The 51951-nt window shown below is 57.7% G+C and carries 70 protein-coding genes (2 of these 70 cut by a window edge); 35 read left to right on the top strand and 35 right to left on the bottom strand.

Features of this window, described 5'->3' with window-relative positions; genetic code table 11:
- Positions 1-188, bottom strand: partial view of a homogentisate 1,2-dioxygenase gene (hmgA, locus tag ACXADZ_RS03420; RefSeq protein WP_475192675.1) — the beginning only. The gene continues 1168 nt to the left of window position 1, outside the view; the window shows 188 of its 1356 coding nt (coding positions 1-188); it begins with the start codon at positions 186-188; the stop codon falls past the left edge of the window.
- Positions 189-245: 57 nt separating this feature from the next.
- Here hmgA and ACXADZ_RS03425 point away from each other — a divergent pair, with 57 nt between their 5' ends.
- Together ACXADZ_RS03425 and ACXADZ_RS03430 are read left to right on the top strand one after the other, a co-directional pair.
- Positions 246-698: a MarR family winged helix-turn-helix transcriptional regulator gene (locus ACXADZ_RS03425; protein ID WP_475192677.1), complete on the top strand. Its 453-nt coding sequence runs from the start codon at positions 246-248 to the stop codon at positions 696-698.
- 60 nt (positions 699-758) lie between these two features.
- Positions 759-2009, top strand: a complete 1251-nt coding sequence (locus ACXADZ_RS03430) for an adenylate/guanylate cyclase domain-containing protein (protein WP_475192678.1) — start codon at positions 759-761, stop codon at positions 2007-2009.
- Between the two features lie 167 nt (positions 2010-2176).
- Here the strand turns inward: ACXADZ_RS03430 and ACXADZ_RS03435 are convergent, their stop codons facing one another.
- The gene (locus ACXADZ_RS03435) at positions 2177-2458 is read right to left on the bottom strand and encodes an HlyU family transcriptional regulator (RefSeq protein ID WP_171096224.1); all 282 of its coding nucleotides are present in this window, start codon (positions 2456-2458) and stop codon (positions 2177-2179) included.
- A 173-nt stretch (positions 2459-2631) separates the two neighbouring features.
- A complete protein-coding gene (locus ACXADZ_RS03440; RefSeq protein WP_475192679.1) occupies positions 2632-3441 on the bottom strand; it encodes a division plane positioning ATPase MipZ in 810 nt (269 codons plus the stop codon).
- A gap of 218 nt (positions 3442-3659) precedes the next feature.
- Between ACXADZ_RS03440 and ACXADZ_RS03445 the strand changes: the two genes are divergently transcribed.
- On the top strand, positions 3660-4547 hold the full coding sequence (locus tag ACXADZ_RS03445) for an AEC family transporter (protein ID WP_475192681.1): 888 nt from the start codon (positions 3660-3662) through the stop codon (positions 4545-4547).
- Positions 4548-4640: 93 nt separating this feature from the next.
- A complete protein-coding gene (locus ACXADZ_RS03450; protein WP_475192682.1) occupies positions 4641-5012 on the top strand; it encodes a VOC family protein in 372 nt (123 codons plus the stop codon).
- Positions 5013-5084: 72 nt separating this feature from the next.
- On the opposite strand, the gene rpmE is transcribed toward ACXADZ_RS03450, so the two are convergent.
- Entirely contained in the window at positions 5085-5306 is a 222-nt protein-coding gene (gene rpmE, locus ACXADZ_RS03455; RefSeq protein ID WP_170428949.1) for a 50S ribosomal protein L31, read from the bottom strand.
- Between the two features lie 11 nt (positions 5307-5317).
- Positions 5318-5701, bottom strand: a complete 384-nt coding sequence (gene rplS, locus ACXADZ_RS03460) for a 50S ribosomal protein L19 (RefSeq protein WP_152457026.1) — start codon at positions 5699-5701, stop codon at positions 5318-5320.
- 381 nt (positions 5702-6082) lie between these two features.
- Between rplS and ACXADZ_RS03465 the strand changes: the two genes are divergently transcribed.
- Positions 6083-6883 (top strand): glycoside hydrolase family 25 protein, encoded by an 801-nt coding sequence (locus ACXADZ_RS03465; RefSeq protein ID WP_475192684.1) that lies wholly within the window; start codon positions 6083-6085, stop codon positions 6881-6883.
- On the opposite strand, the gene ACXADZ_RS03470 is transcribed toward ACXADZ_RS03465, so the two are convergent.
- The 11 genes from ACXADZ_RS03470 to ffh form a co-directional block, all read right to left on the bottom strand.
- A complete protein-coding gene (locus ACXADZ_RS03470; RefSeq protein WP_171671843.1) occupies positions 6880-7305 on the bottom strand; it encodes a hypothetical protein in 426 nt (141 codons plus the stop codon). The two genes, ACXADZ_RS03465 and ACXADZ_RS03470, sit on opposite strands and share 4 nt — an antisense overlap.
- 139 nt (positions 7306-7444) lie before the next feature.
- Positions 7445-8254, bottom strand: a complete 810-nt coding sequence (gene trmD, locus ACXADZ_RS03475) for a tRNA (guanosine(37)-N1)-methyltransferase TrmD (RefSeq protein ID WP_475192685.1) — start codon at positions 8252-8254, stop codon at positions 7445-7447.
- A complete protein-coding gene (locus ACXADZ_RS03480) occupies positions 8251-9066 on the bottom strand; it encodes a hypothetical protein (RefSeq protein ID WP_475192687.1) in 816 nt (271 codons plus the stop codon). Before ACXADZ_RS03480 ends, trmD begins: the two co-directional genes overlap by 4 nt.
- The gene (gene rimM, locus ACXADZ_RS03485; RefSeq protein ID WP_475192688.1) at positions 9066-9569 is read right to left on the bottom strand and encodes a ribosome maturation factor RimM; all 504 of its coding nucleotides are present in this window, start codon (positions 9567-9569) and stop codon (positions 9066-9068) included. The genes ACXADZ_RS03480 and rimM overlap by 1 nt, the downstream gene beginning before the upstream one ends.
- Positions 9562-9711 carry a hypothetical protein gene (locus ACXADZ_RS03490; RefSeq protein ID WP_171096206.1) on the bottom strand — a complete coding sequence of 50 codons (150 nt, stop codon included), beginning with the start codon at positions 9709-9711 and terminating at the stop codon, positions 9562-9564. Before ACXADZ_RS03490 ends, rimM begins: the two co-directional genes overlap by 8 nt.
- Positions 9712-9717: 6 nt before the next feature.
- Entirely contained in the window at positions 9718-10353 is a 636-nt protein-coding gene (gene bluB / locus ACXADZ_RS03495; protein ID WP_475192690.1) for a 5,6-dimethylbenzimidazole synthase, read from the bottom strand.
- A gap of 12 nt (positions 10354-10365) precedes the next feature.
- Positions 10366-10755 carry a 30S ribosomal protein S16 gene (rpsP, locus tag ACXADZ_RS03500; RefSeq protein ID WP_170388164.1) on the bottom strand — a complete coding sequence of 130 codons (390 nt, stop codon included), beginning with the start codon at positions 10753-10755 and terminating at the stop codon, positions 10366-10368.
- 67 nt (positions 10756-10822) lie between these two features.
- Positions 10823-11119, bottom strand: a complete 297-nt coding sequence (locus tag ACXADZ_RS03505; protein ID WP_050605269.1) for a chorismate mutase — start codon at positions 11117-11119, stop codon at positions 10823-10825.
- A complete protein-coding gene (locus ACXADZ_RS03510) occupies positions 11116-11655 on the bottom strand; it encodes a GNAT family N-acetyltransferase (RefSeq protein ID WP_475192691.1) in 540 nt (179 codons plus the stop codon). Before ACXADZ_RS03510 ends, ACXADZ_RS03505 begins: the two co-directional genes overlap by 4 nt.
- The gene (locus tag ACXADZ_RS03515; RefSeq protein ID WP_171096200.1) at positions 11652-12188 is read right to left on the bottom strand and encodes a GNAT family N-acetyltransferase; all 537 of its coding nucleotides are present in this window, start codon (positions 12186-12188) and stop codon (positions 11652-11654) included. Before ACXADZ_RS03515 ends, ACXADZ_RS03510 begins: the two co-directional genes overlap by 4 nt.
- The gene (gene ffh, locus ACXADZ_RS03520; protein WP_171096198.1) at positions 12189-13697 is read right to left on the bottom strand and encodes a signal recognition particle protein; all 1509 of its coding nucleotides are present in this window, start codon (positions 13695-13697) and stop codon (positions 12189-12191) included.
- Positions 13698-13949: 252 nt separating this feature from the next.
- Between ffh and ACXADZ_RS03525 the strand changes: the two genes are divergently transcribed.
- The gene (locus tag ACXADZ_RS03525) at positions 13950-14846 is read left to right on the top strand and encodes a sulfotransferase domain-containing protein (RefSeq protein WP_475192693.1); all 897 of its coding nucleotides are present in this window, start codon (positions 13950-13952) and stop codon (positions 14844-14846) included.
- Here the strand turns inward: ACXADZ_RS03525 and ACXADZ_RS03530 are convergent.
- Positions 14833-15354, bottom strand: coding sequence for a hypothetical protein (locus tag ACXADZ_RS03530; protein ID WP_475192694.1), 522 nt, complete (start codon positions 15352-15354; stop codon positions 14833-14835). The genes ACXADZ_RS03525 and ACXADZ_RS03530 overlap by 14 nt on opposite strands.
- 185 nt (positions 15355-15539) lie before the next feature.
- Between ACXADZ_RS03530 and ACXADZ_RS03535 the strand changes: the two genes are divergently transcribed.
- Positions 15540-16070, top strand: a complete 531-nt coding sequence (locus tag ACXADZ_RS03535) for a prolyl-tRNA synthetase associated domain-containing protein (RefSeq protein WP_171671820.1) — start codon at positions 15540-15542, stop codon at positions 16068-16070.
- Here ACXADZ_RS03535 and ACXADZ_RS03540 read toward each other — a convergent pair whose 3' ends face one another.
- Positions 16071-16808: an aspartate/glutamate racemase family protein gene (locus ACXADZ_RS03540; RefSeq protein WP_475192696.1), complete on the bottom strand. Its 738-nt coding sequence runs from the start codon at positions 16806-16808 to the stop codon at positions 16071-16073.
- Positions 16809-16879: 71 nt separating this feature from the next.
- Positions 16880-17461 (bottom strand): FMN-dependent NADH-azoreductase, encoded by a 582-nt coding sequence (locus tag ACXADZ_RS03545; protein ID WP_475192697.1) that lies wholly within the window; start codon positions 17459-17461, stop codon positions 16880-16882.
- 120 nt (positions 17462-17581) lie between these two features.
- On the opposite strand from ACXADZ_RS03545, the gene ACXADZ_RS03550 reads away from it, so the two are divergent.
- The 3 genes from ACXADZ_RS03550 (at position 17582) to ACXADZ_RS03560 (ending at position 19911) form a co-directional block, all read left to right on the top strand.
- Positions 17582-18460 carry a LysR family transcriptional regulator gene (locus tag ACXADZ_RS03550; RefSeq protein ID WP_171096187.1) on the top strand — a complete coding sequence of 293 codons (879 nt, stop codon included), beginning with the start codon at positions 17582-17584 and terminating at the stop codon, positions 18458-18460.
- Positions 18457-19371, top strand: coding sequence for a DMT family transporter (locus ACXADZ_RS03555; RefSeq protein ID WP_475192698.1), 915 nt, complete (start codon positions 18457-18459; stop codon positions 19369-19371). Before ACXADZ_RS03550 ends, ACXADZ_RS03555 begins: the two co-directional genes overlap by 4 nt.
- Positions 19372-19497: 126 nt before the next feature.
- Complete coding sequence (locus ACXADZ_RS03560; protein ID WP_171096183.1) at positions 19498-19911, top strand: universal stress protein; 414 nt, start codon at positions 19498-19500, stop codon at positions 19909-19911.
- On the opposite strand, the gene ACXADZ_RS03565 is transcribed toward ACXADZ_RS03560, so the two are convergent.
- Both ACXADZ_RS03565 and ACXADZ_RS03570 read right to left on the bottom strand, forming a co-directional pair.
- Positions 19908-20243 carry an ArsR/SmtB family transcription factor gene (locus ACXADZ_RS03565; RefSeq protein ID WP_171188883.1) on the bottom strand — a complete coding sequence of 112 codons (336 nt, stop codon included), beginning with the start codon at positions 20241-20243 and terminating at the stop codon, positions 19908-19910. The genes ACXADZ_RS03560 and ACXADZ_RS03565 overlap by 4 nt on opposite strands.
- Before the next feature lie 40 nt (positions 20244-20283).
- Positions 20284-20496 carry a hypothetical protein gene (locus ACXADZ_RS03570; protein WP_171105550.1) on the bottom strand — a complete coding sequence of 71 codons (213 nt, stop codon included), beginning with the start codon at positions 20494-20496 and terminating at the stop codon, positions 20284-20286.
- Positions 20497-20600: 104 nt separating this feature from the next.
- On the opposite strand from ACXADZ_RS03570, the gene ACXADZ_RS03575 reads away from it, so the two are divergent.
- From ACXADZ_RS03575 to ACXADZ_RS03605, 7 genes are all read left to right on the top strand, one after another.
- Complete coding sequence (locus tag ACXADZ_RS03575) at positions 20601-21500, top strand: LysR substrate-binding domain-containing protein (protein ID WP_475192701.1); 900 nt, start codon at positions 20601-20603, stop codon at positions 21498-21500.
- 200 nt (positions 21501-21700) lie between these two features.
- Entirely contained in the window at positions 21701-22033 is a 333-nt protein-coding gene (locus ACXADZ_RS03580) for an AtpZ/AtpI family protein (protein WP_152457046.1), read from the top strand.
- Between the two features lie 2 nt (positions 22034-22035).
- Positions 22036-22794, top strand: a complete 759-nt coding sequence (locus ACXADZ_RS03585) for a F0F1 ATP synthase subunit A (protein ID WP_171096177.1) — start codon at positions 22036-22038, stop codon at positions 22792-22794.
- Between the two features lie 48 nt (positions 22795-22842).
- Positions 22843-23067, top strand: coding sequence for a F0F1 ATP synthase subunit C (locus ACXADZ_RS03590; RefSeq protein WP_005981269.1), 225 nt, complete (start codon positions 22843-22845; stop codon positions 23065-23067).
- 86 nt (positions 23068-23153) lie between these two features.
- A complete protein-coding gene (locus tag ACXADZ_RS03595; RefSeq protein ID WP_171096175.1) occupies positions 23154-23705 on the top strand; it encodes a F0F1 ATP synthase subunit B' in 552 nt (183 codons plus the stop codon).
- Between the two features lie 5 nt (positions 23706-23710).
- Positions 23711-24271 (top strand): F0F1 ATP synthase subunit B, encoded by a 561-nt coding sequence (locus ACXADZ_RS03600; protein WP_171096173.1) that lies wholly within the window; start codon positions 23711-23713, stop codon positions 24269-24271.
- Between the two features lie 176 nt (positions 24272-24447).
- Complete coding sequence (locus ACXADZ_RS03605; RefSeq protein WP_475192703.1) at positions 24448-25302, top strand: hypothetical protein; 855 nt, start codon at positions 24448-24450, stop codon at positions 25300-25302.
- A 42-nt stretch (positions 25303-25344) separates the two neighbouring features.
- Here ACXADZ_RS03605 and ACXADZ_RS03610 read toward each other — a convergent pair whose 3' ends face one another.
- A complete protein-coding gene (locus ACXADZ_RS03610; protein ID WP_475192704.1) occupies positions 25345-26115 on the bottom strand; it encodes a FadR/GntR family transcriptional regulator in 771 nt (256 codons plus the stop codon).
- 149 nt (positions 26116-26264) lie between these two features.
- On the opposite strand from ACXADZ_RS03610, the gene ACXADZ_RS03615 reads away from it, so the two are divergent.
- From ACXADZ_RS03615 to ACXADZ_RS03635, 5 genes are all read left to right on the top strand, one after another.
- Positions 26265-27458 carry an aminotransferase-like domain-containing protein gene (locus tag ACXADZ_RS03615; RefSeq protein ID WP_475192706.1) on the top strand — a complete coding sequence of 398 codons (1194 nt, stop codon included), beginning with the start codon at positions 26265-26267 and terminating at the stop codon, positions 27456-27458.
- 26 nt (positions 27459-27484) lie between these two features.
- Positions 27485-27910 (top strand): hypothetical protein, encoded by a 426-nt coding sequence (locus ACXADZ_RS03620; RefSeq protein WP_475192707.1) that lies wholly within the window; start codon positions 27485-27487, stop codon positions 27908-27910.
- 140 nt (positions 27911-28050) lie between these two features.
- Positions 28051-31506 (top strand): chromosome segregation SMC family protein, encoded by a 3456-nt coding sequence (locus ACXADZ_RS03625; protein WP_475192709.1) that lies wholly within the window; start codon positions 28051-28053, stop codon positions 31504-31506.
- Between the two features lie 53 nt (positions 31507-31559).
- Positions 31560-31910 carry a hypothetical protein gene (locus tag ACXADZ_RS03630; protein WP_475192710.1) on the top strand — a complete coding sequence of 117 codons (351 nt, stop codon included), beginning with the start codon at positions 31560-31562 and terminating at the stop codon, positions 31908-31910.
- A 223-nt stretch (positions 31911-32133) separates the two neighbouring features.
- Positions 32134-32472, top strand: coding sequence for an acyl-CoA thioesterase (locus ACXADZ_RS03635; RefSeq protein ID WP_171096391.1), 339 nt, complete (start codon positions 32134-32136; stop codon positions 32470-32472).
- 15 nt (positions 32473-32487) lie between these two features.
- On the opposite strand, the gene ACXADZ_RS03640 is transcribed toward ACXADZ_RS03635, so the two are convergent.
- The 3 genes from ACXADZ_RS03640 to ACXADZ_RS03650 are packed head-to-tail and all read right to left on the bottom strand — an operon-like array spanning position 32488 to position 35545.
- Entirely contained in the window at positions 32488-33651 is a 1164-nt protein-coding gene (locus ACXADZ_RS03640) for a lytic murein transglycosylase (RefSeq protein ID WP_475192711.1), read from the bottom strand.
- A gap of 11 nt (positions 33652-33662) precedes the next feature.
- Positions 33663-34583, bottom strand: a complete 921-nt coding sequence (gene cbiB, locus ACXADZ_RS03645; RefSeq protein ID WP_475192712.1) for an adenosylcobinamide-phosphate synthase CbiB — start codon at positions 34581-34583, stop codon at positions 33663-33665.
- Entirely contained in the window at positions 34580-35545 is a 966-nt protein-coding gene (locus tag ACXADZ_RS03650) for a threonine-phosphate decarboxylase (protein WP_475192714.1), read from the bottom strand. The genes cbiB and ACXADZ_RS03650 overlap by 4 nt, the downstream gene beginning before the upstream one ends.
- 185 nt (positions 35546-35730) lie before the next feature.
- Here ACXADZ_RS03650 and ACXADZ_RS03655 point away from each other — a divergent pair, with 185 nt between their 5' ends.
- Positions 35731-36093 (top strand): response regulator transcription factor, encoded by a 363-nt coding sequence (locus ACXADZ_RS03655; protein WP_171096153.1) that lies wholly within the window; start codon positions 35731-35733, stop codon positions 36091-36093.
- Here the strand turns inward: ACXADZ_RS03655 and ACXADZ_RS03660 are convergent.
- A complete protein-coding gene (locus ACXADZ_RS03660) occupies positions 36075-37064 on the bottom strand; it encodes a glutathione S-transferase family protein (RefSeq protein ID WP_475192715.1) in 990 nt (329 codons plus the stop codon). The two genes, ACXADZ_RS03655 and ACXADZ_RS03660, sit on opposite strands and share 19 nt — an antisense overlap.
- A 212-nt stretch (positions 37065-37276) precedes the next feature.
- Between ACXADZ_RS03660 and ACXADZ_RS03665 the strand changes: the two genes are divergently transcribed.
- The gene (locus ACXADZ_RS03665) at positions 37277-37630 is read left to right on the top strand and encodes a hypothetical protein (protein ID WP_171096148.1); all 354 of its coding nucleotides are present in this window, start codon (positions 37277-37279) and stop codon (positions 37628-37630) included.
- Here the strand turns inward: ACXADZ_RS03665 and ACXADZ_RS03670 are convergent.
- Both ACXADZ_RS03670 and ACXADZ_RS03675 read right to left on the bottom strand, forming a co-directional pair.
- Positions 37627-38154 carry a L,D-transpeptidase family protein gene (locus tag ACXADZ_RS03670; protein ID WP_475192717.1) on the bottom strand — a complete coding sequence of 176 codons (528 nt, stop codon included), beginning with the start codon at positions 38152-38154 and terminating at the stop codon, positions 37627-37629. The genes ACXADZ_RS03665 and ACXADZ_RS03670 overlap by 4 nt on opposite strands.
- A 3-nt stretch (positions 38155-38157) precedes the next feature.
- Positions 38158-39330: a MalY/PatB family protein gene (locus ACXADZ_RS03675; RefSeq protein WP_171671801.1), complete on the bottom strand. Its 1173-nt coding sequence runs from the start codon at positions 39328-39330 to the stop codon at positions 38158-38160.
- 94 nt (positions 39331-39424) lie between these two features.
- Here ACXADZ_RS03675 and def (ACXADZ_RS03680) point away from each other — a divergent pair, with 94 nt between their 5' ends.
- From def (ACXADZ_RS03680) to speB, 6 genes are all read left to right on the top strand, one after another.
- Complete coding sequence (gene def, locus ACXADZ_RS03680) at positions 39425-39943, top strand: peptide deformylase (RefSeq protein WP_171096140.1); 519 nt, start codon at positions 39425-39427, stop codon at positions 39941-39943.
- Positions 39940-40434: a peptide deformylase gene (gene def, locus ACXADZ_RS03685; RefSeq protein WP_171096139.1), complete on the top strand. Its 495-nt coding sequence runs from the start codon at positions 39940-39942 to the stop codon at positions 40432-40434. Before def (ACXADZ_RS03680) ends, def (ACXADZ_RS03685) begins: the two co-directional genes overlap by 4 nt.
- A gap of 42 nt (positions 40435-40476) precedes the next feature.
- A complete protein-coding gene (fmt, locus tag ACXADZ_RS03690; RefSeq protein WP_475192718.1) occupies positions 40477-41391 on the top strand; it encodes a methionyl-tRNA formyltransferase in 915 nt (304 codons plus the stop codon).
- Between the two features lie 6 nt (positions 41392-41397).
- On the top strand, positions 41398-41634 hold the full coding sequence (locus ACXADZ_RS03695) for a hypothetical protein (protein WP_171096133.1): 237 nt from the start codon (positions 41398-41400) through the stop codon (positions 41632-41634).
- A gap of 1 nt (position 41635) precedes the next feature.
- Complete coding sequence (locus ACXADZ_RS03700) at positions 41636-41872, top strand: GlsB/YeaQ/YmgE family stress response membrane protein (RefSeq protein WP_171096132.1); 237 nt, start codon at positions 41636-41638, stop codon at positions 41870-41872.
- Positions 41873-41933: 61 nt separating this feature from the next.
- Positions 41934-42755 (top strand): agmatinase, encoded by an 822-nt coding sequence (gene speB, locus ACXADZ_RS03705; RefSeq protein WP_475192720.1) that lies wholly within the window; start codon positions 41934-41936, stop codon positions 42753-42755.
- Between the two features lies 1 nt (position 42756).
- Here speB and ACXADZ_RS03710 read toward each other — a convergent pair whose 3' ends face one another.
- The 7 genes from ACXADZ_RS03710 to ACXADZ_RS03740 all read right to left on the bottom strand — a co-directional run bounded on the left by ACXADZ_RS03710 (position 42757) and on the right by ACXADZ_RS03740 (position 47257).
- Complete coding sequence (locus ACXADZ_RS03710; RefSeq protein ID WP_171648473.1) at positions 42757-43359, bottom strand: COG3904 family protein; 603 nt, start codon at positions 43357-43359, stop codon at positions 42757-42759.
- A 68-nt stretch (positions 43360-43427) separates the two neighbouring features.
- Positions 43428-44051, bottom strand: a complete 624-nt coding sequence (locus ACXADZ_RS03715) for a trimeric intracellular cation channel family protein (protein ID WP_171096126.1) — start codon at positions 44049-44051, stop codon at positions 43428-43430.
- Positions 44048-44515: a ribonuclease HI gene (gene rnhA / locus ACXADZ_RS03720; protein ID WP_475192722.1), complete on the bottom strand. Its 468-nt coding sequence runs from the start codon at positions 44513-44515 to the stop codon at positions 44048-44050. Before rnhA ends, ACXADZ_RS03715 begins: the two co-directional genes overlap by 4 nt.
- Positions 44508-45095: a class I SAM-dependent methyltransferase gene (locus ACXADZ_RS03725; protein WP_475192723.1), complete on the bottom strand. Its 588-nt coding sequence runs from the start codon at positions 45093-45095 to the stop codon at positions 44508-44510. The genes rnhA and ACXADZ_RS03725 overlap by 8 nt, the downstream gene beginning before the upstream one ends.
- The gene (locus ACXADZ_RS03730) at positions 45092-45544 is read right to left on the bottom strand and encodes a DUF3429 domain-containing protein (RefSeq protein WP_475192725.1); all 453 of its coding nucleotides are present in this window, start codon (positions 45542-45544) and stop codon (positions 45092-45094) included. Before ACXADZ_RS03730 ends, ACXADZ_RS03725 begins: the two co-directional genes overlap by 4 nt.
- On the bottom strand, positions 45541-46491 hold the full coding sequence (gene ispH, locus ACXADZ_RS03735; RefSeq protein ID WP_475192726.1) for a 4-hydroxy-3-methylbut-2-enyl diphosphate reductase: 951 nt from the start codon (positions 46489-46491) through the stop codon (positions 45541-45543). The genes ACXADZ_RS03730 and ispH overlap by 4 nt, the downstream gene beginning before the upstream one ends.
- Positions 46492-46681: 190 nt before the next feature.
- Positions 46682-47257, bottom strand: coding sequence for a LabA-like NYN domain-containing protein (locus tag ACXADZ_RS03740; RefSeq protein ID WP_171096116.1), 576 nt, complete (start codon positions 47255-47257; stop codon positions 46682-46684).
- 138 nt (positions 47258-47395) lie between these two features.
- Between ACXADZ_RS03740 and folK the strand changes: the two genes are divergently transcribed.
- From folK to ACXADZ_RS03765, 5 genes are all read left to right on the top strand, one after another.
- Positions 47396-47965, top strand: coding sequence for a 2-amino-4-hydroxy-6-hydroxymethyldihydropteridine diphosphokinase (folK, locus tag ACXADZ_RS03745; RefSeq protein WP_475192728.1), 570 nt, complete (start codon positions 47396-47398; stop codon positions 47963-47965).
- Positions 47966-48059: 94 nt separating this feature from the next.
- Positions 48060-48413, top strand: a complete 354-nt coding sequence (rpoZ, locus tag ACXADZ_RS03750) for a DNA-directed RNA polymerase subunit omega (RefSeq protein WP_171096112.1) — start codon at positions 48060-48062, stop codon at positions 48411-48413.
- Positions 48414-48439: 26 nt separating this feature from the next.
- On the top strand, positions 48440-50572 hold the full coding sequence (locus ACXADZ_RS03755; protein ID WP_171188928.1) for a RelA/SpoT family protein: 2133 nt from the start codon (positions 48440-48442) through the stop codon (positions 50570-50572).
- A gap of 16 nt (positions 50573-50588) precedes the next feature.
- Positions 50589-51287, top strand: coding sequence for a DUF2062 domain-containing protein (locus ACXADZ_RS03760; RefSeq protein WP_171096108.1), 699 nt, complete (start codon positions 50589-50591; stop codon positions 51285-51287).
- On the top strand, positions 51280-51951 hold the 5' portion of the coding sequence (locus ACXADZ_RS03765) for a pyridoxine 5'-phosphate synthase (protein ID WP_475192729.1). It continues 75 nt past the right edge of the window; the window shows 672 of its 747 coding nt (coding positions 1-672); it begins with the start codon at positions 51280-51282; its stop codon lies beyond the right edge, outside the window. Before ACXADZ_RS03760 ends, ACXADZ_RS03765 begins: the two co-directional genes overlap by 8 nt.

Here is a 51951-nt window from a genome sequence, read left to right on the forward strand (position 1 = left end):
GCGGTACCGCTCAGCTGCTCTCCGTAAAGGCCATAGTTGCACCGCTGTGGGCTGTTCATCCCTTGTGGCAGCGCGTCGGACAGGGCCTCGGTCTCAAAGTCGTTTCCAAAGCCGGGCATATAGCCGGCATGTGTGCCGACCGGCGTTGCAGCCTGCGTCAGCATATGCGGATCACTCGGACGATTCATGATGCTTTCCTCCGTTTGCTGCTTGTCGGGTAATAGTTGATTTTGTAACTAACAAGCATGTCACACGTAGAATCCAAAAAAAATGATGAGTTTGATCTGCAAAATTTTCTGCCCTTCCTGCTGAACCAGGCAGCTGAACAGGCGTCATTGGAATTTCAGAGCGTATACAAAGGCCGTTATGGGATGCTCAGAACCGAATGGCGGGTGCTGTTTCATCTCGGGCTATTTGGCGAGATGACCGCGAAAGAGATTTGCGAACGTGCCAGAATGCACAAGACCAAGATCAGCCGCGCGGTCGCCAAGCTGGAACAGCGTCGTTACTTGAAACGCACACGCGATGAAGCGGACCGGCGTGCAGAATGGCTGACACTAACACCGGCTGGGCAAACCGTGTATCGTGACTTGCATGGCGTCGCCGCAGACTATGATGCGAAACTGTCGGGCCTGTTTGATGCGGAGGAAGCCGCGCTGTTGCGTAAAATGCTGCGAAGATTGGCTGGTTTGGACTGACCACTGGCAATTGATGGGCATGATCCCCAGATGGGATGCATGCTTGATACGGACACAAATATGACCTCGTTAGACTCTTCGTCGGTACCCACACACAAGCTGATCGATTGGTTGGTCAATAAGGGGCTTGAAGGGGCCGGGCAGGAAGAATTGCTGGAAGGCTTTTGCACCCGGCTGGTCGATATGGGCATCCCGTTGATGCGCTTTCACGCAGCCCAGTCCACTTTGCACCCAGTTTACGGCGGTATGGGTTACAGTTGGTACAACGGCACAGGCGGTGAATTCGAACGGTTTGAAAATACCGATGAACCCAGCGAGGTTTGGCAGCAAAGTCCGCTGTATGCCCTGTTGCATGAGGATCTGGATGAAATCCGGGTCAAACTGGTCGAACATAATGAACCCAGTCGCTTTCCGCTGTTGAACGACCTGCGGGAAATCGGGGCAACCGATTATTATGCCACGGGCTTGTCTTATGAAGGGGCTAAGCAGTTGCGCCCCAATGGCGCAAAGAAGGTCGGCGATGGCGTTCTGATGTCCTGGACCAGTGACGCACCAACCGGTTTTGACGACGGCGATCTGAACCATATCCACACCGTTCTGCCGCATTTGGGTCTGGCGCTTAAGTCCGCCAAGAACCAGAACCTGACCAAGGATCTGATGCGTGTTTACCTGGGCCGCGATGCCGGTCGTCGGGTTTTGTCAGGTGAAATCCAGCGCGGGTCTTTGCAGCAGATCGATGCGGTAATTTGGAACTTCGACCTCGAAGGCTTCACCACCCTGTCAGAGGATCTGCCGGGGCACGAGATTATTGACATGCTAAACGACTATCTGGCCGTGGTAGTGGGCGTGGTGCATGACAGGGGCGGTAATATCCTGAAATTCATGGGCGATGGTCTGATGGCCATGTTCGATGTCGGCGAAATCGACGAAGATGCCCGCGCCGCGCTGAGCGCGGTTCCCCTGTTGCAGTCGCGTATGGATGCGTTGAACGCTCAACGACAGGAGCAAGGCCTGCCAGTGGCCAATTACACGCTGGCTCTGCATTCAGGCGAAATTCTCTATGGCAATATCGGTTCTGAGACGCGGTTGGATTTCACAGTCATCGGCCCGGCCGTCAATCAGGCCGCCCGTATTGCGGGAATGCACCGGTCTCTGGGACAGAGGATCCTGATCTCAGACGACGTCGCCCGCGCCGCACAACCCTGCGTGCAAGAGCTTGTGTCAGTGGGTCGTTACATGCTGCGCGGAGTGAACGAACCGAAAGAGTTGTTTACGGTGTACAGTCCCAGTGGGCAATCCGTAACCGATTGAAACTGAGCCTGTTCCTAAGTTGATGGACCTTGCAGAACGTCTTGGTTCCTTCCTTCTGCGGTCGTACCCTACATTGACGCTATTGGCTGCATGAACAAGGCCGAGGGTGTGTCGTTCGGCAAGCGCAGGTCACATGGTAATCGTCGTTCGCATCTCGGACAAAAAAGCTATCGGTTTCCAGCATCGAATATGCGTTCGCCCTGCTCGTCAATCACCTGCTTCGCCTTGGTGATGCTGAAGCTCTCGGCCTGATCCCGGCTTTCAAAGACATCTGCCCGGATCACCGCTTGCGTTTTACGCTCTCCGTCGATGGTCTTTTCGATTCGGGCCGAAAGGCGATACTTGCCACCCTCGGCAATCAGGTCTGGGAAGATTTCGAACCCTTTGTATGCGACCGGCTCAGGACCCGACTTTTCGCCGCCACCAAAGAGTTTTGAGAAGAGTGACACGGACCAGCTCCTTTCAGCTTGTTTGGATCAGAGACTAACGCGGCTAGGGGCGGGGTTGAAGTGCGCTGAACGGTTGGTTCACCGGATCCTCGATTCTATTGCATCCTGGCTGCCACTCAGTGCTGGAATCCAACTGCTGGATTTGTTTACACAGCGTCCGACAGGGCCTTGGATCAGAAATCGATCTCCACGCCCGGCAAGCTCAGCTCTTTCATCATGTCGCGCAGTTCCTGACGGGCGGCGATGTTCGAGATGTTCAACTGCTTTACGCCGATATCCTTGAGATCCAGCAGGGTCAGGCCACGGGGGAACAGTTCGCGGAAGATAACCCGTTCGGAAAAGCCCGAAGCGACGCGAAAGCCGATGCGCTGCGACAGCATCTCGATCGCGCGCTGCATCTTTTCCTTGTTGACCATACGCTGCGTGCCGACCCGGTTGCGGACCACGACCCAGTCGATGGGTTTCAGCCCAGCTTGGGCCCGTAACTGACGCGCGTTCCAGACCATTTCGGAATAGACCGATGGGCCGAGGATCTTTTCCCCCTTCGAGTCGATCCGCGCCAAAAGGTCGAAGTCGATGAAGCTGTCGTTCAGCGGCGTGACCAGCGTGTCGGCCAACGAGTGCGCCACCTGGCTGAGACGGGTGTGAGAGCCCGGGCAGTCGATCAGGATGAAGTCGCTGTCGCTTTCCAGTTGCGATACAGCGGCGGACAGGCGGTGGTCATAGATGTTCTCGCCGGGTTTCAGCGTGGCGGCATCGATCTCGGGCAGGTCGTGATGACGCGGGCTGGGCAGGGTCAGGTCCGAGCTTTTGAGGAAGTTGTTCCGGTTCTCGAAATAGCGTCCCAGACTGCGCTGGCGCAGGTCCAGATCCAGCGTGCTGACCTTGTGCCCCAATCGGGCCAGCGCGGTTGCCACATGCATCGACACGGTCGATTTGCCTGCGCCGCCCTTTTCGTTCCCGACCACGATGATATGTGCCATGCTTGTATTCCCAAGTCCCGCCGTGCTTCGCTACACGTTGTTGGCACCCACTATATGTTGTGTCGCGTTGGAAGGAAAGAACCTCAAGCGGCGGTTTCGGGCAATATCAGACCCTATTTTGGAAAACCCTGCGCGGTGCGCGGGTTACGGGCGCGCGCTTGCCAATGCGAGGGACCTGATTCACAGTCAGCATGCATGTTGAGCAGGGAGAATGCAGTTTGGAACACCTGTTCCTGAACGTTTTGAACGTGGTTTTGCCGGTCTTGATCTGCGCCGGGATTGGCTATGGCCTTGCGCTGATTCACGCTCCCTTCGACAACAAGGTGATCGGTGGGATCGTCTCAAAGGTGGGTTATCCTACGCTGATTATTTCGCACCTTTCGACGACCAATTTGGCTGTAAGCACTTTTCTGGATATGATGACCGCTGCCGCTTTGGCGGTGGCAGGGTTCGGTGTGTTGGGTATTGTCGCCCTAAAGGCCCTGCGCCTGCCGGTCAGGGCGTTTCTGACGCCGTTGATGCACGGAAATGTTGGCAATATAGGTTTGCCAATCACCCTGTTGGCACTGGGTGATGCAGGTATGGCCTATACGATGGCGTTTGTGGTGGTTGTGCTGATCAGCATCTTTACTGTCGGGATGTGGATCCCGGCCGGAGAATTCTCGCCCCGGAAACTGGCTTCTTCACCGATTATTTATGCCGTAGCGCTTTCACTGATCCTGATGGCGACAGGAACCAGCCTGCCGCAGCCGATTGCAAAATCTTTTGATATTCTGGGAGGACTGTCGATTCCGCTGATGTTGCTGACATTGGGTCATACCTTGGCGACATTGCAGGTCAAAAGCCTGGGACGGGCGATCATATTAACGCTGATGCACCTAGTGATGGCCGTTGTCATCGCCAGCGCCTTGATCTGGCTGTTCGGGTTTACGGGACCGGAACGGGGCGCTTTGATTCTGTGCTGCCTGATGCCGTCGTCTGTGGCGACCTACCTCTTCATCGATCAGCATGTACCGGAATACGGGCCAGATGTGGCAGGCTTCATTCTGGTCTCGACATTGGCGACAATACTGGTGCTTCCGGTGGCGCTGTCCTACTGGATTTGACTTCAAACCGATGCCGGTTTCGTGACTTGTAACGCCTTAGCGACTGACCGACTATGCCCGGGAAATCATACAGTATTCAAAAGGGCTCCACTTATGATCGGATATGTAACCATCGGCGTTTCCAACATGGACGCCGCCAAAACATTTTACACTTCACTGTTCGAAGGCATAGGCGCGCAGGTTCTGATCGATGCTGGTCGCATTGCCTTTATCGGCAATAACCCGGGGGCTCCGATGCTGGCCGTGTGCGAGCCGTATGATGGCAATGACTGTGCTTCGGGAAACGGCAACATGGTGTCTTTCGCCGCCGATACAAAGGAGGCCGTTTCCGCAATGTATGACAAAGCGATCAGCCTTGGCGCGACAGACGAAGGCGAGCCCGGGCAACGCGTGCCGGACCGGTTTTATGGTGCATATGTGCGGGACCCTGACGGCAACAAGCTTTGTTTTTATGTCTTCGGTTGAAGCCGGATTAAGCCCAGGCAAGAAAAAAGGCCGCCCGATGGGGCGGCCTTTCGCATTTCATTTCGGTCAAGCTTAGAAGCCCAGACCTTCGTATTTCTTTTTGAACTTCGACACACGGCCGCCGGCGTCCATCAGGCGCGACGAGCCACCGGTCCATGCCGGGTGCGAAGAGGGGTCGATTTCCAGAGCCAGCTGGTCGCCTTCTGCGCCCCAGGTGGATTTCATCTGAACCACGGTGCCATCGGTCATTTTGACGTTGATGACGTGATAATCGGGATGGATGTCTTTTTTCATCTTTCCGCTCCTTACGCCTCGGCGCCAGCCTTGGGCTTGTAGTTGGTGACTTCTGCGATACGTGCGGATTTACCGCGACGGGTGCGCAGATAGTACAGTTTGGCGCGACGGACGCGGCCACGGCGGACAACGGTGATGCTGTCAATGTTGGTCGAATACAGCGGGAACACACGTTCCACGCCTTCGCCAAACGAAATTTTGCGAACGGTGAACGAACCGGCAATGCCATTGCCGTTGTTGCGCGCGATGCAGACGCCTTCATAGTTCTGCACACGGGTGCGCGACCCTTCGGTCACCTTATAGCCGACACGGATGGTGTCACCGGCTTTGAAGTCGGGGATGTCTTTCCCCAGGGCGGCAATCTGTTCCGCTTCAAGCTGTGCGATCAGGTCCATCGCAGGTACTCCTATCTGCTCGTGGTTGGTCCACGAAGTTTGGGCACGGCCTGAGAGCTCTTGGTCTTCATCGGGTCCTGCACGCAGCCCGCCAGAGGTCAGATCGACTGTTCCTTAAGTCCGGTTCCATCTGACACATCCCTGCCGAAGAAAGCTGGGCGTTACGCCATGATTCAAACCAAAACACCGGAGTCGCAGATTGCGGCACCGGATTGCGGTCGTTTAAGGGGATTGTACGCAGGGATCAAGAGCAAATCGCATCGAATTGCCGGGCAATACTGGTGGGATTCCGCCAGTCGCAAACTGCAGCGTTGCCTTGCCTCTCAGATCGGGCATTCTGAGACAAATTGAAAGAGCAGAATTTAAGACAGGACTTCAAGGATGCGAATTGCATTTGTGCTGGCAGTTTCGGCTGCTTTGCTTGTGTCATGCGGACACGGTGGCCCGAAGCCTCAGGCGGTCGAGCCTGTGCCGGGCGTGGACCGGACAGCACCGTCGGTGATTTACCCCGATTTTGGTGACGCTGATCCGCATGATTGGGAGGGCCGTCATCCCGGCCTGTATCCTATCCACGGGCTGGATGTTTCGCGATGGCAGAGGGCAATAGACTGGCGCAGGGCCAAAGCTTCGGGTGTGAGCTTTGTGTTCATGAAAGCAACCGAAGGTGGAGATGTGGCCGATCCGATGTTCGATGACCATCGACGCGGCGCACAGGCCGCCGGTGTGCCTTGGGGAGCTTACCACTACTACTATTTCTGTCGTTCGGCCCGTGAACAGGCCCGTTGGTTCATCCGCAACGTTCCCAAAGGCGCGGACTTACCGCATGTGTTGGACATGGAATGGACGCCGCATTCGAAGACCTGCACCTTGCGGCCCGACGGCAAAACCGTTCGCGCTGAGGCGCAACGGTTCCTGGATATTTTGGAACGGCACTATGGTCGTCGTCCCATTGTCTATACGACTGTGGATTTCTTTGAAGATACCGACATCGCTCGCCTGCCAAAGACCGAGTTCTGGCTGCGTTCGGTTGCCGGCCACCCGCGTGAGGTTTACCCGCGCACTGTTTGGCGTTTCTGGCAGTACACTGGCACCGGGTTAGTGCCAGGTGTTCAGGGCAGGGTGGACATCAACGCCTTTAACGGCACGCCAGAAAACTGGGCCAGATGGAAGGCCAAGCCTTAGACCTTCGGCGTTCCGTAGGTTTCAATCGTACCGCCGCTGACCAGATGATCCAGCCGTCGCTCGCGTTCTTCGCCATAGGCGTTGCGCAGCCAAAAGGACTCACCCGCGCTAAGCTCGCGGCGTTCAAAACCACGTTCGCGCAGGCAGCGGTCCACCTGATCGATCTCACCCTGTACGCGCAGCCCGTCTTGCATCGGGGCGGTTACGGCTGGTCCGATAATGATTCCCCAAAGGAGAATGTTAGTCGCATACCCCCCGATGACTGCGGCGTTCCCACCCTCATCTGCTTCTTGTGAGCAGGAATCGACCGCAACCCGCGCTGAGTGCAGATTGTGGCCAGCTTGTGTGGGAACAGACATTCCGAGTGGCTTTGTTGTGCAGGCCGAAGCGGCCAACAACGCGCCAAGCAATAGCTTTTTCATAATGTAGTCAGTCTCACTTCAATCTTTATCGCCCACGAATCCTATGGGCCCAGAAATTGAATAGATTGAGGCGTTCTCAACTTCAAATGGCAAACGGACAAAGAAATTTTATGCGGCATCCCCGCCACATCCCCGTCCTTTAGTCCGGTTTTCCGGGCTTGGATTTTACATACTCTGCCCAGATGTCGGGACGTCGATCGCGGGTGATATCTTCTGCCATTCTGTGACGCCATTCCGCAATGCGGCCATGGTGACCTGACATCAAAACCTCAGGGATTGGGCGCCCTTTCCAGTCTGCGGGGCGTGTGTATTGCGGGTGTTCCAGCAGGCCCGAGGAAAAGCTTTCTTCCTCGTTAGAAGCCTGATTGCCCAGAACGCCGGGGATCAGACGAACGGTCGCGTCGATCAGAGCTTGCGCCGCGATTTCCCCGCCGGTCATTACAAAGTCACCCAGCGATACTTCCTGTACCCCGTAGTGCTCCAATACCCGCTCGTCCACACCTTCGAAGCGGCCGCACAACAAGGTCATGCCATCGCATCGAGCGAGGTTCTGCATCATGCGCTGGTCCATGCGTCGCCCGCGCGGACTAAGGTAGATAAGAGGCCAATTGCCATGAACACCCGCCATCGTATGTTCAATAGCTTCACCAAGAACATCCGCGCGCAGCACCATGCCAGCACCGCCACCGGCTGGCGTGTCATCGACGTTGCGGTGCTTGCCAACGCCGAACTGCCGCAGGTCCACCGTCTCGAGCTGCCACAAGCCTTCCTGCAAAGCCTTGCCAGTCAGGCTTTCGCCCAGCACTCCGGGAAAGGCTGTCGGAAACAGCGTGATGATCTTTGCTTTCCAGACCCCGTGCAAATCCGGCGTCGGAGTCATTAGTTCACGCGGTTTCAAAGTCGGCCGGATCGCTTTACGGCCGTGGGATTTGCTGGGTTTGTCTGTCATGTCTGGCGGGCCAGTTCGGTCTGGGCAGTTTGGATCAAAGCCTTCTTCTGGGTGATCAAAGCGGCTTCGTCCAGTGATGAACGGTTCAAAGACAGCATTTCCTGCAACACCTCGTCAGAAAAGCTGGGGCTTACGCGTGCAGGACCTCGAAGCAGCGCAGCTTTCTCGGGCGGCAGATCCAGGAAATTGGCAAACGGCGCACCTGCTCCGAGGGGATGGTTCTGCACCTGTTCCAAAAACGCAGTCTCGACGGTGATGGTCGGTAGCCGATCCCTGATCGTGTCTGCAGTTTCTTGCAACGTGGGCAGATGCGCCAAATCAGAGCAGAAACCGTCCAGATCCTGCACGATCCGAGTTTGGTGCAGATCATGAGCCCACAGGCTGCGCAGCCACGCCTCGCGCTGGCGCAGAGACAGGTAGACAGTGATATCGACCTCGTCGCCCAGAAGTCGTCGGCGCAGCACACTGACCAGCGTCTCGGCCAGTTCGGGTGCGGCCCCATAACCTTCCTCCCGGTTTCTGCTGGGGCGCAGGCCCAGAAAGTTCTCTTCGCTCAGGATCAGGCCCCGGCGTTCGCCAAAATCCAAACCGTCCAAAAAGGTTTGAATTTGTCCACCAAACCCGGCCAGCGTCGCGTCCAGCCGATAGATTGAATGGCGAGTAGCGGCCTCGCTCAGCCCGGACTTGCGGGTCTTGTAGGGTAGAACCAATGCAAAGTGGGGCCAGACCAATTCACGGTTTTCATGCAGAAACGACTGTGCTGCGGTCATGCCTGTCTTGTGCAGGCCCAGATGCAGCAATATGCGCCGCATTAGATCAGACCTTCGGGCGGGTCAGCCACAATACGGCCTTGCTCAAGATCCACCGTTGGCACCACTTGCAGCGTAAAAGGCAGCAAAACGGTGGATTTCAGACCCGGCCCATGCAGTTCCAGCAAATCTGCGGCGCCGTGGTTCTGTACGGATTTGACTTTGCCCAGCAGCGTGCCACCGGTGTCATAGACATCCAGTCCGATCAGGTCGGTGTGATAAAACTCATCATCGGGAAGCGACGGCAACTGATCGCGCCGCGCAAAAAGGCGCAGACCGTTCAGCGCATCGGCTTCTTCCTTGGTTTCGACCCCGCCCAGACGTGCCGCAAACCCGTTTTTGATGGTGCGCGTCAAAACAACCGGATAACGCTGTTCGCCGGTCTCATCTGTCAACGGAGAGTAGTGTTCGATATCTTCGGGCACGGCGCAAAAGCTTTTCAGACGCACTTCGCCGCGCACGCCGTACGACCCCGCAACGCTGCCGACGCAGATCAGATCACTCATTGGACGCGCCTGTTGTCAAACAAATCCCGTTTCTCCATTCGCCAAGGCCTTCGCAGGCTTCGCGTTGATTGTTGCGTTCGAAGAACACGCCGACAATAAAGGCGATCAGCAGCAAAATGGGAAGTCGAATCAATCCGAACATGGGACCTTACCGTGTTTCGATCGCCAGGGATTGGGCGCGGTTTTCCCAGCCTACCTGTTCCAGTTCCGGTGTGTCTGATACCTGTTCAGGCCATCCAACGCAGAAGTATCCGATGAGTCGCCAGTCTTCCGGCACGCTCAGATCGCGTATCATTTGTTCGGGATCCAGGATCGACACCCAACCCAGTCCCAACCCCTCGGCCCGCAAGGCCAGCCAGAACAGTGTGATTGCCGAAACTACAGAGTAACGCCGCATCTCGGGCATTGTGCCCGCACCCAGCCCCAAGCCTTTGTCGGTGCTGTCGTCGCAGAATACGGCCAGTTGCACGGGGGCCTCTTGCATCCCGGACAGTTTCAGGCGGCTGTAAAGCTGCGCCTTGTCACCGGAATACCCCGCCAGCGCATCATCGTTGGCGGTTTGAAAATTCTTAAGCGCGGCAGCGCGGGCTGCTTCGCTTTCGACGCGGATCACGCGCCAGGGTTCGCTGAGCCCCACCGAAGGGGCCAGTTGAAATGCGTCGAGGCAGCGCAACAGCACCGCCTCGTCCACGGTGTCGGTGCGGAACCGGCGCACATCACGCCGGAGCCGCAACAACAGGTCAAACTGCGTGCGAAAATCGTCGGTGAAAGTCTGATCCCGCACGCGCTTGCCTGCTTATTCTTCTGCAGCCGCTTCTTCAGCCGGTGCAGCAGCCGCTTCGGCAGCTTCAGCAGCCTTTGCAGCCTTCTCTTCCGCGCGTTCCTGAGCTTTCTTGCCCGGGGTGCCCTTGTTGGGGTTGTTGCGCTCGGCTTTTTCACGGGTGCCGGCAGCTTCCAGCATACGCGCGATACGGTCGGTGGGCTGAGCGCCCTGATCCAGCCAGTACTGGATGCGCTCCATGTTCATTTTCACGCGCTCTTCGCTGTCTTTCGGCAGCAGCGGGTTGTAGGTGCCCAGTTTCTCGATGAAACGGCCGTCACGGGGCATGCGGCTGTCAGCAGCCACGATGCGATAGAAGGGACGCTTTTTCGAGCCGCCGCGGGCGAGACGAATTTTCATTGCCATGGTGGTATCTCCTTTGAATGGCATCACGCCGGAGGCGTGTCTTTTGTTGAGCCGGCGTAGGTGCCGGTTAGTTCTGATGTTTCTTATGGTGTCGGATGACTTCCTGAATGATGAAATTCAGGAAAGCCTTGGCGAAATCGGGGTCCAGATCGGCCTCTTTCGCCAGGTCTTCTAGCCGTGCGATCTGCGCCGCTTCGCGCGAAGGATCGGACGGGGGAAGGTCGTGTTCGGCCTTGAGCTTGCCAACGGCCTGCGTGTGCTTGAACCGCTCGCCCAGCGTATAGACAAGGATCGCATCCAACCGATCGATGCTTTCGCGATGCTCTTTCAACAGCGTGGCAGCCTGTGTCACGGGGTTGGTCATTGGCCGGTCCTTTCGGTGGTCAGGTCAATCTGCGGGTGGCGCCAGATTTGAGCGTGCTTGCCCAGTAGCTCGGCATTTTCAAGCTCCAGCGTGGCTCCAAGGCGTTCTGCCAAAGCGCGCGAGCGGTCGTTGGCATGGGCGATGTACGAGATCACGCCGTTCAGCCCCTGTTGCCGCGCCGCATAGTCGCGTGCCGCCTGCGCCGCCTCAAATCCTAGCCCTTTGCCTTCAGCCTCGGCCATAAGGGTCCAGCCCAGCTCGGGCTCAGCCCAGCCTGGGGCATCGATCATACCGGCCCATCCAACAAACGCGCCGCTGGCCTTTTCGGTCAGGTGCCACAGGCCAAAGCCTTTCAGAGCCCAATGTCCAAGGCGTTTCACGAGCGAGTCCCAGCTGCCAAGCTCATCCTTGGGTCCGCCGACCATATGGCTGCGTTCAGTCGCAAAGAACGAGGTCATCGCAGGCAGATCGTCCAGATGTGGCGCGCGCAAGATCAGACGCTCGGTCTCGATAGTAGGGATGGTGAACGAGGTCATGCGTATGCCTCCATCCCGCCCTGAAACTCATCGGGGTGTGGGTGTCGATAGACGACATCCTCGGGAGACGGGCGCGCTGCGTTTTGATCCTCAATTGCGCCCAGCCTCTGCGCCAAGGCGATTGAACGCGCGTTGGGCGCATCAATATAGCTGACCAGCGTTGTCAAACCGGCGTTTTGAAATGCCCAGTCGCGCGCGGCGCAGGCCGCTTCGAACGCAAAACCCTTGCCTTCATAGTCGGGGAAGATGCACCAGCCGATTTCGGCCTCGGGGAATTTCGGGGGTTTGTTGATCCCGACCTGACCAATGAATTCACCGGTTTCCGTCAAGTCGACAGCCCATGCACCAAATCCGAGAAACTGCCAACTGGCTACGTCCGAGCCCAGCATTGACCACAGGTCCTGCGCCGAGTACGGCCCATCCATAAATTTCGCCCACTCCGTCGCAAACAGCGCAGCCATCGGCTCGAAGTCTTCGAGCCGGTGATGGCGCAGCGTCAGGCGCGCGGTGGTTATAGTGGGCGCGGTGCTCACTTACTTCTTCTTCCCGAACCCGCTGAGGCCTTGAGGCAGACCCATGCCGCCGCCCAGTCCGGGCAGGCCGCCGGGCATCTTGCCGCCCATCGCCTTAGCCGCTTGTTCCAGCGCCTTGGGGTCCATGCCTGCGGCCATCTCCTCGGGCGAGGGGCCGCCTTTGCCGAACATGCCTTTCATGGCCTGTTTCAGCATCTTACCTTTGCCCATCTTGCCCATCTTTTTCATCATGTCCGACATCTGCCGGTGCATCTTGAGCAGTTTGTTGAGGTCGCTGACCTCCATCCCCGAACCCGCCGCAATCCGTTTCTTACGGCTGGCTTGCAGCAGTTGAGGGTTGGCGCGTTCGCGTTTGGTCATCGACTGGATCATGGCGATCTGCTGGCGCAGGATTTTGTCGTCCAGTCCTGCCTGGTCCATCTGTTTGGCCATTTTGCCCATGCCGGGCATCATGCCCATCATGCCCTGCATACCGCCCATCTGGATCATCTGTTCCAGCTGCATTTTCAGGTCGTTCATGTTGAACTGACCTTTGACCATGCGCTTCATCATGCGCTCGGTCTGTTCCATCTCCATCGTTTCCTGGGCCTTTTCGACCAGGGCAACGATGTCGCCCATACCCAGAATACGGCCGGCGATCCGGTCGGGTTCGAAAGTTTCGAGCGCGTCCATCTTTTCGCCCAGACCAACAAAGCGGATGGGCTTGCCGGTGACGGCACGCATCGACAGCGCCGCACCACCGCGCCCGTCGCCGTCCATCCGCGTCAGGACCACGCCCGAGATGCCGACCTTTGCGTCGAACTCTTCGGCGACTTCAACGGCGACTTGACCGGTCAGGCCGTCGACGACCAGCAGGGTTTCGCGCGGGTCGACCACGTTACGGACCTGCTCGACCTCGTCCATCAGGACTTCGTCGATATGCAGACGGCCCGCGGTGTCGAGCATATAGACGTCATATCCACCCAGCGTCGCCTGTTGTTTGGCACGTTTGGCGATATCGACGGGCTTCTGGCCCGGCACGATCGGAAGGGTGTCGACGCCGACCTGTGTGCCCAGAACCGCCAGTTGATCCATCGCCGCCGGACGATAAACGTCGAGCGAGGCCATCAGGACCTTCTTGCCCTCTTTCTCTTTCAGGCGTTTCGCCAGCTTACCGGTGGTGGTCGTCTTACCCGAGCCCTGCAGACCGACCATCAGGATCGGGGCAGGCGGGTTGTCGATCTTCAGCTTGCCGGGGTCTTCCTCGCCGCGCAGGGTGTCGACCAGCGCGTCATGCACGATCTTGACGACCTGCTGGCCGGGGGTAATCGATTTGGTGACGGCTTGGCCGGTCGCCTGTTCCTGCACCTTCTTGACGAACGCGCGTGCCACCGGCAGCGAGACGTCGGCCTCAAGCAGCGCAACCCGGACCTCGCGCAGGGCGGTCTTGACGTCTTCTTCGGACAGAGCGCCCTGTTTGGTCAGCCGGTCAAAGACGCCAGAGAGGCGTTCGGATAGATTTTCAAACATGCCTTCGGCCTCCTATGCCGGTTATCTGATGGCACTTCCTACGTAGGAAACACCGGTTAAATACACAATTGCCCCCACGGGCGAAACTCGCTGGTGGGGGGCGATCCCTGAACGACTCAAGGGACCGGAAGATCGAAAGGCTTCCGGATGTTTGGCGGTCATTTACGCCTTGGGGGCGGGTGAGTCAAGATAAGCTATGTGAAGGCTGCTGGTGTAGGATACTCTGATTAAAACAAGCTTGGTGAGGGGGCGATGAAGGACGATCTTCCGCAAAAGACAACGGATTATGTTGGCGAGGTAACCAACACCGATATCTGGTCTGGTTTCGAGATACGGTCTAACGACGTCTTTGTGTGTACACCGCCAAAATGCGGCACCACGTGGACGCAGACACTGGTGCGAATGTTGATCACGCAGACCGCCGACCCGGGCGTATACGACAACAAGATCTCACCTTGGCTGGATTGCGGCTTTCGCGACCGGGAAGAGCAGGCAAAAACGCTGAACGCGCAAAGCCATCGGCGCTGCATAAAGACACATACGCCGCTGGATGGAGTTACCTTTTCGCCTGATGCGCAGTATCTTGTTGTGCACCGCCATCCCGTCGATGTGCATTTGTCAATGCGTAGTCATGTCGAGAATATGAAGGCCGATTGGTTGGATTACCTCTTTCCCGATGATCTTTCAGAAGCCTTTTCCATGTTTCTGGATCGACCGGCTTCATCAAAAGGCACCGACGATCTGACACTTGGATCATTTATCCATCACTTCCGATCCTTTTGGACCTTCCGTGAATTGCCCAATATTCATTTCCTGCACTACGCAGAGCTTAGCCGCGATCTACGCGGACAAGTCTCGCGCCTGGCCGACATCATGGACACCGAGATCAGCCCGCAGCTGGTCAATGACATCGCCGAGGCGGGCAGTTTCGGGTCGATGAAGAACAATGCGCAGCGTCTGGAGCAAACGCCCGGGTTCACCAGTGGGTTTCACGACTTTGCACAGTTCTTTTCTTCGGGCACCAGCAACAAGTGGGAAGGCAAATTGACGCCTGAAGATATGACCAGGTACGACGACCGCATGTCCGAGCTGGTTTCACCTGAAGAACGTCTGTGGTTGGAACGCGGCTTAGCCTCTAGCCCACGCTGACGTCTTGGTCGCCTCGATTGGACGCGGGCAGCCAACCATTCACAGCTTCAGCCAGCCGATGTGAGCCTGACCCGCTGACATATGCCTCGACAATGGGATGGCGGCCAGCGCTCATTCCCTCGTCCAGGATCAGCACTGGGCGATACATCGTCGACGTGCGCTTGCCGTTTCTGGACTTTGTGCTTTCGACCTCGGCATGAGATAAGCTGGACAGCTTATGTTCGACGGCCTCATAGCCAAATACGGATTGGCGGCGGATCAGGATGCTGTTGTCACGACGATCCAACACGACCTGAACGCGTCGAACAAACGCGCAGAAAGCACCTAGGCCCATTCCGCCCCCAAAAACAGCGAAGAAGAGGCCAAACCAGATGCCCTCGCCACCTTCACTGGCCATGAACAGGCCAGCACCTACAAAGGCGAGTATGAAGAGGACCAGTGTGATGCCGATGAACCATGGCGTGTTCGACAGGATCAGTTGGTCAGGGGTGTTGCGCGTGACTTTCATGGCGGAACGCTACAGCACTTTCTGGTGCTGTTGAAGCAAAGCGCAGCGCTTGCGCCTTTGAAAAAACTGCGCGCACGCGACAAACAATTCCTGCGGCAATGGATATATGTGGCCTTCCCGATCGCTGATTGCAGGCAGGGGCGTTCTGTGGCACAGCGCGGAAAATTCAGTGCAAGGAGACCGGGATGGACGCTTCATCCGCTTTTCAGGACACGTTGCCTTTGAGTTCCGATGCGTTGCTGGCGCAGTTGGATGATTGGGGTTTGGCCTATCGTCTGCATACGCATGTGCCGCTGCGCACGGTTGAGGATTCGAAAGCAGTCGAAGATCAGTTCATGGTTCCCGGCGAAAATGCGTTACGGGTGAAGAACCTGTATTTGCGCGACAAGAAAAAGCGCAACTATTTGGTGACGCTCGAGCAGAACCGCGAAATCGATCTCAAGGCGCTGGGTGCGGAATTGGGTGTCGGAAACCTGTCTTTCGGGTCGGCAGACCGCCTGATGCAGAATCTCGGCATTCGGCCTGGGGCGGTTAGTCCGCTGGCGATGATCAACGGGGTTCAAAACAATGTACGGTTCTTTATGGACGCGGCCGCCAAACAAGCCGAAGTGATCTACATGCACCCGCTGGTCAATGACCGCACGGTGGCCCTCAAGCAAGCTGACGTGATGGCCTTCTTTGATCACATCGGATGCGAGGTGACCTGGCTGTCCTGATCACCCGAGCGCCTCTTTCAGCGCGGCAGAGACATGTGCGGCTGATGGGTTGACGAACAGGTGCCCGTCCACCTCGAAAACCGGATCATCAAGGTGGGCCGGAAACGCCAGTGGCAGCTCGGTACAGGCCAACAGAATTGCCGTTCCTTTGGCTGCGTGTTTGTTGCAAAAGGCAAGCAATCTCGTACGCGCTGTATCGGATGCGCCGCCATAAAAGTCGCTGTCAATCATGGCCTGCATCTCGGTTATTTCAGGTTCGGGCAGGCGATTATTTGCAGTGATACCCTCGGCAGCCAACCGATCTGCGTAGTTCGTGGCCTGCATCGTCACAGAAGTTCCCAAGACCAGAGCCTTGGATGCGCCGGTGCTTGCCGTGGCGTCGGCGGTTGCGTCAAAGATACTGAGAATAGGCATGGAAACGCCTTGCCGAATTGCGTGCAGCCGGGCGTGCGGCGTATTTGAGGCGATGATTCCGAAGTCGCAGCCCGCGCGTTCCAAAGTTAGCAGAGCATCGCGGAACACGTTGTCAAATTCCGCCCAGCTTGCTTCATCCCCGGCGACACCGCGCAAAGCGCGTGTCTTGGCCTGAGTGACGGATTCAATGGTTATCGGCGGGACTGGTAAAGGAGAGCCGTGACCCAGTTGCGCGAAGTGGCGCCCTGCGCCTTCTGCAATGGCCCGGTAATAATCAACGGTCGAAGCCCAGCCCACACCGCCCAGAATGCCGATTTTCTTCATAAGTAACGCCCAGCCTGCTCATTTGCACGAACGGCAGACTGGACGTTTCTATTCTTTTTGACCAGAGCCAATCAGGCTGCGAGTTCGGCAACGGCCTTGCGGGCGCTTGCCAATGCAGCTTCGGGGTTTACCGCCATCTGATCCGCAGCGATGACCTCTACGTCATGAATGCCGATAAAGCCTAGAACGTGGCGGGCATAGTTGGTGGCAAAATCCGCCTCGGACCCGACGGGGACACCACCAGAGGCAATCGCCAGAATGGCGCGTTTGCCTTCCAGCAAACCCTTGGGGCCGTTTTCAGTATAGGCAAAGGTCAAGCCTGCGCGGGCAACCAAGTCTACCCAGGCTTTGAATGCGGCAGGAACCGAAAAGTTATAGATCGGAAGTCCAATGACGATGGTGTCAGCGTCTTGCAGTTCGGACACCAATTCGTCGGACAGGGCCAGTCGGGCACGCTGTACATCGTCGCGCTGATCGGCCGGGGTGAAGTTGGCGGCGATCCAGTCCTCGGTCAAAAGCGGCAGGGGTGTGGCCAGGTCGCGGCGGATGATGCGCTCTGCACCCAGCTGCTGGACCACACGGCCGGACAGATCGCGGGTCGTCGAGTCTACGCGGCGGGCGGATGAGTCGATGTGAAGGATAGTTTTGGGCATTGTTCAGGTCCTTTGGGTCAGGGAAATCTTCTCCTGCTCCCAATATGATTATTGCGTTTGTGAACAAAACTCGGATACATCAACAGTTATTGTTGGAAATTGCACAGTGACGTTATTGCCATGGACAATTGGGACGAAGTGAGAACCGCATATCAGGTGGCGCGTATGGGGACAGTCAGCGGCGCGGCCGAGGTTCTTGGTGTGCACCACGCCACCGTGATCCGCCATATTGATGCGATCGAGGCTCGGCTGGGTGTAAAATTGTTCCAGCGTCACGCACGCGGATACACACCGACCGAGGCGGGCGACGATCTGTTGCGCGTCGCACAGGCCACCGAAGATCAGTTCAACCAGCTTGTTGGTCGGATGAAGGGCCGGGGCGATGACGTTTCAGGCGAATTGGTGGTGACATCGCTTGGATCACTTGCGCCGTTGGTTGTGCCCACACTCACAGCGTTTCAAAAGATGCACCCGGATCTTATCGTGCGCTACCTGACCGGCGACCGGCTTTTCCGACTGGAATACGGCGAGGCGCATGTGGCGATCCGCGCGGGATCAGCCCCGGATCAGCCGGACAACGTTGTACAACCATTTCGACAAGAAGAAGTGGGCCTTTACGCCAGCACCGCATATGTCGAACGCTTTGGTAAACCGTCAGGTATTGAGGATTTCGGCAACCATCACTTCGTCAGTTCTGACGACGAAAGCAGCCGCGCGCCGTTCACCCGTTGGCTGCGTGCGACTGTTCCCGCGGGTCGCATAACCTTCCGCTGTACAAACAACTTCTGTATGCGCGAGGCTGTCCTGGCCGGGGCGGGTATAGGTTTCATGGCCCGCTGGGAAGCGGCCCGCCACGACAATCTGGTCGAGGTGATGGACCCGCTTCCTGAGTGGTTCGGGAACCTGTGGCTCGTGACCCACGTGGATTTACACCGCACTACCAAGGTGCAGGCGTTCCTCAGTTATCTCAAAGAAGAAGCCAAAGGTTGGCAGCCATGAGCCCTCAGGCCCGTGGTCATCTGGCCATGCTGACCTTTTCAGCCCTTGTTGCGGGCAGCTTTTCGCTGGGATCCATGATCGCGAACGAGATTGCGCCTGCCGCGCTGAATGCAGTCCGATTTGCGATTGCCGCTGTGGTGATCGGCGTGGCGGCTTTGGCCACAACTGGTTTGCCGCGCAGCGCTGCGCAAGCCCCGTGGCGTTACCTGGTGTTGGGTGGGTTATTTGCCACCTATTTCGTCCTGATGTTCTACGGATTGCAAACTGCCCCACCGGTCAGCGCTGCTGCGGTGTTCACCCTTACACCGGTTGTTTCAGCGGTCGCGGGATGGGTTTTGTTACGACAGATCACCACGCCGCGTATGGCGCTGGCTTTAACCATTGGGGCCGTTGGGGCACTTTGGGTGATCTTTCGGGCCGACTGGCAGATGTTCCGCGCCTTTGAGATAGGGGGTGGTGAGATCATCTATTTCTGGGGATGTGTCGCCCACGCAATCTATACGCCGATGGTTCGCAAACTGAATCGTGGTGAACCGGCCGTGGTGTTCACCTTTGGCACTTTGGTCGCCGGATGCCTACTTCTGACCGTGTTTGGTTGGTCTGATCTGAGGGCAACCGACTGGAGTGCGCTGCCGGCCATCGTTTGGATTGGTTTGCTTTACATCTCGTTCTTTGCAACGGCTGCCAGCTTTGTATTGGTGCAGTTCTCGTCTTTGAGGCTGCCGTCAGCGAAGGTCATGGCTTATACCTACTTGGTACCAAGTTGGGTAATTCTGTGGGAAATTGCTTTGGGCAAAGCTGTACCCACAGGCTTGATATTGGGGGGTGTTGCGCTGACAGTCATCGCTCTGCTGATGCTGCTGAAAGAGGAAGCGCCGCTTGCAATGCCGGTGCGAAGGACCGCAGAATAGCGCTGCACTTTCGCTAGAAGGTGCTTCCAAGCTCAAATGCATTCCAAATGTAGAATTTGTTGAGCCAGATCAAGGTTCGGGGCAGGTCCCTCCAATACACTGAGATTTAGGTGAGAGGAGGAGATTATGTTTAAGCATATCATGCTGCCGATAGACCGGCACCTGCCGCCCGAAGTCCGTAAAGCTGCTGATATCGCGGCGCAAGTTGCGAAATGGCAAGGTGCTAAAATCACTCTGGTCAGCGTCACCGGTGCCCATTTGGGTGAGTCCACAACAACCGAAGCCGAGATCGACAAGGATCTTGCGAAGTTTACTGAAACACTCGCCGCCGAAAGCGGTGCTAAGGTTGCCACTCGCAAAATTCATTCTGTCGACGTCGCCGCCGAAGTGGACAGCGACCTGACCCGGGCCGCAGAAGAGCTGGGCGCTGATCTGATCATCGTGGGAACCCACGCTCCGCGGATCACCGACTATATCTTTTCAAGTCACGCGGGTTATCTGGCCAAACATGCCAGCATGTCGGTTTTTGTGGTGCGTTAAGCGTCGTCCGACGTCGGAAGCTCAACTTCCAAAAACCGTTCGAACGCGTCCAGATTGACGGGTTCGAATTGTCCGAACCCCTGCATCCAAACCGAAGCGGCGCGCAGGGCGTCGGGCTCCAGCTTGCACCATTTCACCCGTCCGCGTTTTTCCTGAGAAATCAACCCGGCCTTGGTGAGGATGACCAGATGTTTGGAAATCGCGGCCAATGACATCTCAAAAGGTTCGGCGACATCTGTCACGGCCATGTCGTCCTCTAGCAGCATTGCCAGAATGGCGCGGCGCGTGGGGTCGGCCAGGGCAGCAAACACAATGTCGAGCGGATCAGTCATTGCCCTGTCATAACCGCTTGGGGCAAGGGCGGAAAGGGCGTTACAGCATCGGATGGCGATAGTCGTCGGTGGGGAACCGCAGGTTTAACTGCTCTGTCGCGCTTGCGGTCAGGCCGATGTCGCGGGCCATACGCGCGTTTGGGGGCAAAGGTGTTGCATTTTTTTGAGAGTGCGAAGCTGGGCGACATTTCTGCAGTATACGTTTAATAAACTGATGCGAAACTACGGAGAAACTTCTTTGAGTCTTTTCCATGATTGCTCCTTTGTCACTGTATTTACGAAAAAATGCGTGAATTCGAGCAGCCAATCAAAATGAATTACTTGACTTATTATGTGCCAAAAAAGCACATATTTGGGATGGCCCGTGTATTACCTCCACTGAACGCACTGAAAGCATTTGAGGCGGCCGGACGGCATGAAAGCTTCAGCCGTGCAGCCGACGAGTTGAACGTCAGCCATTCGGCCATCAGTCGCCATGTGCGTGGGTTGGAGGACCGGCTCGGCGTCTCGTTGTTTCGGGATTTGCCCCGTGGAGTCGAACTGACCTTGGAAGGGCGTGGCTTGCTGTTGCGGGTGATGAGTGCGCTTGATGAAATCGCCGAGGCCACTGAGATCGTTCGTCAAAGGCCCGAAGGCACACTCACCATCAGTTGTGAGCCGCTGTTCGCCATGAAATACCTTATCCCCCGGCTGCCGGGTTTCTATTCAGCCTTCCCAGGGGTCGAGCTAAGGCTGGAGGCCTCACGGGCGCTGGCGGATGTCGAACGACATGATGCGGATCTGGCGATCAGGTTTGCGCATCGCGGTGTGCTGGATATTCCGTCCGACCTGATCAGTGATGAACCACTTTTCACCTATGCCACGCCGGATCTGAGGCCCGAGGGGTGGGACAGCCCCGAACAGGTGCTGAATTATCGTTTGTATCGCGATCGGATCGGAGAAGTCTGGCCGCGCTGGGCAGAAGTGGCCGGGTTTGAAATGCCACAGTCCCGCATGAACGGTTGGCGGATGGAAACAGATCTGTCTCTGATGGCAGCCGTTAGCGGGCTGGGTGTTTTTCTGGGATCAGAAGAATGCGTCCTGAGTGATCTGCAAGCTGGTCGCTTGATCCGGTGTTTCCCCATTGGGTTCCGCGAGGGCAGTTTCCGTTTGGTATTGGGCGCTGGTGCGGTGCGCCGCAGAACGGTACAGGCGTTCCGAACGTGGTTGCTGGATGAAAGTGCAAACCTGCGCGGCCAACCCATCCTGCGGGAATAATCAACTCTTTGGTTGAATATGCAGATTCAATGCATTTTGAAGCCCTGGAAGGTTCAGGTGACATTTCGGCATCACGGTGCAGTTTGTAAATGTCAATAAAAACAAAGTTTTAACCTGCGTCAATCGGGGCGTTCAAGAGCGTTGACTCTGCGCCCGTCGCGCCTTAGCACCATGCCCAAGACTGTACGAGGGAAACGCCCGTGACCGATGACGACCAAAAGCAGCGTATGGCGCAGCTGGAGGCCAAGATCGAAGCGGCGAAAAAGGCCAAAGCGCCCAAGCCTCGTGCAGATGCTGACGTGTCCGGGGGCGAGCTTGCCTGGAGGATGGTCATCGAAATGGTATCCGGTCTGGGGATCGGATTTGGCATCGGATACGGGCTGGACAGCCTGCTCGGGACGATCCCGATCTTTCTGGTGCTGTTCACATTGCTGGGCCTTGTCGCGGGCGTGAAGGTTATGCTCCGCAGCGCGAAAGAGGTACAAGAGAAACAAACGGCGGCAACGGCCGCCGAGAAGGACGAGAGGGACTGAACGTGGCAACTGAGACCACCGCAGCAGAAGGCAGCAGCCTGGTTTTCCACCCGATGGATCAGTTCATCGTGAAACCGTTGTTCGGCGACGGTGCGGTCGGCATGTTCACTGTGACCAACGTGACCCTGTGGCTGTTCTTCGCGATCCTGGCGGTAATCGCCCTGCTGGTGCTGCCGACGTCCAAACGCGCGATTGTCCCCACGCGGATGCAGTCTGTTGCTGAGCTGACTTATGGCTTCATCTACAAAATGCTGGAAGACATCTGCGGCAAGGAAGGCGTTAAGTTCTTCCCTTATGTCATGACCCTGTTCATGTTCATCGTCTGCGCGAACTTCCTGGGCCTGATCCCGACATCGTTCACCACCACATCGCATTTCGCCGTGACCATCCCGCTGGCGTTGGCCGTGTTCCTGACCGTGACGGTTCTGGGCTTCGTCAAAAACGGTACGGCGTTCCTGGGTCTGTTCTGGGTGTCCAGCGCGCCGATGGCTCTGCGCCCGATCCTGGCGATCATCGAGCTGATCTCATACTTCGTACGTCCTGTCAGCCACTCTATTCGTCTTGCCGGTAACGTCATGGCGGGCCACGCGGTTATCAAGGTTTTCGCGGGCTTTGCTGCGATTGCCGTGATTTCGCCCGTGTCCGTTCTGGCGATTACTGCAATGTATGGTCTTGAAGTCCTCGTGTCCTTCATTCAGGCCTACGTATTCACCATTCTGACCTGTGTTTACCTGAAAGATGCGCTGCATCCTTCGCACTAAGGTCCGATACCCAAACATCGAAACTTCCAATTCGTAAGGAGATACATCATGGAAGGCGATCTCGCACACATCGGCGCAGGCCTGGCAGCAATCGGTTCCGGCGCAGCCGCAATCGGGGTGGGCAACGTTGCAGGCAACTTCCTGGCCGGCGCCCTGCGCAACCCTTCGGCGGCTGCTTCGCAGACCGCAACCCTGTTCATCGGTATCGCGTTCGCAGAAGCCCTGGGGATCTTCGCATTCCTGGTCTCGCTGCTGCTGATGTTCGCCGTCTAATCTGCGGAACCTGATCCTTACGCGCAGGTGGGCCCAAGCCATAGCGGCCCACCTGTTGTAAAGACAACGTTCCGACGGAGGACATCATGGCGACTGAACCCATTACGAAAGAAGTAGCTGGCTCTTGCGTTGACTCCTATGGCTCTGCCATCGGTATGCCGCAGCTCTGCTTCGATTGGTTCCCCAACCAGATTTTCTGGCTGGTCATTACGCTGGTCGTCATCTTTCTGGTCCTGTCCCGCGTGGCTCTGCCTCGCATCGCGGCAATCCTGGCTGAACGTCAGGGGACCATTACCAACGACCTGGCTGCGGCCGAAGATCTGAAGGCCAAGGCGGTCGAGGCTGAAGAAGCCTACAACAAAGCGCTGGCCGATGCCCGTTCTGAGGCACAGCGTATCGCAGCGGAAGCCCGCGCCGAAATTCAGGCTGGTCTGGATGACGCGATAGCAAAAGCGGATGCGGAAATCGCTGCAAAAGCGGCTGAATCGGAAAAGGCAATTGCCGAAATCCGAGCCGGTGCGCTGGAAAGCATTCAAGTGGTTGCCAAGGACACGGCTGCCGAACTGGTTACAGCACTTGGCGGCGAAGCGGATGCGGATGCCATTGCCGGTGCCGTAGATGCGCAGACGAAAGGATAAGTGACATGCGGAACACTCTTGCTCTTATCCTGACATTTGGTGCGGCCAGCCCGGCCTTTGCGGCCAAAGGCCCGTTCTTTTCGCTTGGCAATACGGACTTTGTCGTCCTTCTGGGCTTTATCGTCTTCATTGCGGTTCTGTTCTACTTCAAGGTCCCCGGCATGATCGGTGGGGCGCTGGACAACCGTGCCGAAGGCATCAAGTCCGAGCTGGACGAAGCGCGCGCCCTGCATGAAGAAGCACGTAGCTTGCTAGCTTCTTACGAGCGCAAGCAGCGTGAAGTTCAGGGACAGGCCGATGCGATTGTTGCTGCGGCCAAGGAAGACGCAGCTCTGGCAGCGGAACAGGCGAAGGTTGACCTTGAAAAGTCGATTGAACGCCGTTTGGCTGCAGCTCAGGATCAGATCGCTTCGGCCGAAGCGTCTGCTGTGAAAGAAGTGCGTGATCAGGCCGTTTCGGTCGCAGTTGCTGCGGCGGGTTCGGTTCTGGCCAAGCAAATGACTGCAGCACAAGCCAACAAACTGATCGACGCGTCGATTGCAGATGTAGGTACCAAGCTGCACTGACGGTTGACCCGCCAGACAAATGATACAGTTGACCCGGGGGCGTTTCGCTTTCGGGTCTTTTGTTTTGTGGCGAGTTCTGCTTGATTTGAAGCACACTCCAAATCCTGCCAACCGTTGGGGAACTGGTCGACAGGAAAGCTTTGCAGCAAGCGTGATAATACAGGGAAAGACAGACCGTGTCGGGCGACGCAGTTTCGATGAATATTGTAGGCGTGGTCAGAAATGGTGGCGCGGCGCTGATCGACACGATCAACAGGATTCAAAACCTGTCCGCTCAGTTGCACCGGTATTCGGTCATCATTGCGACCAACGACAATTCGGACGATACGAACCGTGTGTTGAACGACTACGCCGAACGAAACCGGCATGTCGAAATTATTCAGCTGGACGGGCTTGTTTCTAGATTTCCTGACCGGATTGAGCGCATCACTGCGGCCAGAAATGCCATACTCAACAGGCTGGAAGCAAAAGACGATGACAACGAGCTGACCCTGGTGCTGGATCTGAATGGTCCGAATACGTGCCTGGACGTTCAGGCGGTTCTGACCGCCGCAAAAAGGGTCACTCCTTTGTGGGAAGGTGTCTTTGCCAATTCCAAACCTGCATATTACGACATTTATGCTCTGCGCTGCCCCGGCTGGTGTGATGAAGACGTCTGGCAGCGCATTCAGAGCACGCGCAGGCCTTTGTTCGGGCGCCGGAAATGGCGCCGGGCGTTGCTGAAGTCAGCGGTTTATGACCGCCAATTCCATATTCCAACCGAAACCCCGCTTATACCGGTCGACAGCGCGTTTGGAGGTGCCGGGTTGTACAAAACTCGTGCGCTCCGGGGCTTGCGCTATTCGTGCCGCGACGAGAAGGGGCAGCGGGTGTGCGAACATGTGATGCTTCACAAACGGCTTCGGGACCGTGGCGCAAGGCTGTTCATTGACCCGGCCCTGACAACAGTGGCCCTTGATCGTCATTTGGGAGAAGGCAGTGGAAAACCCTTTCCGCGCCACCTGCTCCCCGCTTCAACAGGGGCCGCTTAGTCGCGGCGTTTTCCACATTCGACCGGCAAATAAAGGTGGCGCTTAGGCCCGCCCGGTTTCATGTTGCAAACGTTGCTGCGCAATAAATTCGTTTCGATCTGTCTTCCTTTGATCGGCCATGCAGCGTTCGACAAAATCAAGGTGCTGTTCAATTGCGGTGCGCGCGGCTAAAGGACTGCGCACCTGTAACGCGTCATTGATGGCCCGATGCTGGTCCAAAATCGCTTCGCGCGTGGCGCGCTGTTGGAACATCGTCTGACGGTTGTAGAACACGCCCTGCACCAACAAATCATACATCGAGCGCATCATATGCAACATGATGACATTATGGCTGGCCTCGATGATGGCCATATGGAATTCAGCATCCAGTTGCGCCTCGTCATCCGCTGCATTCCGGTCGTGGGCCGCTTGCATCTTGTCAAAGATCGCCTGAACCACTTTCAGGTCGCTCTCGGATCCTTGGCGCGCAGCCCTTTCCGCTGCCAACCCTTCCATGTCGCGGCGAAAAGACAGGTAATCAAACACCGCTTCGTCATGACTGCCAAACAAACGGATCAGCGCAGGGGAAAAGGCCGATCCCAGAACCTCGGCCACGTAGATCCCGGATCCAGCCTTGGCGGTCAGCAATCCTTGCGCCTGAAGCTCAGATATTGCGTCGCGTAGGGACGGGCGGGACACACCCATCCGCTCGGCCAGTTCACGTTCCGAGGGTAGACGTTCGCCAGGGCGCAGGATGCCGCGCAGGATCAGAAGCTCGATCTGGCGAACGACAGCAAGCGAGAGTTTTTCGGTTTCAACTTTGTGAAAGGGCATGTTGTTTCCGCAATTGGTCAAGTCATTTGACCACGGACATGGGGCACGTTCAAGAACACCTGTTCACATCGGCTGAAATAATAGGTCAGCATTATTGACTTTAAATCATCTGGCAATAGGCTGCCCGAAACTGAGATCGGAGGAGCCTCATGTCCCAACACCCCTTGTTTGCCACCCGGGCTTCCCGGATGAAGGCATCAGAAATCCGAGAGCTGCTGAAACTGCTCGACCAACCAGGGATCATTTCCTTTGCAGGCGGCATTCCGGATCCAGCGTTGTTTCCCGCCGATGCGTTTGCACAGGCGTTTCAAGCAGCGCTGGGGCCAGAGACACAAGCGCAGGCACTGCAATATTCGGTCAGCGAAGGTTATGTCCCGCTGCGCAAATGGCTGGCGCAGCACATGCGTGAAATCGGAGTGGCGTGTGACATCGACAACATTCTGATCACGTCGGGATCACAGCAGGCGCTGGATTATCTTGGCAAGCTGTTTTTGTCGCCCGGCGATACCGCCCTGGTTGGCTGGCCCACCTATCTGGGCGCGCTTGCAGCGTTCAACGCGTATGAACCCCGGTTTGATCGGCTGAACGGCAACAGCGGGGCCGAAGAATACAAGGCAGCAGCCGGGGATGGGGCGGTGAAATTCGCTTACTTGTCGGCGGACTTTGCCAATCCAACCGGCGAAACTCTGGATCTGCAAGGCAGGGAAGCTTTGTTGGATCTGGCAGAAGAGTTGGATTGCGCCATAATCGAAGACGGGGCCTATCAGGCGTTGCGCTATGACGGGGATCCGATCCCACCAATCCTGTCTTTGGAGCTGGCCCGCAAAGGATCAATTGAAGACTGTCGGACGATCTATTGCGGTAGCTTTTCAAAAACCCTGTCTCCGGGGCTGCGCATGGGCTGGGTCGTGGCGCCCAAGCCGATCATATCTCAGTTGGTTTTGTTGAAGCAGGCGGCGGACCTGCATTCGGCGACCATAAACCAAATGGCTGTGCACGACGTGGCACAAGCGTGTTTTGACGGCCACATTCCCAAGGTGCGTGCGGTTTATCAAAACCGTCGCGATGTGATGCTGGACGCGTTGGAACAGCATATGCCCGACGGGGTCGAGTGGACCCGGCCCGAGGGCGGTATGTTCATCTGGGTCACGCTGCCTGCAGGGGTCAGTGGGTCTGAATTGCTGGCACGTGCGTTGGACACGGTGAAAGTGGCCTTTGTGCCGGGTCAGGCATTTTTCCCGGATGGCAGCGGCGCAAATACCATTCGCCTGAGTTTTTCAAATTCTGACGAGGCAGCAATCCGCGAAGGTATTCGTCGGTTGGGTGAAGTACTGCGGGCCTGATACGCAGAAAGGATCTGTTAACCAAAATGCTGCAACTCTGCGGCATGATCCGGTGTCTTGCCCCTTTGTTGTTGGCCGCCTGTGCGGCCGGAACCCCTCATTTCCGCGAGGTGCCTGCCACACGCGTTGCGGTGAATGGCAGCGTGTTCGACGTGCGCGTGCGCGGTGAACTAGCCGAAGCGGTCAGGGTCAACGCGCAATACGCACCCCGCCTGGGTCCGGTCCGAGACCGGGCCGCCCTTGCGATGGCTCAGGTTTCGGGTTGTCCGATTCTGGATGTGCTGGGCGATGCGGCGGTAACGGTTGGTGTTTTGGGCTGTGATCGAGACGCGGGCGAGCGGTTGCTGTTAACCGCTGTTTCTGCGCCCAATTATGAATGCATTGACTATGGCATCTACGAAAACGTAGGGGATGACTACGGCCATCAGGTCTTTGAGTGCACCCCATATTGATATACGCTTGTTTTTGGGTATTTCGGCAAGATATTGTGGATAACTCAAAATGATATCCCATATCCTGCGCAACTCCGTTGACTCGGACCCTATCCCTTGCGCAGACTTTCAACTCATAGGAATCAAGGGACACGCTGCCATTGCGTTTCAGCAAGCTCAAACTGACCGGCTTCAAAAGCTTTGTTGATCCGACCGATCTGATCATCGCAGACGGGCTGACCGGTGTGGTGGGGCCTAATGGCTGTGGCAAGTCCAATCTTCTGGAAGCATTGCGTTGGGTGATGGGTGAAAACCGGCCCAAATCCATGCGTGGTGGCGCGATGGAAGACGTTATTTTCGCGGGTGCGGCCACGCGTCCTGCACGCAATTTTGCCGAGGTCGTCCTGACCATGGACAACTCGGAACGTCTTGCGCCATCTGGGTTCAACGACAGCGATCAGTTGGAGATAGTGCGGCGCATCACCCGCGATGTTGGCAGCGCTTACAAGACCAACGGCAAGGATGTGCGCGCGCGCGATGTACAGATGCTGTTCGCCGATGCTTCGACCGGGGCGCATTCGCCTGCGCTGGTCGGGCAGAACCGCATCGCCGAATTGATCAACGCCAAACCCCGCGCTCGCCGCCGCATTCTGGAAGAAGCTGCTGGGATCTCGGGCCTGTATCAGCGTCGGCACGAAGCTGAGCTAAAGCTGAAAGGCACAGAGGCGAACCTGACCCGCGTCGATGACGTTCTGGAACAGCTTGGTGGGCAATTGGCTCAACTGGCGCGCCAAGCCCGTCAGGCCGCGCGATACCGTGAAATCGGCGAACAACTGCGTCAGGCCGAAGGGATGCTGCTGTATCGACGCTGGAAAGAGGCTGATATGGCCCGCCAGCAGGCAGAGGAAAAGCTGCGCGAACGCATCACCGAAGCTTCCCGTGCCGAGGCCGAGGCGCGCGCTGCCGCTGCAAAACGTGCCGAGATCGAAGAAACTTTGCCGCCACTTCGTGAAGAAGAGGCAATCGCAGCTGCGGTTCTGCAACGTCAGCAGGTGCAGCGCGATCAACTTTCCGATCAGGAAACCCGCGCGCGGCAGACCATTGAGACGCTGACAAACCGTATTCAGCAGCTTGGCCACGATATTGAGCGTGAAACCGGTCTGAACCGCGACGCAGGTCAAATGATTGAGCGCCTGGAATGGGAAGCGCGCGAGCTGACAAAGGCCGCTGAAGGTCATGAGGAAAAAGTGGCCGAGGCGGCAGAAATCGCGCGTGAGGCAGCTTCGATCCTGCAAAACCGTGAAGACCACCTGTCACAACAGACTGAAGATATGGCCCGCCTTGTCGCCCGACACCAGTCAGCCCAGCGTTTGGTCGAAGACAGCCGCAAGACATTGACACGGTCTGAGGGTGAAGAGGAAAAGGCACGGCAGGCAGTGGATGAGGCCAAAACCGCCTTGACCCGCGCCAGCGAGGCGTTTGAAGCCGCCCAGGAAGGTGAGGAAGAAGCCCGCGAAGCCGCTGAAGCCGCCGAAGAGGCGCTGGCAGCCGCAGATGAGTTGCGCAACGAAACACAGGCCCGCGAGGCCGAAGCGCGCGCGCAGCGTTCTGAGGCCGAAGGTGAGCTTGGCGCGATACGGGCCGAAACCACGGCGCTGGCCAAGCTGGTGGAACGCGACACTGCCGAAGGTGGTCAAGTGCTGGATCTGCTGCGCGTCGCGCCAGGCTTTGAAAAGGCTCTGGGCGCGGCCCTGGCCGATGATCTGCGCGCGCCCTTGGTTGAGGGCGATGGCCCTTCTGGCTGGGTGCAGGTGGCAGGATATGACAGCGATCAGCCTTTGCCGGATGGGGTCGAACCGCTGGCGCTTCACGTCTCGGGTCCGGATCGTCTCAGCCGTCGGATTGCACAGATCGGTCTTGTGGATGCCGATCAGGGCGCGCGTTTGCAAGCAGCGCTGAAACCGGGCCAACGGTTGGTGTCCCGTTCGGGTGATTTGTGGCGCTGGGACGGCTTCCGTGCATGGGCCGAAGATGCCCCAAGCGCAGCTGCGCTGCGGTTGGAGCAGCTCAATAAACTGGAAGCGCTGAAGCAGGAACTTGCCCGTACCGAGGCCCAAGCAGATGGTGCCCGCGCCGCGCATGAGGCGCTGTCGCGGCAATTGGCAGATGTGACTGAGGCCGACCGTCGTGCGCGAGAAACCCGCCGTGCTGCGGATCAGCGCATGGCCGAAACTGCGCGCTTGCTTAGCCGCGCCGAAGCGGATCGTAATCTGGCGCAGGGTAAACTGGAGACCCTGACCCTTGCCGTAGATCGCCACAAGGAAGACGCTATGGCGGCCCGCGCGCAACTGCGCGAAGCCGAGGGCGCATTGAGCGGCTTGGGCGATCTCGACAGTGCACGTGCCGAGGTCGAAGACATCAAACAAACTGTCGAGGCGGCGCGGATCACGATGCTGACCCACCGTTCGACCCATGATGAGCTGCGTCGTGAGGGGGACGCGCGCACCCGCCGCTCGCAGGAGGTCACAAAAGACCTCAGCGGGTGGCGGCATAGATTGGAAACCGCGGAAAAACGGATCTCGGAACTGGCTGAGCGCAAGGAAAGCTCGGAAGAGGAGCTGACCGACGCCATGGCCGCCCCCGGTGAGATTGCCGAAGCGCGGGAAGAGCTGAACGAATTGATCGAAGCTGCCGAAGCGCGCCGGGCAGAGGCTGCGGACAAGCTGGCCGAGGCTGAGACCCAGCAGCGTGAGGTTGTTCTGGCAGAACGTGAAGCGGAACGCCTGGCTTCGGAAGCGCGCGAAAGCCGCGCGGCGGCCGAGGCGCGCTGTGATGCGGCAAAGGAAAGTGTGGTCGCTGCGGCAGAACGGATCGCCGAGGATCAACAACTGACCCCGAACCAGTTGCTGAACCAGTTGGATGTGAACCCCAACCAGATGCCTGCTGCGGATGTTCTGGAATCCGAGGTGAACCGCCACAAGCGTCAACGCGACGCTATGGGTGCGGTGAACTTGCGGGCGGAAGAAGACAGCAAAGAAGTTCAGGAAGAATTCGACACGCTCAGCAGCGAAAAAGCGGATTTGGAAGAGGCGATCAAAGCCCTGCGCAGCGGTATCGCCAGCCTCAACCGCGAAGGACGCGAACGGTTGTTGACCGCTTTTGAACAGGTGAATTCGAACTTCGCGATGCTTTTCAAGCACCTGTTTGGGGGTGGTGAGGCCAATCTTGTCATGGTCGAAAGCGACGATCCGCTGGACGCGGGTCTCGAGATCATGTGCCAGCCGCCGGGCAAGAAACTGTCGACGCTCAGCCTGTTGTCGGGCGGGGAACAGACCCTCACCGCGACCGCGTTGATTTTTGGTGTGTTCCTGGCCAATCCCGCACCGATCTGTGTGTTGGACGAGGTCGACGCGCCGCTGGACGACGCCAACGTCACGCGCTTTTGCGACCTGCTGGACGAGATGTGCCGCCAGACCGATACGCGGTTCCTGATCATCACGCACCACGCAGTGACAATGGCGCGGATGGACCGGCTGTTTGGCGTCACGATGCAGGAGCAAGGCGTAAGCCAGTTGGTATCGGTTGATCTGAAAAAGGCCGAACAGATGGTCGCGTGACCGTTCACTGCAAGTTTATGACGTTTGCGCTCGGATCGCGCTAACTTGGGCGCATGATACGTTTTCTAATCCCCGCCCTGTTCGTAGCCAGCTCAGCTTATGCTGCAGACTGGCCTTTAAAGACCGGGGACATTCCTCTGACATCAGCAGAGCTTGACGCTTTGGCAGGCCAAACATTCACCTTCTACGATGACGGTCAGGCCAAATTCTCGGCCGGTGGGGCATATTCCTATACCTATGCCAGCGGAGACTCGGCTTTTGGCACATATTCCATCGCCGAGGACGGCAGCGTCTGTATCGCCTATCGCAACGGATTCAGCCGGTGTGATTTGTATGTGCGCAGTGGCGAACGGCTGATCCTGATTGATCAGAAAGGAGACCGCTATCCTGTCCGGCCTGAGTAAAGCTTTTCGAGATTGAGATGCTCGACCTAAACGCAAAGCTGGTGTTCTCTTCATTTTGGTGGGAAATCTTGCCAGCCTGAACACACGACCATGCCAGTCAATGGCTTAGGAGGGGATTGAACCTGTGGCAGAAGACACCGACGACCGGCTCGCTTTAGGTAAAAAACGTGGGTCGCATGGCCGCCAACAGGACGAGGGTGTTCTGGTTATTCGCACGATAGCGATGCCCGCAGACACCAATCCGGCCGGTGACATTTTTGGCGGTTGGCTGATGTCGCAAATGGATTTGGCGGCAGGCAATATGGCGGCGCGCGTGGCGCAGGGGCGAACAGCGACCGTTTCCGTCGAGGCGATGCAGTTCCTGCACCCGGTCAAGGTTGGGGACGAAGTGACGCTGTATGCGACGCTGACGCATGTCGGGCGCACATCCATTCGTGTTCACGTGGATGTCTGGGCACGCCCGAGGCAATCGCAGAATGGAAAAAAGGTTACGGAAGCCGAGTTCGTGTTCGTCGCTTTGGACGAAAACGGTGCGCCGCGCCCGGTGTTCGACGACAGTTAAGCGCGGCGTGTCAAGTTAAAGCCGGTTCAGCAAGTCGACCGTTGGCCAGGCATCTGCAGGCAAGCCCAAGCGGGCCTGTTCGGCCTGTACCGCAGCGCGTGTTCCGGCCCCCAGAATCCCGTCGATCTTGCCCACGTTATACCCTTTGGCTTGCAGTTTGGTTTGCAGCTCTTTCATCTGCGTTCCGTTCAAACCTTGCGCCGGATTGCCCGCATCATAGACTTGTGCACCTTCCAGTCGCGTGCCGAAATAGGCGGCGGTTAGAACGTAGACAAAGCTTTGATTCCATTCGAAATAGACGTCGAAATTCGGGTAGGCCAGAAAGGCCGGACCATTGCGCCCTTGCGGCAGGATCAGCGAGGCAGGCAGGTTGGCCAACGACCCGCTGCGCGCCTGCACGCCCATGGCTTGCCAATCGGCCACCGAGCGGGGTTTGCCCGGGCCGGACAGGGACCAGTCCATCTGAGCGGGCACCGTGACCTCTTGCAACCATGGCTCGCCCGCGCGCCAGCCCAGATGCGACAGCATTTTGCCCCCGGACATCAGCGCATCAGCGGCCGAGGTTTTCAGGCGGACATGCCCGTCACCATCACCGTCGACCCCGTTTTCCAAAATGTCGCGGGGCAGCATTTGGACCATGCCAATCTCTCCGGCCCATGCACCAGTCGTGCGGGCCGGGTCGAAATCGCCGTTTTGATACAACTCGATAGCGGCGAAGATTTGTGGGCGAAACAATTCGGGCCTGCGGCAGTCGTGCGCCAAAGTCACCAGCGCGTTGCGGGTGTTGAAGTCCCCCTGGAACGAGCCATAGTCAGTCTCGAACGCCCAGAAGGCCAGCAGCACCCCGCGTGAGATACCGTATTCCTGTTCGATCCGGTCAAAGACCGCATCATATTTGCGCGACATGGCCTGTCCGCGTTCAATCCGGTTGGCCGAGATCAGGCGGCGCGAAAACTCGATGAACGGTTTCTGAAACACCCCTTGCGCCCGGTCGGCCCTGAGCACCGCATTGTCTTGCTGCACACCTTTGAAAAATGCGTTCACGGTGGATTTGTCAAAGCCTTGTTGCATGGCTTCGGTCTTCAAGCCTTTGACAAAGGAATTGAACCCACCCCCACATTGGGCAAAGGCAGGAGAAGCAAGCAAAGCGGCGGCAACCAGGCCGGAAAGAAAACGCATGAAGAGACCCGTCAGAAAATCAGATTGACCCCAACCCACACCGACACGAGCCCAAGCGCAAGCCCCCAAACGCTCCACAACATGTGACATGCGCGGAAAACCTCCGCCGCCCCGATCTCGCGCGGCGCGTCGCCATTGACCCAGGCCAGGTCCCGCAGCTTCCCATCATAGCTGCGTGGCCCGGCGAGGGCGACGTTCAGCGCGCGGGCCATCGCGGCCTCGGGCCAGCCTGCATTGGGTGAGATATGGCGGCGCGCATCCACAACAATTTCGCGCCAGCGCGACCGTTGGCCTGAGAGCGCCACGATCAGCACACAGGTCAGCCGGGCGGGGATCAGGTTCAGCAGGTCATCGAACCGGGCCGACGCCCAGCCAAACTCGCTGTACTTTTCATTGCGATACCCGATCATGCTGTCGGCGGTATTCACGGCTTTGTAGACCAATAGCCCCGGCAACCCGGCGACGAGAAACCAGAAAGCAGGCGCAATGACCCCGTCGCTGAGGTTTTCTGCCGCGCTTTCGATGGCCGAACGCGCCACCTGCGCCTCGGTCATGTCGCGGGTATCGCGTGATACGATCATCGCTACCTGTGCCCGCCCCTCGGTCAGCGAAGTCAACAGCCCGTCACCGACAGCACGCACATGCGTGACCAGAGATTTCTGTGCCAACAGGATCGCGCAAACCAGAATCGCGACCACCGGTCCCAGCAACGAAAGCGCCCAGCCAAGCCCCCATGCGCCGCAAAGCAACAGGACCAGCACGAAAACGCCTTTCAATCGTCGCGTATTCCCGTGATTCAGCCGTTTATCCAACCAGCCAATCAAATTGCCGATCATCACCGCCGGGTGTTTGACGCGAGACCAGAGCCAATCAGGCTCTCCCAGTGCGGCGTCCAGGCACATGGCGCAGACCAGCATCAGGCCAACGCTCACAGTGCGGCCTCTAATCTGTCCCAGCCATTCTTGGGTGGCAGGCCCAGGCGTAGATATGTGGTTGAATAGGGGAAAATGCGGCTCCAGATGTGGCTCTGTGCCAGTCTGTCCTGCCAATTGGCGGCGTCGTCGACCTTGTACAGGCGGAACAGGCTGGTGCCACCAACGATCTGAGCGCACTTGGCCGTCATCAGAGTATCCAGCCGCGCGGCCTCAGCAGTCAGACGCACGCGTGTGGCGTCAGCCCAACCGTTGTCTGACAAGGCTTGGGTTCCAATGCGCAGGGCAGCGCCCGACACGGACCACGGACCGGTCAAATCGTTTAGCCGGTTGATCAGGTCTGGCCGTCCGATTGCAAATCCCAGACGCATTCCGGCCAGTCCCCAGAACTTGCCAAAGCTCTTCAACACGATCACGCCGGAGCGGTCCGCCAGTTGGATCAGAGACGCATCCGGCGTGACATCGCAAAAGCTTTCATCAATTACGGTCAGCGGCGCTGTGACATCGCTTTCCCGCCAGATCCGCCCATCGGGGTTGTTCGGATGCACGATCACACGGGCGTCTCCGGTTTTGTCGGCCTGAACATTCCAACCCTGAGCTGAAAAGGCGGCCGCGTGTTCGTTATAAGTGGGTGGCGTGATCTGAACCGTGCCGGATGTGGCCAGCGCTGGGATACGAGCGATGATGGCGGATGCCCCTGGTGCGGGAAGGATCGCCGCGCCCTTCGGCACGTTCCAAAACCGGCGCGCGGCCTCGCTCAGGCGTTCAAAAGCCCCGTGGTCTGGCAGTTCCGTCCAATCCTCTGCTGTAAGCCCTGATACCTCATACGGGTGCGGGTTGATGCCGGTCGACAGATCGATCCAGTTGGCGCGTTGACCGCCATATTTGACAATCGCCCTGTCCAGTCCGCCGCCGTGGTCGCGCGCGGCGCGAGGGTCCAGACCGTGATCCAATGTGCTCATCAGCTCTCTCTGTGGGAAATGACCGGTTTTGGCGCGTTTCAAGCGGATTTTCGCCTCTTACACAAGCAAATCCGTGTGATCACGTACCTGTGGGGCCGCTGTTAACACTTTGTTAAGGAAATAACGAGATCACGGACCACGGGGGTCGGCACCACTCACCATATCAAGTGCCGAGGTTGTTGCAAATGAAAGTTCTGATTGTTGAGAGTAACCCCGACCTTGGTCGGGTCTGGAAAAGGCATCTGGAACGGCAAGGCGCCGAGGTCACGCTGGTCGAGACGCAGGAGGCCGCCATTCTGGCGCTGTATGGCACGGATTTTGAAATCATCGTGCTGGATCTGGTTTTGGAAAGCGGCAGCGCATTAGCGGTGGCCGATTTCGCAAGCTATCGCCGCCCCGAGGCGCGGGTGATCTTTGTCACCAACACCACCTTTTTTTCGGACGGCTCGATCTTTGCCCACAGCCCGAATGCTTGTGCCTATGTACAAAGTGAAACGCCGCCAGAGGATCTGGCGGCGATGGTGGAGCATTACGCAGCAGGGCGTTGACCGCGTCCGTGCGGTTCCATGTATTCCAGAACCGGATTGGTAGGGATGATCCGGTGCGGATTGATGCTGTCATGGCTGTAGTGATAGTGGCGCACGATATGGTTCATGTTGACCGTGGGCGCGACACCCGGCCATTGATACAACTCGCGGGTATAGGCCCAAAGATTGGGGTAATCGATGAGGCGACGTTTGTTGCACTTGAAATGCAAGTGATAGACCGGATCAAAGCGGATCAATGTCGTGAACAGACGCCAGTCAGCCTCGGTGATCCGGTCGCCCATCAGATAGCGATTGTGGGACAGGCGGTCCTCCAACCAGTCTAGTGTGTCGAACAGCGGGCCCACCGCTGCGTCATAGGCTTCTTGTGAGGTGGCAAAGCCCGATTTGTAGACGCCGTTGTTCACGTCTGAATAGATGCGGGCGTTGACCTCTTCGATCTCGTCCCGCATCGCCTCGGGCCAGTAGTCATCGGTGTTGCCGGTGATCCCGTTGAAGGCCGAATTGAACATGCGGATGATTTCCGAACTCTCGTTCGAGACAATGGTTTCCTGCTGCTTGTCCCACAGGATCGGCACCGTGACCCGACCGGAATAGGACGGATCGGCCTTGGTATAGATTTGATGCGCGAAGTCCATGCCGTAAAGATCGTCACCTGTTGCGCCATGATCGTCGGTCACAAAGGTCCAGCCTTTGTCCAGCATGTCAGGGTGCACAACTGAGACAGAGATCAGGTCAGTTAGCTCTTTCAATTCGCGAAAGATCAGGGTGCGGTGCGCCCAGGGGCAGGCGTGACTGACATAGAGATGATAGCGCCCGGGTTCTGCCTTGAATCCGCCTTTGCCGGACGGCCCCGCGCTTCCATCAGCCGTTAACCAGTTGCGAAATTGCGCCGCGCTGCGTTTGAACGCGCCTCCCGTAGACTTTGTGTCATACCAAGTGTCATGCCATGTTCCGTCGACCAGCAGGCCCATTTCTTTTCCTCCGCGTAGGCGTTTGACCAAAGATAGGTCCAAGCCTGCCCTGTGCCTATCCGAACGCCCGCGCAACTGCTCTGCATTCGCGCACAATCGGGGCTGGGATTTCTGTGCAACAATTCGCAACCGCGCTGAATTCTGTGATGTGGTTCACTGGATTTTTACAACTGTTCCCGCACAATAGATGTCATTCACGGGGGAACGGATTAATGAGTACCTATGTTTCAAAGGAAATACGCGCCGAGTTGGACGCGGCCCGAATCGCCACGTTGAAGAAAGCCAGCCGTTTGCGGGTGGAAATGGGCAACAATACCTATAAAATCCTCAAATTGTGGAAGGACGGCTTCACTGTTGAGGCCGAAACGACACCCCGCCTGCGTGGGCTGGTCGATATCTACGATGGGGCCAACCACCTCTACCAATGCCTGATCGTCGCGGATGAGGATGAGGGCGGTGAGATGCGGTATGAGTTCAAGCGCAGCACTGCGGCCCATGACAAGGCTCCGCTGGATTTCTATCGCGCGCCGGATGCACCGATTGCCCTGTTGGGGCACGAGGACTAGGGCCGGATTTCGACGGTCGTTCCGGTTTCAGTCAGAGTCCAAAGCTGCGCCATTTCGGCGTTTGACAGCGCAATACAGCCTAAGGTCCAGTCTCCGCGCAGCGTAAAACCGGCCACCCCATTGGGTTGGCCATGGATGAAGATGTCTCCTCCGGGGTCCGTACCCTGCTGGCGTGCGCGTTTGATGTCGTCGGGTTGTGGGTAGTCAATGCCCAGCGACAGATGAAAGGCGCTGTTTGGATTGCGCCGATCGATCCTGAACAGCCCGACGTGCGTTTTACCGTCCCCTTCGATCTCTTTGTCCCCATCCGGAGCAAAGCCCAGTGCAATGTCAGCCTGCATCACCACTGCCCCGTCCAGCGTGGCCGTCAAGCGGCGGGCAGATTTCTCGATCAGGATATGGTCAATGCGCGTGGCTTCGGGTGCCATTGGCGGCACAGGCGGGCGCGGGCCAAAGCGGTGCCAGCCAACCCAGCCGGCACCCGCGATCAACAGAGCTAGACCTATCAGCCCCAGCCGCCGCATGCCTTACTGCAAATCGCCAAAAGCCCGTTTCAGTCGGTTACAAGCTTCCTCTACCCGCGCGCGCTGCGTGGCGAGGTTGAAGCGTTCGAACGTCTCTCCACCTGTGCCGAAGCCGGGGCCAGACGATGTGGCGATCCGCGCGTCCTCGCGCAGGCGGCGGACAAATTCTGCGTGATCCATGCCCGTGCCCGAGAAATCGACCCAGGCCAGATAGGTTGCTTGTAAAGGCATCGACCACAGACCTGGAATTTCGGCGATGGTCTGATCGAACAAGCGCTTATTGCCTTCCAGATGTGCAATCTGCGCATCCACCCATTTGGCCCCCTCAGGGCTGTAGGCTGCGGTGATCATCGCCACACCCAAAGCGCTGGGGTCATAGTCCAGCGTTTGCAACCGATGCTTCATGGCCGCGCGCAGTTTGGGATCGGGAATGATCATGTTGCCGGTCCGCTGCCCGGCGATGTTGAACGTCTTTGACGCAGCGGTCAGCGTCACTGTCCAGGGTCGCGCATCCGGGGCGGCCACATCCATCGGCACGAACTTGGCACCGGGATAGACCAGATCGTGGTGGATCTCGTCCGACACAAGGATCAAACCGTTCCGCTCGGCAAACGCGGCCACGGCACGCAGTTCATCTGGCGTCCAAACACGCCCCGACGGGTTCTGTGGCGAACACCACAGCAACATCTTCTCGGACCCGTCCAGCCGCGACTGCGCGTCGTCCAGATCAAGCCCATAGCTGTCGCCTTCCCGCACCAGCGGGCATTCGACGACCCGGCGGCCTGATTTGTTCACCTTATGCGCAAACTCATGATAGACGGGAGTGAAAATCACGATGCCATCGTCGGGTTCGGTCCAGACATCCAGCGACAGCGCGATTGCATTGCCCAGACCTTGGGTTGTCAGAATCCAATCTGTATCGATTTCCCAGTCATGGCGCGTTTTCATCCACCACTGGACGGAAGCCAGATAATCCGGGTGCATCCAGGAATACCCGAACACGCCATGATCAGCGGCTTTGCGCACCGCATCGATTACGCAAGGCGCTGTTTGGTAATCGGAATCGGCCGTCCACATGGCCAGCCCGTCATTGGGTGAGACGCCGTACAACATCTCCATCTTGTCCCATTTGGAACTGTTGGTGCCCCGGCGGTCGATCAGGTCGTTGAAAGTCATGTCTGCTCCGTTCTGTTGGTCGAAAGCTAACCGCAAATCGGGCAGGTGCAAGGGGGGCGTTGCGGCGCGGGACGGGATGGCCTAAATCAGCCTCATGAAACGCAATATCCTGATCCATCCCGACCCCCGCCTGAAGAAGGTCTGCGCGCCCGTAGGCGACCTTACGGACGAGCTGCGCAAACTGGCTGACGACATGCTGGAAACCATGTATGACGCGCCCGGCATCGGCCTGGCCGCGCCGCAGATCGGTGTGCTGGATCGTTTGATTGTTCTGGATTGTGTCAAGGAAGAAGGTGAAACCCCGCGCCCTCTGATCATGTTCAACCCCGAGGTCATCGCATCATCGGATGAAACCAATGTCTATGAGGAAGGGTGCCTGTCCATCCCCGATCAATACGCCGAAGTGACCCGCCCCAAGGTGGTGGACGTCACCTGGATGGATCAGAATGGCAATCTGCAGCAGGAAACCTTTGATGGGCTTTGGGCCACTTGCGTGCAACATGAGATCGATCATTTGAACGGTAAGCTGTTCATCGACTATCTCAAACCGCTGAAACGGCAGATGATCACGCGCAAGATGCAAAAGCTGAAACGCGAGAAAGCACGCTCATGACCGTGCGCACCTGCTTGCCCTGGCCCGACAAACGTCTGCGCACCGAAGCGGATGAGGTGGCAGAAATCACCGATGAAATTCGGGCGATCTGGGACGATATGATCGACACGATGGAGGCAATGCCCGGTGTTGGCCTTGCTGCGACGCAGATTGGTGTGATGTTGCGTCTGGCCGTGGTTGATGGATCGGCTGAGCGGGGCAAGGCCGTGCGTCTGGCCAACCCGGAAATCCTGCATAGCTCGATTGAGCTGCGCGAACATGAAGAAGCCAGCCCGAACTTGCCCGGTGTGTCAGCCAAGATCAAACGCCCGCGTGCAGTGACTGTGAAATACGTTAACGAACAGGGCATGGTGGACCGTCGCGACTTTGTCGGGATCGACGCCACCAGCGTGCAGCATCAGATCGATCATCTGAACGGGAAGATGTATTTCGACCGGCTCAGTAAGGTCAAACGCGACATGCTGCTGCGTAAAGCAAAGAAACTGACGTAAGCCGGGCTTCAGCCCGGTACCTGAAAAACTCCGGAGGCGAGCATGCGCGTCATCTTTATGGGAACCCCCGAATTCTCAGTCCTGGTGTTGGATGCGTTGGTTGAGGCTGGGCACGAAATTGCCGCCGTTTATTGCCAACCCCCACGACCTGCCGGTCGCGGCAAGAAAGACCGCCCCACGCCCGTTCACGCCCGGGCCGAGGGGCTGGGCCTTCCCGTCCGCCATCCGGTTTCGTTGAAATCAGCCGAAGAACAAGACGCCTTTGCCGAGTTAAACGCGGATGTGGCTGTTGTCGTGGCTTATGGCCTGATCCTACCGCAACCCATACTAGATGCGCCCAAACAGGGTTGCCTGAACATCCATGCCAGCCTGTTGCCGCGTTGGCGCGGGGCCGCGCCGATCCATCGGGCGATCATGTCAGGTGACGCCGAGACCGGGATCTGCATTATGCAGATGGAGGCAGGTCTGGACACTGGCCCCGTTCTGTTGCGGCAGGTAACTGCGATCGAGCCCGAAGAAACCACTGCGAAGCTACACGATCGCCTGTCGACCATGGGGGCCGCGTTGATCGTCGATGCACTGGCCAATCTGCCGAACCTTGCACCTGAACCTCAGCCCGAGGACGGCGTGACTTATGCCGCTAAGATCGACAAGTCCGAGGCGCGCATCGACTGGAAACGCCCGGCGGTCGAGGTTGATCGGCAGATCCGTGGCCTGTCGCCTTTTCCCGGAGCCTGGACCGAATTGGACGGTGAGCGGATCAAGGTGCTTGCGTCGCGCGTTACAGAGGGGCAGGGCGCCTCTGGCGAGGTTCTGAATGGCGATCTGCACGTGGCCTGCGGGCAGGGTGCTGTCGAACTGCTGCGCTTGCAAAGGGCAGGCAAAGGCGCGCAGGATAGGGAAACGTTTCTGCGGGGCTGGGCAATACCGACCGGCACTCGGCTGTCTTCGGAGTAAAGCCATATGTTCATGGTGATGATGGGCACCGTCGTGATTGCCGGGATTGTGGGGTACCTGTCCGAGAAATCCGGTTTTACTCATAACGGCTATCTGCCCTCGATCATCATTTGCGTGGGCGGAGCGTTCTTGTTTTATTTTGTCCGCATCATGTTTGGGATCAGCTTTGGCCCGCCGGGATTGGACGCGGTGATTTCATCTGTCGGGGCCTTGATCATCGTGCCGACCCATTGGAGGAAGTAAGATGCCCGTCGTCGCCCTGATCATCATTGGAGCAGCTGCCGGTTTTTTGGCCACCCGGCTGATGCGGATCGAAGCAGATATCCCGACGACCATGTTGATTGGGATTGTTGGCGCTTTGATCGGAGGGTTCCTGCTGCGGTTTTTGGTAACAGTCATGGGCTGGCTGTCTGGATTTGTTGGCGCAGTCCTTGGCGCGTTACTGGTGATCTGGATCTGGCAAACCTATCTGCGCCGATAACTGCTTGACCTTGGGTCTTTTGTCCGCCCAGATCGCGTCCAAACGATTTGGGAGGATGCCGATGCTGCACGATCTGAAACCGGGTGATGTCGCCCTGATGGGTGTGCCGCTGGATCTGCATTCCTCTTTCCTGCAAGGTCCGGCTTTCGCGCCCGGACGAATTCGCGAGGCGCTGCATTCGGGCGCTGCCAATCTGACGGCCGAGGACGGCACTGATCTGGGCGCGACCGAGCGGTTTCGTGATACCGGCGATTTGGACGTGTTTGAAATGCGCGGTCAGGAGCCGATTGACCGGATCGAAACCGAAGCAGCCAAGCGGATCGCAACCGGCGCGCGCCTGTTGTCTCTGGGCGGGGATCATTCCGTAGCCTATCCGCTGATCAAAGCCCATGCGGACCGATACGAAGGCCTGAACATTCTGCATATCGACAGCCATCCCGATCTGTATGACGAGCAGGATATCGGCCCATTGGGCCATGGCTGCCCCTTTGCGCGGGTGATGGAGAACTGCCCGGTCAAGCGGTTGGTACAGGTCGGAATCCGAACCATGAATGCCCATCAGCGCGCGCAAGCCGACAGGTTCGGAGTCGAAGTGATCGACATGCGCAACTGGAGTGCCGATCTGCAGATTTCTTTTGATGGCTCCGTCTATCTGTCACTGGATCTCGATGCGCTGGACCCGGCCTTTGCCCCCGGCGTCTCACATCACGAACCCGGCGGGCTGAGCACGCGCGAGGTCATCAACCTGATCCATCGTTTCGAGGGTCAATTGGTCGGCGCGGATATTGTTGAACTGAACTCGCATCGCGACCCTTATGGTATGACAGCGATGGTGGCCGCAAAATTCGTCAAAGAGATTGGTGCGCGCTTGCTGTCGCGTTGATTCACCGCGCGTCGCACACCGTGGCTGAACCCAGGGCCGGTGCACCCTTTGTGGTCATATCGTACCGGTTCGCTTCAGCGGCGGTCATCCAGTGCATGCTTTCAGCCGGGGCTGCGAAGAGGGTGTACCAGTAAAATTCCTCATCCACGCCGATGTCTTTGAAATAGTCCAGGTATCGGTCATGTTCCGGGTCGTCTTCGGGCAACTCGGTCGCTACCAGTCCCGATCCGGCCCAGCTGTGAACGCCGACACAGGCCCCCGGTTGCAAGATGCGGCGGTTTCCGGCCAGAAACAGATCGGTGCCCCCGCTGGCAACCAGACCATCTGAGGGTACGACTGTATCGAAACCAGCCTTGTGCACCTCGCGGCTGAAGATGACATTGGCATCGTCATCCACTGATCCTTCGATGTATTGCAGGACCAGAGTTCGGGCCTCGGGGTTTTCGGCGACGACTTCCTCAAATGCCGATAGCGTTGTTTCATCAATCGTGCCTGACGCAATGATCTGGTCGCCCTGTGCAACGAAACTGACAGGTGTATAGTACTCGCCACACGAGGCGAGCAGAGCCAGACAAGCTGATATGGATGTGAATCTGAAGGTCATCGCGTGCCTCGCCGAACTGTACTGCCCAAAGAGGTATCAGCACAGTTCTGTTGCGTCCACCGGCTGGCTTAGCTGCGCGGCGGGCGGCTTTTGTAGACGGGCAGCTGCCATCCAAACGTCAAAGAACCAGCCCGCAACGCCCAGCAAACCAGCGCACAAAGAGCCAGTGAGAGCGCGGGTTCCAACCCCAGCCGGACAGCAATCACAGCTGTCAGCGCGCCGGTAAATGCGCATGAAACATAAAGCTCGCCCTGTTTCAGCACCAGTGGAACCTCGTTGCAGACGACATCGCGCATCAACCCGCCCAGACATCCGGTCGTCACGCCCATCAACACAACAATGACGCCGGATTGATCCAACGACAGTGCCGCACCAGTACCGGCGGCGACTGCCACCGACAAAGCGAAACTGTCCAGCCAGATCAGCCAGTTGTAACGGCTTTCCATCAGATGTGCGGTAAAGAAAACCAATACCGCAGCGGCGACGGCGATTAGAATGTAATCCGGCTGACCGACCCAAAAGATTGGGTGTCGGTCCAACAACAGATCGCGCACAGTGCCGCCCCCGACCGCTGTCAGGCAAGCCATAAAGGCAAACCCAACCAGATCCAGCTGCGCGCGGCTCGCCACCAAGGCTCCGGTCAGTGCAAAGATCAGGACCGAGGCATAATCCAGCAGCGTCAGCGCGGTCAAGCCTGCGCCTTTTTAGGTTTGAATGGGGCCATCCCGGCGCGGGCCAGTTCGTCGGCCTTTTCATTCTCGGGGTGGCCCGCATGTCCTTTGACCCATTCCCAGGTCACATCATGTCGCCCCTGTGCTTCGTCCAGACGTTGCCACAGATCGACATTCTTGACCGGCTTCTTGTTCGAGGTTTTCCAGCCGTTGCGCTTCCAGCCAAAGATCCAGCCGGTGACGCCGTTCTTCACATAGGCGCTGTCGGTCACGATAGTGATTTTCGACGGGCGCTCCAGCGTCTCTAACGCGGAAATGGCGGCCAGCAGTTCCATTCGGTTGTTGGTTGTCTCGGCCTCGCCGCCGTTTAACTCACGCTCCTTCAAGACAGTGTCCCCGTCCATCGCGCGCAGCAAAACACCCCAACCTCCGGGTCCGGGATTGCCGGAACAGGCACCATCGGTATAGGCATACAAATCAGGCATGGGCGAACACCAGAATAAAACCCTCGTAAGACCCGGCCAGACCTTTTCCCATCCCTTTGACCGAGCGATCAATTGTGAACCCGGTTTGGGTCAGCGCGTCTTCGATCTCGGCTTCGGTATAATAGGTGTAATACCGATCCAACTCGTCCCTGTGCTCACCTGTACCCAGCTTCATGCCGAGAAAAAGCTGCCCCTTAGGCTTCAGAGCAGAGTGAATTGCCTTCAGGTGTCGCGGGAAATCTGCGCGTGGCGCGTGCAGCAGGGAAAAGCTGGCGTAGACACCGTCATAGATAGCGGTTTCGGTGACGTCATCGAACGTGCCCAGATACGCGTCCACTCCGTTCTGCCGGGCGTGATCCACGAAGGCAGGCGTCGCATCCAGCGCCTTTACCGTCAATCCTTGACGCATCAGGAAACTGCTATCTGAACCCGGCCCGGATCCCAGATCCAGAACATATCCACCTGCGACGACTGCATCTACAAATGCTTGTCTGGCCTCAAGCTGTGCTTCGGGCAGGGGAATGTTCAGGTATTCGGCCACCCTGTTGGTATATGCGTCGATCGTGCGTTTATCGGTCACAGGTATACTCCGACGGCAAGGCTGGCCAGAACAACGGCGGTCAGCAGGACGCGTAACCGCATCCACCAAACCGGTGTCAGCCGCCAATAAGAAAACAGGGCATCCAGCACCAACAGGCCGGCAAACCCGTACATCAGGTTTGTGCCCGCCTGCACCGGCCCGCCGCCCGTCATGAAAAAGGCCCAAAGCGCGGGCAAGACCGACAGTGTGTAACACAGACCTGCCTTGCTGCCCGAGGTCTTGGTGGCAAACCCCCAAAGAACACCGGACATGAAGCTCAGGATCACCGAGCCATAGAACAGCTGCACATACGGGCCCACAAACCGCGCGCCAAGGTTCTGAGCGCCCCAAGCATTCAGGTCGCCGTTCAGATAGGTCAACGCACCCCAGACAAAAGGGATCAGCCCTGCCAACCCCAGATAAAGCGGTGCCTTTGGTACTCCGATCACGCTGTTTGCCTCAGGACGCGCGGCACTTTGAATTCGACGTTTTCGGTGGCGGTTTCAACCAATTCCACAGTGACATCGTAATGCGCGCGGAAGGCGTCGATCACTTCGTCAACCAAAAGCTCGGGGGCCGATGCGCCGGCGGTGACGGCCACGGATGAGATGCCCTTGAGCGCACGCCAGTCGATCTCGGTGGCGCGCTGTACCAGTTGCGCGTATTTGCAGCCCTCGCGCGAGGCGACCTCAACCAGACGGCGCGAGTTTGATGAGTTCGGCGCGCCTACAACCAGCAGGGCGTCTGCCTTGGGGGCCACGGCCTTGACGGCCTCTTGCCGGTTCGTGGTGGCATAGCAGATGTCTTCCTTGTGCGGCCCGACTATGGCCGGGAACCTGGCCTTAAGCGCAGCTATGATGTCTTTGGTGTCATCAACCGACAGGGTTGTCTGGGTGACAAAAGCAAGCTTTTCGGGGTCACGCACAGCAACCGTGGCCACATCTTCGACGGTTTCAACCAACAGAACATCGCCTTCGGGCAACTGTCCCATAGTGCCAACGGTTTCGGGATGACCCTTGTGGCCGATCATGATCATCTGCAACCCTGCATCCGCATGGCGCTGCGCTTCGACATGCACTTTCGAGACCAGTGGGCAGGTCGCGTCGACATAGATCATTTCGCGCTTGGCGGCCTCGGCAGGAACCGATTTCGGAACGCCATGGGCGGAAAAGATCACCGGACGATCATCGGGGCATTCGTGTAGTTCTTCGACAAAAACAGCCCCTTTGGCCCGCAGCCCGTCAACGACAAACTTGTTGTGGACAATTTCGTGGCGCACATAAACCGGAGGGCCCCATTTCTGCAGGGCCATTTCAACGATTTTGATGGCGCGATCCACACCGGCGCAGAAACCCCGGGGAGCGGCAAGATAAAGTGTCAGTGGTGGCTTTGTCATTAGGCTGTCTCCTTAGGGCACAGGTAAGTCTTTTCCCGGCCTTGGTCCAGACAGGAGATCGTCATTCAACTGACACGAATCGATGCTAGCCAAGTTATGTTTCAGCACCTGTTCATTGTTAAAGAAGCGCGGCCAGGACCCTGGTCCTGACCGCGCGAATTTTTCCCCATCAAAAAAGGCGTATGCCTGATCAGCTGTTGCCAGCCATCGCAACGTTGCGCGGCTCGGCCGGCATTTCACGTGGCGGGCGTCCGATCACGTCACGCAGATCTTCCAGCTCGATGAAGTTGTCGGCCTGACGACGCAGTTCGTCCGAAATCATCGGTGGCTGACTGCGGATGGTCGACACAACGGAAACACGCACGCCTTGGCGTTGCAGGCTGGCGATCAACGGGCGGAAATCCCCATCGCCCGAGAACAGCACGATATGATCCACACGCGGCGCAAGTTCCATGGCATCGACTGTAAGTTCGATGTCCATGTTTCCTTTGACTTTCCGACGCCCCATGCTGTCGGTGTATTCCTTGGCCGGTTTCGTGACCATGGTGAAGCCGTTGTAATGCAGCCAGTCGACCAATGGGCGTATTGGCGAATACTCGTCGTTTTCCAGGAGCGCTGTGTAATAGAAAGCCCGAAGCAACTTGCCGCGGCGCATGAATTCCTGCCGCAGAAGTTTGTAGTCTATGTCGAAACCGAGTGCTTTTGCCGCGGCATAAAGATTCGAGCCGTCGATGAACAGCGCTAGCCGTTCGTCCTTATAAAACATAAATAGTCCCTTCCGGTATAATACAGACCGCACCGCTAGATGAGTGAGTGAGTGATGAATTGGCGCGTTCTGTCGGTCTATAATTAGAACTTTTGCCGGTTATCGCAAGTATGCAATGTGTCGAATATAGGGTGCTAGATGAGCAATTCGTTGTCAAATGCCGTTGTTGCGCTGGGCGCAAATCTCAACTTGAGAGGAAATGAGCCCGCAATGACACTTCGAAATGCACTTGACGCCATTGCGCGTCAGGGGGTGGTGATTCGGTCGGTCAGCCGATTTTTTGCAACCCCCTGTTTCCCCGTGGGTGCGGGTCCTGACTATGTGAATGCGGCGGCTCTGATCGCAACCGAAAAGTCACCGACCGAGCTTTTGCGTGTGTTGCATGCAGTTGAACATGAGTTCGGGCGCGAACGGATCCAACGCTGGGGTATGCGGACGCTGGATCTGGATCTTGTGTGCTTTGACGATCTGGTGTTGCCAGATCAGGCTGTGTTTGATCGCTGGCTGACGTTACCCTCTGACGCACAGCAGAATGAGGCGCCCGATCAACTGATACTGCCCCATCCGCGCCTGCAGGACCGTGCTTTTGTATTGGTTCCCATGGCAGATATCGCGCCGGATTGGTGCCATCCGGTTCTGGAGCGCTCGGTTGCGCAGATGGTCGCTGACTTGCCTTTAGCTGAGGTAGAGGCGGTCACGCCGCTGTGATCCTTGCAAATGCAGCATTTCCTGCTTGTCAAGGCGCGGATTCGCGCTTAGATAAACCTCTTCCTGACATGGATTCAGAAACGGAGAGCGCCCCATGGCCCGCGTGACGGTTGAAGATTGCGTAGATAAGGTTCCAAACCGGTTCGAGCTGGTGATGCTTGCCGCCCATCGGGCGCGCGAAATTTCCGCTGGTGCTGCGATTACCGTTGACCGTGACAACGACAAAAACCCTGTCGTATCCCTGCGCGAAATCGCCGACGAAACTCAAAGCGCCGATGACCTGCGCGAGCGTCTGATCGAGGCCAACCAGACTCAGATCGAGGTCGATGAGCCGGAAGAAGACCAGATGGCGCTGCTGATGGGTGCCGAATCGGACAAGCCTGCCATGGACGACATGTCCGAAGAAAAACTCCTGCGCGCTCTGATGGAGGCTCAGGGACAGGGGTAAGCCCTAAAAACGAAGGTGCGGACCGGATGATTTCTGAAGACGACCTGATTGCGCTGGTCCGCAACTACAATCCGAAGACAAATGCTGATCGCATTACGCTGGCCTATGAGTTCGGCCAGCAGATGCATGAGGGGCAGTTCCGTCATTCCGGCGAGCCTTATTTTACCCACCCCGTTGCAGTTGCCGCCATCCTGACCGAACAGCGTTTGGATGACGCGACTATCATAACAGCGCTTCTGCACGACACGATCGAAGATACCAAAGCCAACTATGGCAAGGTTGCCGAACTGTTTGGGGATGAGGTCGCCAAGCTGGTCGATGGCGTCACCAAGCTGACCAACCTGCAACTGTCCAGCCGCGAGACCAAGCAGGCTGAAAACTTCCGTAAGTTGTTCATGGCCATGTCCAAGGACCTGCGGGTCATTTTGGTCAAGTTGGCGGACCGTCTGCACAATATGCGCACGATCAAGGCCATGCGCCCCGAAAAGCAGGTGGTCAAAGCGCGCGAGACGATGGACATCTACGCTCCACTCGCAGGCCGAATGGGTATGCAATGGATGCGCGAAGAGCTGGAAGACCTTGCCTTCCGCGTGCTGAACCCCGAAGGCCGCCAGTCGATCATCCGGCGTTTTATCACGCTGCAACGCGAAACCGGTGACGTGATCCACCGCATCACCGGCGACATGCGGCACGAGCTGGAAAAGGCGGGCATCGAGGCCGAGGTCTTTGGCCGCGCCAAGAAACCCTACTCGATCTGGCGCAAGATGCAGGAAAAGGATCAGGGCTTCTCGCGTCTGTCGGACATTTACGGCTTTCGCATCATCACCCAGACCGAAGAGGACTGCTATCGCACGCTTGGTGCCATCCACCAACGCTGGCGCGCGGTGCCGGGGCGGTTCAAGGATTACATCAGTCAGCCAAAATCAAATGGCTACCGCTCGATTCACACCACTGTGTCGGGGCGCGATGGTAAACGGGTCGAAGTTCAGATCCGCACGCGCCAGATGCACGACGTGGCTGAAACCGGCGTTGCGGCGCATTGGTCCTATCGCGACGGTGTGCGGACCGAGAACCCTTTTGCGGTCGACCCGGCCAAGTGGATTTCGAACCTGACTGAGCAGTTCGACAACGAGGAAGATCACGAAGACTTCCTCGAAGCGGTCAAGCTGGAAATGTATTCCGACCAGGTGTTCTGCTTCACACCCAAAGGGGATGTTGTGAAGCTGCCGCGTGGGGCAACGCCGATTGATTTTGCTTATGCCATCCACACCCGGATCGGCCATGCCTGTGTCGGGGCCAAGGTAGACGGCATTCGTGTGCCGCTGTGGACACGGCTAAAGAACGGTCAGTCAGTGGACATCATTACCGCTGATGGTCAGACACCGCAGGTCACATGGCTTGAGATTGCTGTCACCGGCAAGGCCCGTACAGCGATCCGCCGTGCTCTGCGCGAGGTCGACAGAGAGCGGTTCATCAAGCTGGGCAAGGAACTGGCCCGTTCGGGCTTCGAACATGTTGGCCGCAAAGCAACGGACAAGGCGCTGGATACGGCTGCCAAACACTTGCGTCTGAAAGATCGGCACGAGCTGTTGGCCCGTCTGGGCAGCGCGGAATTGACGGCGCATGAGGTGGTCGAAGCCGTCTATCCAGAACTGGCCAAGGACGACGGTGACGCCATTCCGCTGCGTCGTGCCGTGATCGGCCTTGAGCCGGGGCAGAAATTCGACCGTGCGCCGTGTTGTCAGCCTCTGCCTGGCGAGCGGATCGTTGGCATCACCTACCGGGGCAAAGGCGTGGTGGTACATGCCATCGACTGCGACCGGCTGAGCGAATTCGAAGGTGAACCCGACCGCTGGGTCGATCTGCACTGGCATTCGGGCACCCACCCAGCCGTGTACGGCGCAACGCTGGATCTGACCATCGGCAACGATGCCGGGGTTCTGGGGCGAATTTGCACATTGATCGGTGAGAAAAAGGCCAATATTTCGAACCTGGAATTTGTTGACCGCAAACCGGATTTTTACCGTCTGTTGATCAATGTCGAACTGCGCGACCTTGAACAGCTGCACTCGCTGATGCTGATGCTCGAGGCAGAAAGCGACGTTGCAGCCGTCGAACGGCACAGAGACCGGACCAAGACCGCAACCGCGGCTGGCTGAGAAGGGGTGATCACGCGTGGTATTCAAGCGCCGAGACCGACGCTCTGCCGTCCAAGTCGCGTCGGAGTTTGTCTATCCGCGTGGCGGGTGGACCCGCGCTTTTCACTATGTCAAACATCGTGTCCGCCGTCTGCCCGACACCCCTGACCGAATTGCGCGTGGTATCGGCGCGGGGGTTTTTGCGGCCTTTACCCCTTTCTATGGGCTGCATTTCCTGGTCGCAGCCATTGGCGCGCGTCTGATCAAGGGGAATATCCTGGCGGCGCTCAGCGGTACGTTTTTTGGAAATCCACTGACTTACGTGCCAATCGGTGTCATCTGCCTTCAAACCGGGCATTTTCTTTTGGGCACCAAGTACGAAGAGGGTGACACTCAGGGGCTGATGGGGAAGTTCGCCGATGCCATTGGTGACCTAAAGAACAACTTTCTGGCCTTGTTCACCGACCGCGTGGCAGACTGGCGTGGGCTGGACCAGTTCTACGATGACGTCTTTTTCCCCTATATGATTGGCGGCATCATTCCTGGCATTGTGGCCGGTGTGATCTGCTATTACCTCAGCCTGCCGCTGATCCTCACATATCAACAACGCCGCCGCGCCAGGATCAAAGCGAAGTTTGAGGAAATCAAACGTTTGGCTGAAAAATCGACTGCCGTTCCTGAGGCAAAGCCACTAGGCTCCGCCGCGAAACTGAAAAAGGAATCGAGAGATGTCTGAGAACGATCTGCGTCTGGGTGTGAACATCGATCACGTCGCCACCGTGCGAAATGCACGGGGTGGGGCTTATCCCGATCCGCTGCGCGCCGCCAAACTGGCGGAAGAGGCAGGAGCCGACGGCATCACCGCCCACCTGCGCGAAGACCGTCGCCATATCTCGGACGCTGACATCGACGGGCTGATGGAGGTTCTGTCGGTGCCATTGAACTTTGAAATGGCCGCAACAGACGAGATGCAGAAAATTGCTCTGCGCCACAAACCCCATGCGGTTTGCATCGTCCCGGAAAAGCGCGAGGAGCGCACCACAGAAGGCGGTCTGGAAGTTGCGCGCGAGGAAAACAAACTGGCCCATTTCATCGCGCCCCTGCGCGACGTCGGCTGCCGCGTGTCGATCTTCATTGCTGCCGATCAACGCCAGATCGAGGTTGCACATCGCATTGGTGCAGAGGTGATCGAGCTGCACACAGGCGCATATTGCGATGCACATGCCGAAGGTCGTATGGAAGACGCCGCCCGCGAGCTTGAAGCGCTGCGCCAAATGTCCACCTTTGCCCACTCTCTGGGGCTTGAGGTTCATGCGGGTCACGGCCTGACCTATGACACCGTACAACCGATTGCCGCCTTCCCCGAAGTGAAAGAGCTGAATATCGGTCACTTCCTGATT

The organism is Ruegeria sp. ABM4_193, assembly GCF_056158705.1.

What these genes read in the sequence shown, in the direction of transcription:
- ACXADZ_RS03425 (WP_475192677.1), top strand. Translation starts at nt 246, where the DNA reads ATGTCACACGTAGAATCCAAAAAAAATGATGAGTTTGATCTGCAAAAT.
- ACXADZ_RS03430 (WP_475192678.1), top strand. Translation starts at nt 759, where the DNA reads ATGACCTCGTTAGACTCTTCGTCGGTACCCACACACAAGCTGATCGAT.
- ACXADZ_RS03440 (WP_475192679.1), bottom strand. Translation starts at nt 3,441, where the DNA reads ATGGCACATATCATCGTGGTCGGGAACGAAAAGGGCGGCGCAGGCAAA.
- ACXADZ_RS03450 (WP_475192682.1), top strand. Translation starts at nt 4,641, where the DNA reads ATGATCGGATATGTAACCATCGGCGTTTCCAACATGGACGCCGCCAAA.
- rpmE (WP_170428949.1), bottom strand. Translation starts at nt 5,306, where the DNA reads ATGAAAAAAGACATCCATCCCGATTATCACGTCATCAACGTCAAAATG.
- rplS (WP_152457026.1), bottom strand. Translation starts at nt 5,701, where the DNA reads ATGGACCTGATCGCACAGCTTGAAGCGGAACAGATTGCCGCCCTGGGG.
- ACXADZ_RS03465 (WP_475192684.1), top strand. Translation starts at nt 6,083, where the DNA reads ATGCGAATTGCATTTGTGCTGGCAGTTTCGGCTGCTTTGCTTGTGTCA.
- ACXADZ_RS03470 (WP_171671843.1), bottom strand. Translation starts at nt 7,305, where the DNA reads ATGAAAAAGCTATTGCTTGGCGCGTTGTTGGCCGCTTCGGCCTGCACA.
- trmD (WP_475192685.1), bottom strand. Translation starts at nt 8,254, where the DNA reads ATGACAGACAAACCCAGCAAATCCCACGGCCGTAAAGCGATCCGGCCG.
- ACXADZ_RS03480 (WP_475192687.1), bottom strand. Translation starts at nt 9,066, where the DNA reads ATGCGGCGCATATTGCTGCATCTGGGCCTGCACAAGACAGGCATGACC.
- rimM (WP_475192688.1), bottom strand. Translation starts at nt 9,569, where the DNA reads ATGAGTGATCTGATCTGCGTCGGCAGCGTTGCGGGGTCGTACGGCGTG.
- ACXADZ_RS03490 (WP_171096206.1), bottom strand. Translation starts at nt 9,711, where the DNA reads ATGTTCGGATTGATTCGACTTCCCATTTTGCTGCTGATCGCCTTTATT.
- rpsP (WP_170388164.1), bottom strand. Translation starts at nt 10,755, where the DNA reads ATGGCAATGAAAATTCGTCTCGCCCGCGGCGGCTCGAAAAAGCGTCCC.
- ACXADZ_RS03505 (WP_050605269.1), bottom strand. Translation starts at nt 11,119, where the DNA reads ATGACCAACCCCGTGACACAGGCTGCCACGCTGTTGAAAGAGCATCGC.
- ACXADZ_RS03510 (WP_475192691.1), bottom strand. Translation starts at nt 11,655, where the DNA reads ATGACCTCGTTCACCATCCCTACTATCGAGACCGAGCGTCTGATCTTG.
- ffh (WP_171096198.1), bottom strand. Translation starts at nt 13,697, where the DNA reads ATGTTTGAAAATCTATCCGAACGCCTCTCTGGCGTCTTTGACCGGCTG.
- ACXADZ_RS03525 (WP_475192693.1), top strand. Translation starts at nt 13,950, where the DNA reads ATGAAGGACGATCTTCCGCAAAAGACAACGGATTATGTTGGCGAGGTA.
- ACXADZ_RS03530 (WP_475192694.1), bottom strand. Translation starts at nt 15,354, where the DNA reads ATGAAAGTCACGCGCAACACCCCTGACCAACTGATCCTGTCGAACACG.
- ACXADZ_RS03535 (WP_171671820.1), top strand. Translation starts at nt 15,540, where the DNA reads ATGGACGCTTCATCCGCTTTTCAGGACACGTTGCCTTTGAGTTCCGAT.
- ACXADZ_RS03540 (WP_475192696.1), bottom strand. Translation starts at nt 16,808, where the DNA reads ATGAAGAAAATCGGCATTCTGGGCGGTGTGGGCTGGGCTTCGACCGTT.
- ACXADZ_RS03545 (WP_475192697.1), bottom strand. Translation starts at nt 17,461, where the DNA reads ATGCCCAAAACTATCCTTCACATCGACTCATCCGCCCGCCGCGTAGAC.
- ACXADZ_RS03550 (WP_171096187.1), top strand. Translation starts at nt 17,582, where the DNA reads ATGGACAATTGGGACGAAGTGAGAACCGCATATCAGGTGGCGCGTATG.
- ACXADZ_RS03555 (WP_475192698.1), top strand. Translation starts at nt 18,457, where the DNA reads ATGAGCCCTCAGGCCCGTGGTCATCTGGCCATGCTGACCTTTTCAGCC.
- ACXADZ_RS03560 (WP_171096183.1), top strand. Translation starts at nt 19,498, where the DNA reads ATGTTTAAGCATATCATGCTGCCGATAGACCGGCACCTGCCGCCCGAA.
- ACXADZ_RS03565 (WP_171188883.1), bottom strand. Translation starts at nt 20,243, where the DNA reads ATGACTGATCCGCTCGACATTGTGTTTGCTGCCCTGGCCGACCCCACG.
- ACXADZ_RS03570 (WP_171105550.1), bottom strand. Translation starts at nt 20,496, where the DNA reads ATGGAAAAGACTCAAAGAAGTTTCTCCGTAGTTTCGCATCAGTTTATT.
- ACXADZ_RS03575 (WP_475192701.1), top strand. Translation starts at nt 20,601, where the DNA reads ATGGCCCGTGTATTACCTCCACTGAACGCACTGAAAGCATTTGAGGCG.
- ACXADZ_RS03590 (WP_005981269.1), top strand. Translation starts at nt 22,843, where the DNA reads ATGGAAGGCGATCTCGCACACATCGGCGCAGGCCTGGCAGCAATCGGT.
- ACXADZ_RS03595 (WP_171096175.1), top strand. Translation starts at nt 23,154, where the DNA reads ATGGCGACTGAACCCATTACGAAAGAAGTAGCTGGCTCTTGCGTTGAC.
- ACXADZ_RS03600 (WP_171096173.1), top strand. Translation starts at nt 23,711, where the DNA reads ATGCGGAACACTCTTGCTCTTATCCTGACATTTGGTGCGGCCAGCCCG.
- ACXADZ_RS03610 (WP_475192704.1), bottom strand. Translation starts at nt 26,115, where the DNA reads ATGCCCTTTCACAAAGTTGAAACCGAAAAACTCTCGCTTGCTGTCGTT.
- ACXADZ_RS03615 (WP_475192706.1), top strand. Translation starts at nt 26,265, where the DNA reads ATGTCCCAACACCCCTTGTTTGCCACCCGGGCTTCCCGGATGAAGGCA.
- ACXADZ_RS03620 (WP_475192707.1), top strand. Translation starts at nt 27,485, where the DNA reads ATGCTGCAACTCTGCGGCATGATCCGGTGTCTTGCCCCTTTGTTGTTG.
- ACXADZ_RS03630 (WP_475192710.1), top strand. Translation starts at nt 31,560, where the DNA reads ATGATACGTTTTCTAATCCCCGCCCTGTTCGTAGCCAGCTCAGCTTAT.
- ACXADZ_RS03635 (WP_171096391.1), top strand. Translation starts at nt 32,134, where the DNA reads ATGCCCGCAGACACCAATCCGGCCGGTGACATTTTTGGCGGTTGGCTG.
- ACXADZ_RS03640 (WP_475192711.1), bottom strand. Translation starts at nt 33,651, where the DNA reads ATGCGTTTTCTTTCCGGCCTGGTTGCCGCCGCTTTGCTTGCTTCTCCT.
- ACXADZ_RS03650 (WP_475192714.1), bottom strand. Translation starts at nt 35,545, where the DNA reads ATGAGCACATTGGATCACGGTCTGGACCCTCGCGCCGCGCGCGACCAC.
- ACXADZ_RS03655 (WP_171096153.1), top strand. Translation starts at nt 35,731, where the DNA reads ATGAAAGTTCTGATTGTTGAGAGTAACCCCGACCTTGGTCGGGTCTGG.
- ACXADZ_RS03660 (WP_475192715.1), bottom strand. Translation starts at nt 37,064, where the DNA reads ATGGGCCTGCTGGTCGACGGAACATGGCATGACACTTGGTATGACACA.
- ACXADZ_RS03665 (WP_171096148.1), top strand. Translation starts at nt 37,277, where the DNA reads ATGAGTACCTATGTTTCAAAGGAAATACGCGCCGAGTTGGACGCGGCC.
- ACXADZ_RS03670 (WP_475192717.1), bottom strand. Translation starts at nt 38,154, where the DNA reads ATGCGGCGGCTGGGGCTGATAGGTCTAGCTCTGTTGATCGCGGGTGCC.
- ACXADZ_RS03675 (WP_171671801.1), bottom strand. Translation starts at nt 39,330, where the DNA reads ATGACTTTCAACGACCTGATCGACCGCCGGGGCACCAACAGTTCCAAA.
- def (WP_171096140.1), top strand. Translation starts at nt 39,425, where the DNA reads ATGAAACGCAATATCCTGATCCATCCCGACCCCCGCCTGAAGAAGGTC.
- def (WP_171096139.1), top strand. Translation starts at nt 39,940, where the DNA reads ATGACCGTGCGCACCTGCTTGCCCTGGCCCGACAAACGTCTGCGCACC.
- fmt (WP_475192718.1), top strand. Translation starts at nt 40,477, where the DNA reads ATGCGCGTCATCTTTATGGGAACCCCCGAATTCTCAGTCCTGGTGTTG.
- ACXADZ_RS03695 (WP_171096133.1), top strand. Translation starts at nt 41,398, where the DNA reads ATGTTCATGGTGATGATGGGCACCGTCGTGATTGCCGGGATTGTGGGG.
- ACXADZ_RS03700 (WP_171096132.1), top strand. Translation starts at nt 41,636, where the DNA reads ATGCCCGTCGTCGCCCTGATCATCATTGGAGCAGCTGCCGGTTTTTTG.
- speB (WP_475192720.1), top strand. Translation starts at nt 41,934, where the DNA reads ATGCTGCACGATCTGAAACCGGGTGATGTCGCCCTGATGGGTGTGCCG.
- ACXADZ_RS03710 (WP_171648473.1), bottom strand. Translation starts at nt 43,359, where the DNA reads ATGACCTTCAGATTCACATCCATATCAGCTTGTCTGGCTCTGCTCGCC.
- rnhA (WP_475192722.1), bottom strand. Translation starts at nt 44,515, where the DNA reads ATGCCTGATTTGTATGCCTATACCGATGGTGCCTGTTCCGGCAATCCC.
- ispH (WP_475192726.1), bottom strand. Translation starts at nt 46,491, where the DNA reads ATGACAAAGCCACCACTGACACTTTATCTTGCCGCTCCCCGGGGTTTC.
- ACXADZ_RS03740 (WP_171096116.1), bottom strand. Translation starts at nt 47,257, where the DNA reads ATGTTTTATAAGGACGAACGGCTAGCGCTGTTCATCGACGGCTCGAAT.
- folK (WP_475192728.1), top strand. Translation starts at nt 47,396, where the DNA reads ATGAGCAATTCGTTGTCAAATGCCGTTGTTGCGCTGGGCGCAAATCTC.
- rpoZ (WP_171096112.1), top strand. Translation starts at nt 48,060, where the DNA reads ATGGCCCGCGTGACGGTTGAAGATTGCGTAGATAAGGTTCCAAACCGG.
- ACXADZ_RS03755 (WP_171188928.1), top strand. Translation starts at nt 48,440, where the DNA reads ATGATTTCTGAAGACGACCTGATTGCGCTGGTCCGCAACTACAATCCG.